53 protein-coding genes and 1 tRNA gene (1 of these 54 only partly in view) are annotated in these 57,288 nt (G+C 67.3%); 19 read left to right on the plus strand and 35 right to left on the minus strand.

The genetic code is table 11. The features are described from left to right. A partial coding sequence (locus tag RDCOP1_RS13945) for a phosphoglucose isomerase-related protein (protein WP_503826033.1) occupies positions 1 to 352 on the plus strand: 352 nt, incomplete at its 5' end. A gap of 33 nt (positions 353 to 385) precedes the next feature. Here the strand turns inward: RDCOP1_RS13945 and RDCOP1_RS13950 are convergent. From RDCOP1_RS13950 to RDCOP1_RS13960, 3 genes are all read right to left on the minus strand, one after another. Further along, entirely contained in the window at positions 386 to 1,168 is a 783-nt protein-coding gene (locus tag RDCOP1_RS13950) for an FAD:protein FMN transferase (RefSeq protein WP_072701545.1), read from the minus strand. A 71-nt stretch (positions 1,169 to 1,239) separates the two neighbouring features. Continuing rightward, entirely contained in the window at positions 1,240 to 2,862 is a 1,623-nt protein-coding gene (locus RDCOP1_RS13955) for an acyl-CoA dehydrogenase family protein (RefSeq protein ID WP_072701547.1), read from the minus strand. Beyond that, complete coding sequence (locus RDCOP1_RS13960) at positions 2,859 to 3,455, minus strand: TetR/AcrR family transcriptional regulator (RefSeq protein ID WP_072701549.1); 597 nt, start codon at positions 3,453 to 3,455, stop codon at positions 2,859 to 2,861. The genes RDCOP1_RS13955 and RDCOP1_RS13960 overlap by 4 nt, the downstream gene beginning before the upstream one ends. 73 nt (positions 3,456 to 3,528) lie before the next feature. Here RDCOP1_RS13960 and RDCOP1_RS13965 point away from each other — a divergent pair, with 73 nt between their 5' ends. Next, entirely contained in the window at positions 3,529 to 4,752 is a 1,224-nt protein-coding gene (locus RDCOP1_RS13965) for a hypothetical protein (RefSeq protein ID WP_072701551.1), read from the plus strand. Here RDCOP1_RS13965 and RDCOP1_RS13970 read toward each other — a convergent pair. Then, positions 4,703 to 5,263, minus strand: coding sequence for a helix-turn-helix transcriptional regulator (locus RDCOP1_RS13970; protein ID WP_307718198.1), 561 nt, complete (start codon positions 5,261 to 5,263; stop codon positions 4,703 to 4,705). The genes RDCOP1_RS13965 and RDCOP1_RS13970 overlap by 50 nt on opposite strands. A gap of 62 nt (positions 5,264 to 5,325) precedes the next feature. Here RDCOP1_RS13970 and RDCOP1_RS13975 point away from each other — a divergent pair, with 62 nt between their 5' ends. Then, complete coding sequence (locus RDCOP1_RS13975) at positions 5,326 to 6,861, plus strand: carboxylesterase/lipase family protein (RefSeq protein WP_072701555.1); 1,536 nt, start codon at positions 5,326 to 5,328, stop codon at positions 6,859 to 6,861. Here the strand turns inward: RDCOP1_RS13975 and RDCOP1_RS13980 are convergent. From RDCOP1_RS13980 to RDCOP1_RS13990, 3 genes are read right to left on the minus strand one after another with little or no spacing between them, the layout of a single operon-like run. Continuing rightward, positions 6,845 to 7,171, minus strand: a complete 327-nt coding sequence (locus tag RDCOP1_RS13980) for a cupin domain-containing protein (protein WP_072701557.1) — start codon at positions 7,169 to 7,171, stop codon at positions 6,845 to 6,847. The genes RDCOP1_RS13975 and RDCOP1_RS13980 overlap by 17 nt on opposite strands. A gap of 34 nt (positions 7,172 to 7,205) precedes the next feature. Beyond that, positions 7,206 to 7,694, minus strand: coding sequence for a dihydrofolate reductase (locus RDCOP1_RS13985; protein ID WP_072701559.1), 489 nt, complete (start codon positions 7,692 to 7,694; stop codon positions 7,206 to 7,208). Further along, positions 7,694 to 8,500, minus strand: coding sequence for a thymidylate synthase (locus tag RDCOP1_RS13990; RefSeq protein ID WP_072701561.1), 807 nt, complete (start codon positions 8,498 to 8,500; stop codon positions 7,694 to 7,696). Before RDCOP1_RS13990 ends, RDCOP1_RS13985 begins: the two co-directional genes overlap by 1 nt. An 82-nt stretch (positions 8,501 to 8,582) precedes the next feature. Between RDCOP1_RS13990 and RDCOP1_RS13995 the strand changes: the two genes are divergently transcribed. Continuing rightward, entirely contained in the window at positions 8,583 to 9,449 is an 867-nt protein-coding gene (locus RDCOP1_RS13995; protein ID WP_072701563.1) for an Fpg/Nei family DNA glycosylase, read from the plus strand. Here RDCOP1_RS13995 and RDCOP1_RS14000 read toward each other — a convergent pair. After that, positions 9,442 to 10,080, minus strand: a complete 639-nt coding sequence (locus RDCOP1_RS14000) for a TetR/AcrR family transcriptional regulator (protein ID WP_072701566.1) — start codon at positions 10,078 to 10,080, stop codon at positions 9,442 to 9,444. The genes RDCOP1_RS13995 and RDCOP1_RS14000 overlap by 8 nt on opposite strands. Before the next feature lie 83 nt (positions 10,081 to 10,163). On the opposite strand from RDCOP1_RS14000, the gene RDCOP1_RS14005 reads away from it, so the two are divergent. Genes RDCOP1_RS14005 through RDCOP1_RS14015 form a run of 3 tightly spaced genes read left to right on the plus strand, consistent with a single transcriptional unit; the run spans position 10,164 to position 12,947 of the window. Next, complete coding sequence (locus RDCOP1_RS14005; RefSeq protein ID WP_072701568.1) at positions 10,164 to 10,574, plus strand: RidA family protein; 411 nt, start codon at positions 10,164 to 10,166, stop codon at positions 10,572 to 10,574. Positions 10,575 to 10,629: 55 nt separating this feature from the next. Beyond that, positions 10,630 to 11,298 carry an alpha/beta hydrolase family protein gene (locus RDCOP1_RS14010; RefSeq protein WP_174555815.1) on the plus strand — a complete coding sequence of 223 codons (669 nt, stop codon included), beginning with the start codon at positions 10,630 to 10,632 and terminating at the stop codon, positions 11,296 to 11,298. Then, positions 11,295 to 12,947 (plus strand): sensor histidine kinase, encoded by a 1,653-nt coding sequence (locus RDCOP1_RS14015; protein WP_072701572.1) that lies wholly within the window; start codon positions 11,295 to 11,297, stop codon positions 12,945 to 12,947. The genes RDCOP1_RS14010 and RDCOP1_RS14015 overlap by 4 nt, the downstream gene beginning before the upstream one ends. 16 nt (positions 12,948 to 12,963) lie before the next feature. Here the strand turns inward: RDCOP1_RS14015 and RDCOP1_RS14020 are convergent, their stop codons facing one another. Then, on the minus strand, positions 12,964 to 13,611 hold the full coding sequence (locus RDCOP1_RS14020; RefSeq protein ID WP_072701574.1) for a response regulator transcription factor: 648 nt from the start codon (positions 13,609 to 13,611) through the stop codon (positions 12,964 to 12,966). Positions 13,612 to 13,808: 197 nt separating this feature from the next. Between RDCOP1_RS14020 and RDCOP1_RS14025 the strand changes: the two genes are divergently transcribed. Together RDCOP1_RS14025 and RDCOP1_RS14030 are read left to right on the plus strand one after the other, a co-directional pair. After that, a complete protein-coding gene (locus RDCOP1_RS14025) occupies positions 13,809 to 14,732 on the plus strand; it encodes a nitroreductase family protein (protein WP_072701576.1) in 924 nt (307 codons plus the stop codon). Positions 14,733 to 14,810: 78 nt separating this feature from the next. Then, positions 14,811 to 15,074 carry a hypothetical protein gene (locus RDCOP1_RS14030; RefSeq protein WP_072701578.1) on the plus strand — a complete coding sequence of 88 codons (264 nt, stop codon included), beginning with the start codon at positions 14,811 to 14,813 and terminating at the stop codon, positions 15,072 to 15,074. A gap of 39 nt (positions 15,075 to 15,113) precedes the next feature. On the opposite strand, the gene RDCOP1_RS14035 is transcribed toward RDCOP1_RS14030, so the two are convergent. From RDCOP1_RS14035 to RDCOP1_RS14045, 3 genes are all read right to left on the minus strand, one after another. Next, positions 15,114 to 16,016 (minus strand): universal stress protein, encoded by a 903-nt coding sequence (locus tag RDCOP1_RS14035; protein ID WP_072701580.1) that lies wholly within the window; start codon positions 16,014 to 16,016, stop codon positions 15,114 to 15,116. Between the two features lie 28 nt (positions 16,017 to 16,044). Further along, complete coding sequence (locus RDCOP1_RS14040) at positions 16,045 to 17,085, minus strand: LLM class F420-dependent oxidoreductase (protein WP_072701582.1); 1,041 nt, start codon at positions 17,083 to 17,085, stop codon at positions 16,045 to 16,047. Positions 17,086 to 17,155: 70 nt separating this feature from the next. Continuing rightward, positions 17,156 to 18,082: a universal stress protein gene (locus tag RDCOP1_RS14045; protein ID WP_072701584.1), complete on the minus strand. Its 927-nt coding sequence runs from the start codon at positions 18,080 to 18,082 to the stop codon at positions 17,156 to 17,158. A gap of 144 nt (positions 18,083 to 18,226) precedes the next feature. Between RDCOP1_RS14045 and RDCOP1_RS14050 the strand changes: the two genes are divergently transcribed. Continuing rightward, positions 18,227 to 18,721, plus strand: coding sequence for an RrF2 family transcriptional regulator (locus RDCOP1_RS14050; RefSeq protein WP_072701586.1), 495 nt, complete (start codon positions 18,227 to 18,229; stop codon positions 18,719 to 18,721). Beyond that, the gene (locus tag RDCOP1_RS14055) at positions 18,691 to 19,914 is read left to right on the plus strand and encodes a globin domain-containing protein (RefSeq protein ID WP_072701588.1); all 1,224 of its coding nucleotides are present in this window, start codon (positions 18,691 to 18,693) and stop codon (positions 19,912 to 19,914) included. The genes RDCOP1_RS14050 and RDCOP1_RS14055 overlap by 31 nt, the downstream gene beginning before the upstream one ends. 83 nt (positions 19,915 to 19,997) lie before the next feature. Here the strand turns inward: RDCOP1_RS14055 and erm are convergent, their stop codons facing one another. Next, entirely contained in the window at positions 19,998 to 20,807 is an 810-nt protein-coding gene (gene erm / locus RDCOP1_RS14060; RefSeq protein WP_072701590.1) for a 23S ribosomal RNA methyltransferase Erm, read from the minus strand. A gap of 221 nt (positions 20,808 to 21,028) precedes the next feature. Then, a complete protein-coding gene (gene mgtA / locus RDCOP1_RS14065) occupies positions 21,029 to 23,713 on the minus strand; it encodes a magnesium-translocating P-type ATPase (protein ID WP_084722622.1) in 2,685 nt (894 codons plus the stop codon). A gap of 256 nt (positions 23,714 to 23,969) precedes the next feature. Between mgtA and RDCOP1_RS14070 the strand changes: the two genes are divergently transcribed. From RDCOP1_RS14070 to RDCOP1_RS14085, 4 genes are all read left to right on the plus strand, one after another. Beyond that, positions 23,970 to 25,208, plus strand: coding sequence for an ArsB/NhaD family transporter (locus tag RDCOP1_RS14070; RefSeq protein ID WP_072701592.1), 1,239 nt, complete (start codon positions 23,970 to 23,972; stop codon positions 25,206 to 25,208). A gap of 84 nt (positions 25,209 to 25,292) precedes the next feature. After that, a complete protein-coding gene (locus RDCOP1_RS14075) occupies positions 25,293 to 26,627 on the plus strand; it encodes an alpha/beta hydrolase (protein WP_072701594.1) in 1,335 nt (444 codons plus the stop codon). Beyond that, positions 26,591 to 29,107 (plus strand): bifunctional lysylphosphatidylglycerol flippase/synthetase MprF, encoded by a 2,517-nt coding sequence (locus RDCOP1_RS14080; RefSeq protein ID WP_231922995.1) that lies wholly within the window; start codon positions 26,591 to 26,593, stop codon positions 29,105 to 29,107. Before RDCOP1_RS14075 ends, RDCOP1_RS14080 begins: the two co-directional genes overlap by 37 nt. A gap of 130 nt (positions 29,108 to 29,237) precedes the next feature. Then, entirely contained in the window at positions 29,238 to 31,523 is a 2,286-nt protein-coding gene (locus RDCOP1_RS14085; protein ID WP_072701596.1) for a M28 family peptidase, read from the plus strand. Between the two features lie 75 nt (positions 31,524 to 31,598). Here RDCOP1_RS14085 and RDCOP1_RS14090 read toward each other — a convergent pair whose 3' ends face one another. Continuing rightward, positions 31,599 to 33,107, minus strand: a complete 1,509-nt coding sequence (locus tag RDCOP1_RS14090) for a glutamate-cysteine ligase family protein (RefSeq protein ID WP_072701605.1) — start codon at positions 33,105 to 33,107, stop codon at positions 31,599 to 31,601. A 75-nt stretch (positions 33,108 to 33,182) separates the two neighbouring features. Then, on the minus strand, positions 33,183 to 33,998 hold the full coding sequence (locus RDCOP1_RS14095) for a M23 family metallopeptidase (RefSeq protein ID WP_072702001.1): 816 nt from the start codon (positions 33,996 to 33,998) through the stop codon (positions 33,183 to 33,185). A gap of 246 nt (positions 33,999 to 34,244) precedes the next feature. On the opposite strand from RDCOP1_RS14095, the gene RDCOP1_RS14100 reads away from it, so the two are divergent. Beyond that, positions 34,245 to 34,317, plus strand: a tRNA-Arg gene (locus tag RDCOP1_RS14100). A gap of 81 nt (positions 34,318 to 34,398) precedes the next feature. Here RDCOP1_RS14100 and RDCOP1_RS14105 read toward each other — a convergent pair. The 3 genes from RDCOP1_RS14105 to RDCOP1_RS14115 form a co-directional block, all read right to left on the minus strand. Beyond that, positions 34,399 to 35,238 carry a mycofactocin-coupled SDR family oxidoreductase gene (locus RDCOP1_RS14105; RefSeq protein ID WP_072701607.1) on the minus strand — a complete coding sequence of 280 codons (840 nt, stop codon included), beginning with the start codon at positions 35,236 to 35,238 and terminating at the stop codon, positions 34,399 to 34,401. A gap of 81 nt (positions 35,239 to 35,319) precedes the next feature. Beyond that, positions 35,320 to 36,600: a cytochrome P450 gene (locus RDCOP1_RS14110; RefSeq protein ID WP_072701609.1), complete on the minus strand. Its 1,281-nt coding sequence runs from the start codon at positions 36,598 to 36,600 to the stop codon at positions 35,320 to 35,322. Between the two features lie 3 nt (positions 36,601 to 36,603). Continuing rightward, complete coding sequence (locus RDCOP1_RS14115; protein ID WP_072701612.1) at positions 36,604 to 36,846, minus strand: ferredoxin; 243 nt, start codon at positions 36,844 to 36,846, stop codon at positions 36,604 to 36,606. Positions 36,847 to 36,986: 140 nt separating this feature from the next. On the opposite strand from RDCOP1_RS14115, the gene RDCOP1_RS14120 reads away from it, so the two are divergent. After that, positions 36,987 to 37,586, plus strand: coding sequence for a TetR/AcrR family transcriptional regulator (locus tag RDCOP1_RS14120; protein ID WP_072701614.1), 600 nt, complete (start codon positions 36,987 to 36,989; stop codon positions 37,584 to 37,586). A gap of 39 nt (positions 37,587 to 37,625) precedes the next feature. On the opposite strand, the gene RDCOP1_RS14125 is transcribed toward RDCOP1_RS14120, so the two are convergent. The 8 genes from RDCOP1_RS14125 to RDCOP1_RS14160 all read right to left on the minus strand — a co-directional run bounded on the left by RDCOP1_RS14125 (position 37,626) and on the right by RDCOP1_RS14160 (position 46,955). Beyond that, positions 37,626 to 39,395: a thiamine pyrophosphate-requiring protein gene (locus tag RDCOP1_RS14125; RefSeq protein WP_072701616.1), complete on the minus strand. Its 1,770-nt coding sequence runs from the start codon at positions 39,393 to 39,395 to the stop codon at positions 37,626 to 37,628. 108 nt (positions 39,396 to 39,503) lie between these two features. Further along, positions 39,504 to 39,833, minus strand: a complete 330-nt coding sequence (locus RDCOP1_RS14130) for a YnfA family protein (RefSeq protein WP_072701618.1) — start codon at positions 39,831 to 39,833, stop codon at positions 39,504 to 39,506. Positions 39,834 to 39,900: 67 nt separating this feature from the next. After that, a complete protein-coding gene (locus RDCOP1_RS14135; RefSeq protein ID WP_072701620.1) occupies positions 39,901 to 40,161 on the minus strand; it encodes a LuxR C-terminal-related transcriptional regulator in 261 nt (86 codons plus the stop codon). A 143-nt stretch (positions 40,162 to 40,304) separates the two neighbouring features. Further along, complete coding sequence (locus RDCOP1_RS14140; RefSeq protein ID WP_072702003.1) at positions 40,305 to 41,360, minus strand: DUF8320 family protein; 1,056 nt, start codon at positions 41,358 to 41,360, stop codon at positions 40,305 to 40,307. Then, positions 41,357 to 42,550 (minus strand): sensor histidine kinase, encoded by a 1,194-nt coding sequence (locus tag RDCOP1_RS14145; RefSeq protein WP_231922996.1) that lies wholly within the window; start codon positions 42,548 to 42,550, stop codon positions 41,357 to 41,359. Before RDCOP1_RS14145 ends, RDCOP1_RS14140 begins: the two co-directional genes overlap by 4 nt. Further along, positions 42,543 to 43,220 carry a response regulator transcription factor gene (locus tag RDCOP1_RS14150; protein WP_072701624.1) on the minus strand — a complete coding sequence of 226 codons (678 nt, stop codon included), beginning with the start codon at positions 43,218 to 43,220 and terminating at the stop codon, positions 42,543 to 42,545. The genes RDCOP1_RS14145 and RDCOP1_RS14150 overlap by 8 nt, the downstream gene beginning before the upstream one ends. A 55-nt stretch (positions 43,221 to 43,275) precedes the next feature. Next, complete coding sequence (locus RDCOP1_RS14155) at positions 43,276 to 45,549, minus strand: ATP-dependent DNA ligase (RefSeq protein ID WP_072701626.1); 2,274 nt, start codon at positions 45,547 to 45,549, stop codon at positions 43,276 to 43,278. A gap of 50 nt (positions 45,550 to 45,599) precedes the next feature. Then, positions 45,600 to 46,955: a cytochrome P450 gene (locus RDCOP1_RS14160; protein ID WP_072701628.1), complete on the minus strand. Its 1,356-nt coding sequence runs from the start codon at positions 46,953 to 46,955 to the stop codon at positions 45,600 to 45,602. Positions 46,956 to 47,048: 93 nt separating this feature from the next. Here RDCOP1_RS14160 and RDCOP1_RS14165 point away from each other — a divergent pair, with 93 nt between their 5' ends. Continuing rightward, complete coding sequence (locus RDCOP1_RS14165) at positions 47,049 to 47,669, plus strand: TetR/AcrR family transcriptional regulator (RefSeq protein WP_072701630.1); 621 nt, start codon at positions 47,049 to 47,051, stop codon at positions 47,667 to 47,669. 164 nt (positions 47,670 to 47,833) lie between these two features. Next, a complete protein-coding gene (locus RDCOP1_RS14170; protein WP_072701632.1) occupies positions 47,834 to 50,023 on the plus strand; it encodes a molybdopterin-dependent oxidoreductase in 2,190 nt (729 codons plus the stop codon). Positions 50,024 to 50,054: 31 nt separating this feature from the next. On the opposite strand, the gene RDCOP1_RS14175 is transcribed toward RDCOP1_RS14170, so the two are convergent. The 8 genes from RDCOP1_RS14175 to RDCOP1_RS14210 all read right to left on the minus strand — a co-directional run. Continuing rightward, on the minus strand, positions 50,055 to 50,912 hold the full coding sequence (locus RDCOP1_RS14175; protein ID WP_072701634.1) for an aldo/keto reductase: 858 nt from the start codon (positions 50,910 to 50,912) through the stop codon (positions 50,055 to 50,057). A 197-nt stretch (positions 50,913 to 51,109) separates the two neighbouring features. Further along, complete coding sequence (locus tag RDCOP1_RS14180; RefSeq protein WP_072701636.1) at positions 51,110 to 51,541, minus strand: type II toxin-antitoxin system Rv0910 family toxin; 432 nt, start codon at positions 51,539 to 51,541, stop codon at positions 51,110 to 51,112. 104 nt (positions 51,542 to 51,645) lie between these two features. After that, entirely contained in the window at positions 51,646 to 53,280 is a 1,635-nt protein-coding gene (locus tag RDCOP1_RS14185) for a monocarboxylic acid transporter (RefSeq protein ID WP_072701638.1), read from the minus strand. Next, the gene (locus RDCOP1_RS14190; protein ID WP_072701640.1) at positions 53,277 to 53,639 is read right to left on the minus strand and encodes a DUF485 domain-containing protein; all 363 of its coding nucleotides are present in this window, start codon (positions 53,637 to 53,639) and stop codon (positions 53,277 to 53,279) included. The genes RDCOP1_RS14185 and RDCOP1_RS14190 overlap by 4 nt, the downstream gene beginning before the upstream one ends. Positions 53,640 to 53,765: 126 nt before the next feature. Next, on the minus strand, positions 53,766 to 55,538 hold the full coding sequence (locus RDCOP1_RS14195) for a sodium/solute symporter (protein WP_072701642.1): 1,773 nt from the start codon (positions 55,536 to 55,538) through the stop codon (positions 53,766 to 53,768). A gap of 24 nt (positions 55,539 to 55,562) precedes the next feature. Then, entirely contained in the window at positions 55,563 to 55,952 is a 390-nt protein-coding gene (locus RDCOP1_RS14200; RefSeq protein WP_072702007.1) for a hypothetical protein, read from the minus strand. After that, positions 55,937 to 56,719 carry a LytR/AlgR family response regulator transcription factor gene (locus RDCOP1_RS14205; RefSeq protein ID WP_072702005.1) on the minus strand — a complete coding sequence of 261 codons (783 nt, stop codon included), beginning with the start codon at positions 56,717 to 56,719 and terminating at the stop codon, positions 55,937 to 55,939. The genes RDCOP1_RS14200 and RDCOP1_RS14205 overlap by 16 nt, the downstream gene beginning before the upstream one ends. 31 nt (positions 56,720 to 56,750) lie before the next feature. After that, on the minus strand, positions 56,751 to 57,288 hold the final stretch of the coding sequence (locus RDCOP1_RS14210; protein ID WP_084722623.1) for a sensor histidine kinase. 686 nt of this gene lie beyond the right edge of the window; 538 of the gene's 1,224 nt are visible here — the last part of the coding sequence; its start codon lies beyond the right edge, outside the window; its stop codon occupies positions 56,751 to 56,753.

The raw sequence follows: 57,288 nt of genomic DNA on the forward strand, positions 1-57,288 counted from the left end.
GGCGAAGGTGTTGGCGTTCGGGAAGTCGGCGGCGGAGATTCGGGCGGAGGGGGTGGCGGAGGAGTTGGTGGCGCACAAGGTGATGCCGGGGGGTCGTCCGTCGACGACGATTTTGGCGCCGGTGTTGTCACCGTCGTCGTTGGGGCAGTTGATTGCGTTGTACGAGCACCAGGTGTTTGTCGAGGGTGTGGTGTGGGGGATCGATTCGTTCGATCAGTGGGGTGTGGAGTTGGGGAAGGAGCAGGCGTCGGTGTTGGGGCCGGTGTTGGGGGGTGTGGGTGATCCGGGGTCGGGTGATGGGTCGACGGATAATCTGATCCGCACCTACCGCCGCATGCGCGACGCGCAGTAGAGCCGAATCACCCTGCGCACCAGGCGGAGAACGTCAAGCAGCGCAGGCGTCGGGCCATGCCGCGGTGGTGTGCACGCGGCCCTGCCGGTCGACGAGTCTGGCAGCGAGTCCGTACTGCTCGAGCCATGCGACAGCACCTATCTCGCAGTGCAGTGCGGTCAGTGCCGCAGCGTCGGCCCACACCGCGTCGGGCGCGACGACCGTGACCACACGCCAACTGTCCTCGCCCGGGTCGGCGGCACTGCGGGACGCGATCGCCGTGCCGGCCGGGAGTTCGACGTCGTCGCTCCCCGGCAAGGCGACCTGCCAGCCACCGGCCGGACGCGTGCCGGCGGTCGCCGCGGTGTCGCCGATCCGCAGCAAGACCCCGCATTCGAGGCTGTCTGCGGCGAGCGCAGCGCCGTAGTCGGTGGTGTCGGCGCGGGCCGTCTCGTCGATGTCGAGGCTAGCGCCCCACGGCGCGAGAACCGTGCCGTCCTCGATGCGGACGTCGAGGTAGCTGGGCGCGGGATGAACCGGCGGAATGGATTCGGTGTCGACACGATCGCCGACGGGCGTGACCGCGCCGTTCGTCATCCGGGCGGCGCGCATCGCGGATCTGAGCAGCGCGGCCAAGCGTGGAGTCACCCGGACGGGCACCCCTTGCCCGAGATTGACGGCGTGGAGTTCCGCGTCGCCGCGTCGCAGGTCGCACGCAGCCTCGGACATGCCGATCGCCGAGCGGACGATCTCCTCTGCCTGGCGGAGCGCGCGCGGTTCGGTGACCGCGAGCACGACGTCGCGCCCCCACTCCCGCCAGCGGCTGCTACCGATCATGACGATCTCCCTTCAGGTGCGGGATTCGCCGACGACCCCAGTATGCCTCGGGCGCGCAGAGGTGATCCGTCTCAGATCCGGGACAGAATCGCTTCCGTGTCCACTCCGGTCGGCAATGTGCCGAGGGCGATCCCCCAGTCGTCGTCGAGCCGGCTCGCACAGAACGCGTCGGCGACGGCGTGGGAGCCGTGCCGGACGAGTTGCGCTCCCTGCAGGACCAGTGCCATCGACTCGACGATCCGCCGCGCGCGGTATTCGATGTTCTCCAGGTCTGCCAGTTCTTTCCCGACGCGGGCAACGGCCTGGTCGAGACGCGAATCTGCGCCCTCGGCGAGGCGCACCTCGCTGAAGAACGCATCGACGGTGTCGGGTTGCTTGACCATAGCGCGTAACGCGTCGAGCGCGGCGACGTTGCCGGAGCCTTCCCAGATCGACATGAGCGGCGCCTCCCGGTAGAGCCGCGGCATGCCGGACTCCTCGGCGTAACCGTTCCCGCCGAGACATTCGAGAGCTTCGGCGGCGTGGGCGGGTGCCCGCTTGCAGACCCAGTACTTCGTGACCGCCAGCGCGATCCGCCGCAGCGCCGACTCCTGGGGGTCACCTGTCGCGCGGTCGGTGGCGCCGGCGAGCCGCATCATCATGGTGGTCGACGCCTCCGATTCGACGACGAGGTCGGCGAGAACGTTGCGCATGAGAGGTTGATCCACGAGGAGCGCACCGAAAGCCTTTCGGTGACGCGCGTGGTGCACCGCCCGCAGTGTCGCCATCCGCATTCCCGTTGCCGAACCGATCACGCAGTCGAGGCGGGTCATGTTGACCATGTCGATGATCGTGGAGACACCACGTCCTTCGGGCCCGACGATCCACCCGACGGCGCCCTCGTATTCGATCTCCGACGACGCGTTGGATTTGTTTCCCAGTTTGTCCTTGAGCCGCTGGATGCGGATGCGGTTACGGCTGCCGTCGGGAAGCACCCGTGGCAGCAGGAAACAGGTGGGCCCGGCATCGGTGTTCGCGAGGGTGAGGAACACGTCCGACATCGGCGCGGACGTGAACCACTTGTGCCCGACGATCGTGTAGGTGCCGTCCGTGTTCGGCGTCGCGGTGGTGGTGTTGGCGCGGACGTCCGACCCGCCTTGCTTCTCGGTCATCGACATTCCCGCGATGAGGCCACGTTTCGACGCCGGTGTGCGCAGACCGAAGTCGTAGTGCGGGGCGGCGAGGAGCGGTTCGTACTCCGCGGCCAGTGCCGGATTGTGGCGCAGCGCAGGGATCGCCGCATAGGTCATCGAAATCGGGCACATGTGTCCGGCGTCGGCCTGGCCCCACACGTAGAACTTGGCGGCGCGCGCGACGTGCGCTCCGGGGCGTGGATCGCGCCACGGTGCCCCGTGCAGGCCGTGCTCCACCGCGACCGTCATGAGGTCGTGCCAGTGCGGATGGAACTCGACCTCGTCGATGCGATTGCCGTACCTGTCGTGGGTGCGCAGGACGGGCGGGTACTCGTTGGCGAGGCGACCCCACTCCTGGGCTCGGGCGCCTCCGGCGAGCGCCCCGAGTTCGTGGACCTCGTCGTCCGCCCAGCCTGCGCCTTCGCGGTGCAGCCCTTCGATCAGGGCGCGGTCGTGTGCCGCGCTGTAGGGCACGAGGTCGGGGGCCTGGTTCGACACGGTGTGCGTCGCGGGGAAAGTCATGGGAACGCTCCTAACGCGCGTAGGGAGAGGGCTACGAGGGCAGGCACGGTCTCGGCCGAGGCTCCGCCGGACTGCAGTGGGCCGATGAGTACCTCGCCGACCGCACCGACGAGCGCAGCAGCGGCCAGATCGGGGTCCTGCTCCGGAAACTCGCCGGTGCCGATGCCGTGGCGGATCGCGCCCTCGAACGCCGCGGCGAACGCTCTGCGCATGACCAATCGCTCGACGTCCACAGCCGCGTCGACAGGTTCGGCGAGCAGGGCGTACGCGAGCACCGGGTTGCGCAGGGCACGGAAGGCAAAGGTCTCCACGACCGCAGTGATGCGTGCGACCGCCGATCCGGTCGCTGCGGCGGACGCGACGGCGTCGACTTCCCTGCCACACAGTCGCCGGAAGATCTGCACCATCAGGTCGGACTTGTCGGCAAAATGCCGGTAGACGCTGCCGGTCGCGACGCCGGCGCGACCGGCGACGGCCGCGATCGTCAGTCCCCGGTATCCGTGTTCGGCGACCAATGCGACCGCCGCGGCGGCGATGGCGTCGCGCTGGGCATCGAGGCGTTGCTGGACCGCCGGGGTCCGCCGGTAGGGCACACCAAGGATTGAACTCCGGTTCAACTCTTGAGTCAACAGGGTTTCGCACTGCGGTCGCGCTACGGTCATAGCCATGACTCGATTGAGCGTGGTGGACGAGATGTTCCTCCACCGACACCGCGGTTCCGGACTGCCGTCGGTGATGCAGGGGGTGTGGCGCACCGACGACACCGTCCACGCCCCCCTGCTCATCTCCCTCCACGACGCGTTGTCGCAAGGCCCGCTGGGCCGCCGGGTGGTTCGCGCCCGCATACCGGGTGCCCGACCGCGATTCGTACCGAGCACGCATTCGTATCCGTTGCGCTACCCCGCCGAGAAGGTCGCGGACGACGCGATCGTGGAATGGGCCGATGCCCAGGCGGAGGTCGACCTCGATCCGGAACGCGGACCCGGGTGGTCTCTCGTCGCAGCACATCTCGCAGGTGGTGGCACCCTCGTCTCCCTCGTCTGCTCCCACGTGCTGACCGACGCGCGGGGGTTGATCGACGCAGTCGCGGAGGCCCTGGCCGGCAATACCGAGCCGCACGACGAATCGCACACCTCCGACCTCCGCGATGCGCTGCACGTCGCCCGTACGGTCGCGCGCGGCCTGCGTGGCGTGCGCCGAACCCGCACCCGTGAGAAACCACCGATACCGTTGTCGGTGGGGTTGCGTCCCCGCACCGCCTTGATCGACGTGCCGAGCGAGGAGTGGGACACCGCCGCCGGTGTCGGAGACGGGACCGCGAATTCCCTGATGCTCGCGATCGCGACCGGTATCGCGCGTCGCGCGGGAATCCCCCTGCCCCTGAGAATTTCGATCCCTGTCGACGACCGCGACTCGAACACCGTCTCCAACGGGGTGTCGATGACCGGCATCACCGTGGATGCCGACGACACCGTCGCGACCCTCCGCGCGAAAGCCGCCCTCGCCTACCGGCAGCCCCGCGAAGGCGCCCCGCACGGTATCCCCGCGGAGATCGTGCAACTCGTTCCCGATCGTGTCGCGGCGCGCATGACGCAGGGCGCCGGTGAGCGAGACATGTTGTGCTCCAACATCGGACGCGTCCCCGCCGTTCTCGATGCGTTCGGGCCGCACCGCACCACGGGAGTGGCGATGCGCGCCATGCACCCCGGCCTCGGAACGAGGGACGCCACGACGTCCACGCGTCTGTCGACCTACCTGTGCAGCCGCGACGATCGGTACACGCTCGCGGTCGTCGCGCTCGACGAGGAGCGCTTCCCCGACACGCAAGCGCTGCGCGGTTTCATCGACGCGGAGTTCGCCGAGAGAGGGCTGCACGCCACCTACTGGTGACCGGGTGCGCCGGTGTCTCTTCCGAAGTCGGTGCCGAACGGGCACGCCGGCGCAGAGAGGGTGGCGGGACGTTTTCGAGTTTCGCCAGGACTGCATCCACCTCGGCTGCGTCTGCGAGACGCGGCGCGATCAGCCGCACTCCCGCGACAAGGACCGCGACCTCGTCGGTTGTGAACAGCAACGGCGGGACGGACCGACCCGGCCTCAACCGATACGCGCTCGCGGGACCGGGCCGGCTGTCCACCCGGTACCCCAGCCGACGAAGCCGGCCGACGTCGCGGCGAATCGTCCGTCGGCTGACCCCGAGGCGGGTCGCGAGGACAGCCGCCGGCCACTCCCTTCCCCGCTGGAGCACCGACAGCAGGTCGAGGCGTGTCCGACATGCAGATCGAGGCGATGACAGGCATGTCCACCGGTCTCCGCGACGGATTCGTACCTGAGCAGCCGCGGACCGTACGGACCACGACACCGACGACCTCGGGGGCGTGGGCCTATGACGTCTCGCGGCCACACTCCGGACCCCGGCGCGCGCAGCCCACCGATGACGACGAGTCGTCCCGTACAGTGCCAAGCATGACGTCCGAGACCCTGGTCACATATGCGGACGGCACCGTTCGCGGTACCCGAACCGGCGACCTCGTCGCGTGGCGCGGAATTCCGTATGCGGCACCGCCGGTCGGCGCGTTGCGCCTGCGTGCCCCACAGCCCGTCTCACCGTGGACGGATGTACGCGACGCCACCCGATTCGGTAACGCGGCGCCCCAGCACCCGCGGGGCGTGGTGACCGGACGCCGCGGCGTGCGGGTACGGCCCGACGAGGACTGCCTCACCCTCAACGTGCTCGCACCGGCCGGCCGGGTGCACAAGCCGCGTCCGGTGATGGTGTTCATTCACGGCGGTGCCTTCACACTCGGCACCACGGCCCTGTCGATGTACGGCGGAGAGTCGCTCGTGCGGCGCGGCGACGTCGTGTACGTATCGGTCAACTACCGCCTCGGCCCGCTGGGGTACCTCGACTTCAGCGGATTCTCCGACGGCACCACCCGGTTCGACTCGAACCTCGGTCTGCGCGACCAGGTCGCCGCCCTCGAATGGGTGCAGCGCAACATCGCCGCGTTCGGTGGCGACCCGGACAACGTGACGATCTTCGGCGAATCCGCCGGCGGCACGTCGGTGACGACGCTGCTCGCGACACCCGCAGCGCGCGGACTGTTCTCCGCGGCGATCGCCCAGAGCCCCGCTCCGAACCTGGTGAACACCGCCGACAACTCCGCGCAGTGGAGTCGGGTCTTCGTCGAACTGCTCGGGGCCGACGCCGAATCCGCCGTCGAGGCACTCACGGGCGGTTCCCCCGCCGACCTGGGACGCGCGGGTGCGCGACTGGGTGCCCACACACTTCGGGAAACCCCCGGTCTCCACCCGTTCGGTCCGGTGGTCGACGGCGATTTCGTGCCGCTGCCCCCGCTCGAAGCCTTCGAGACAGGCGCGGCGCATCCGGTGCCCCTCGTGATCGGCACCAACGATCGGGAAGGCGCGCTGTTCCCGAAGTTCCTCGATGGGCTGCCCACCAGTCCCGAACGCATCGACCGTCTGTTCGCAGCGACCGATCCGGACGCGAAGGACCGCGTCACCGCGGCCTATGCCGGTTACCCGGACGAGAAGGCCGCGATCGATCTCGGGGGCGACTTCACGTTCTGGTACCCCGCAGTGCAGATCGCGCAGGCGCACGCCCGCTTCGCCCCCACGTACATGTACCGGTTCGATTACGCGCCGCGCCTGCTGCGGTGGACCGGCCTCGACGCCACCCACGCGGTGGACCTGCTCGCGGTCTTCGATCAGGCCGACGAACCGCTCGGCCGGTTGCTCACCACCACCGGCGGACGACGGGGCCTGCGCACCGTCGCAGCCTCGATGCAGCGGCAGTGGACCCACTTCGCGCGGCACGGCGAGACGCTCCCGTCCTGGCCCCTCTACGACGAGAACACCCGCGCCACAATGATCTTCGATGTTCCGCAGCGGGTGGAACCGGATCCGCGACGGGACCGCCGCGTCGCGTGGGAAGGCTACGGCGGGTACAGGTCGGGTCCGCTCGCTACTTCACGACTGTGAGAAGGAAGGCGACATCCTCGATCGCTCGGACACTGTGCCGGATCAGCGGAATCACGAGGAGATCCCCTGCCGAACCCTTCCAGTGATCGTCGCCGGCGATCAGTTGCAACTGGCCATGAAGGACCTGCAACGTGGCTTCACCGGGGCTGTCGTGCTCGGCGAGTTCGTGCCCGGCGAGCAGCGCGACCATGGTCTGCCGGAGATGTTTGGTGTGCCCGCCGAGAACCGTCTGCGAGCTACGGCCGCTGCTCGACGTCGCCGCCAGTTTCAGCTGCTGCCGGGCCAGCGCGGTCAGGGAGAGCTTGTCCATGTAGCGCAGTATGGCGTACCTGCCGACGCGACACTCAGGTTCGCGAATACCTGATCCAGCGAAACCTGATGCCCTTCGCCGACGACTGCCACTCGCCGGTCTCGGTCGCCGACCACTCGGGTCCGATCTCGGGTGCCACCGCGTCCCCGTCGACGTCGAGGTCCACCTCGGTGACGAGCAGCCGGGTCGCGCGTGGCAGCGCTTGTGCATAGATCCGGCCACCGCCGATGACCACGACATCGCCGTCGCCTGCCAGTCGGAATGCCTCGTCGAGACCGGACGCCGCGTGGGCGCCCTCGGCGGACCACTCCGGGTCACGAGTGACGACGACATTGCGCCGGCCCGGCAGCGGCCGGAACTTCGGCGGCAGCGAATCCCAGGTGAGCCGGCCCATCACGACCGGCTTGCCCATGGTGGCGTCCTTGAAGAACGCCAGGTCTTCGGGAATGTGCCACGGGATCGAGTTGTCCTTGCCGATCACACCGTTGCGTGCTTGCGCCCAGATCAGGCTGATCTCACCCATCAGACGGCCACGGGCGCCTTGATCGCGGGATGATGCCGGTATCCGACGATCTTCACGTCGTCGAAGGTGTAGTCGAAGATCGAGTCGCGCTTGTTCAGGTGCAACGTCGGGTACGGGTAGGGCTCGCGGGCGAGTTGCTCGGTGACCTGCTCGATGTGGTTGGAATAGATGTGGCAGTCCCCGCCGGTCCAGATGAATTCGCCCGGTTCGAGGCCGGTCTGCTGCGCCACCATGTGGGTGAGCAGCGCGTAGCTGGCGATGTTGAACGGCACTCCGAGGAACAGGTCGGCGCTGCGCTGGTACAGCTGGCAGCTGAGCTTGCCGTCGGCGACGTAGAACTGGAAGAACGCGTGGCAGGGCATCAGCGCCATCTTGTCCAGGTCGGCGACGTTCCACGCCGAGACGATCATCCTGCGCGAGTCGGGGTTGCTGCGAAGAGTCTCGAGCACCTGCGAGATCTGGTCGATGTGCCGTCCGTCGGGCGTGGGCCACGAACGCCACTGCACCCCGTAGACGGGACCGAGGTCGCCGTCCGGCTGAGCCCACTCGTCCCAGATCGTCACGCCGTGGTCACGTAGCCACCCGACGTTGGAGTCGCCGCGCAGGAACCACAGCAGCTCGTAGACGATGGACTTGAGATGCACCTTCTTCGTGGTGATCAGCGGAAAACCCTCGGCGAGGTCGAAGCGCATCTGGTGACCGAACAGGCTCCGCGTGCCCGTCCCGGTACGGTCGTTCTTCTCGGCGCCGGTCTCGAGGACGAGTCGCAAGAGGTCTTCGTAGGGAGTCGACGTCGGCACAGTCACGTGGGCAGTCTACGGCGTCGCCCGTTTTCCGTTTCGCTCGCCGGAGCCTCGGCGAGCGCGCTCGACCCGTAATCTGAGTGCCATGCCGGAGCTGCCCGAAGTGGAAGCACTTGCCGTGTTCCTGCGTGAGCACGCCGTCGGATCCGTAGTGGGCAGGATCGATGTGGCCGCCCTGAGCGTGTTGCAGACGGCCGACCCGCCGATCACCGCGTTGCAGGGCCGCGACATCACCGGCGCCGCGCGGTACGGCAAGTTCCTGGCGATCGAATGCTCGGACCTGCAAATGGTCACTCACCTCTCCCGCGCCGGGTGGCTGCGGTGGCTCGACGAACCGTCGCAGTCGCCGCCGAAACTGGGAAAGGGGCCGCTGGCCCTGCGAGTTCACCTGTTCGCACCCGATGCGACCACCCCGGCCTTCGATCTCACGGAAGCCGGCACCAAGAAAAGGCTCGCGGTCTGGGTGGTAGACGACCCCCGGAAGGTTCCCGGTCTCGCCCGCCTCGGACCGGACGCCCTCGAGCTCACCGCCGACGAGTTCACCGCACTGGTCGCCGGGAGTACCGCGCGGCTCAAGACGTTCCTCACCGACCAGTCGGTGCTCGCGGGCATCGGCAATGCGTACTCCGACGAAATCCTCCACGTTGCCCGGCTGTCACCGTTCGCGACGGCGGGCCGTCTCGACGACGCGGCGGTCGCGGGGCTGTACCACGCGATGCGGTCGGTGCTCGAGGACGCCGTCGCCCGCTCGGTCGGTCAGGACGCGGCCCGGCTCAAGGGCGAGAAGCGCTCCGGTATGCGGGTGCACGGCCGCACCGGTCAGCCGTGCCCGGTGTGCGGAGACACCGTCCGGGAGGTCTCGTACGCGGAGCGCTCCTTCCAGTACTGCCCGACCTGCCAGACCGGAGGCAAGGTCCTGGCCGACCGCCGGTTGTCGAGGTTGCTCAAGTAGTCGAGGATGCTCGTAAAGCCACCGTGGGTCGAGTCCAGCCGCGTGCGACCGACGCGCGGCACCGGTCGGGCTCGTCACCCGCTCCGACGAACAGCGCCGTGAGCATCGGGACACAGTGTTCGAGGGTGTTCTCGGGCAACGGCCCGTTCGCGACGAGCGAGACCAGTCCGTGGGCGATCGCCCAACTCTGGATCGCCAGATCCAGCGGCACGGTGCCGGCGGTGAACCGGCCGCCGTCCTCGCCCCGGCGGACCGTCTCCACCAGGTGTTCGAGGGTGGCGTCGGCAGCTGGAAGGTCTTCGAGGTCGACGCTCGCGTCGAACATGACCCGGTACAGGTCCGGTTGGTCGAGGGCGTTGCGCAGGTACGCGACCACGAGCGCGGTCAGGTCCCGCACCGGATCGTCGGTGATCTCCACGGTCGAAAAGCTGGTCTCCAGCCTGGTGAAGCCCTCCTGGCGCAGGGCACTCCACAAGCCGTCCATGCTGCCGAAATAGGTGTACACGGCCATCGTCGAGACCCCGGTCCCCGCCACGAGTGCACGCAGGGTGATCGGTTCGCGAATGCGGAGCATGTGCGCTGCCCGCTCGAGAAGCAGCGCGCGCACCGCGGGATCTCTGGGCCTGACCATGCCCGAAACGATACATAACATTGCACTGCTATATTAACCCTCTCGGCGGCCGCAGACCCGGACGCCCCGGACAGAGGAGCACCATGCCCGTCACCCTGCTCAACCCCGAAGGCCTGCCCGAGGTCGATCTCTACCGGCAGGTGTCGGTCGCAACCGGCTCGAAGCTCGTGTTCACGGCGGGCCAGGTATCCGTGGACGCACAGGGCACTCTCGTCGGCGCCGGCGACCTCGCCGCCCAGACCGAGCAGTGCTATCTCAACGTCGCCACCGCTCTGGCCGAGGCCGGCGCGACCTTCGACGACGTCGCGAAGCTGACCGTCTACATCGTCGACTGGTCGCCCGAGAAGATGGAGCCCTTCCTCGAGGGCGTGGCGCGCGCAGCCGCGCGCCTCGGGATCGACGCGCCACTCCCGCCGTTCACCGGCATCGGCGTGGCCGCTCTCGCGGGCGAGGGACTGCTGCTGGAGGTCGAAGCCACCGCGGTCGTCGGCTGACCGGCCGGGCCGCATCTCCGAGGGCGGACTCGCAGGATGCGGCTACCGTATCCGTGTGACGCCCGCACCCGAAGACGCCGAGACCGAGCACGTGGACACCGAGCACGTGTTCGGTCACCTGCACTTTCCTGCCGGGTCACCGCGCGGACTCGTCGCCCTGACGCACGGCGCCGGAGGAAACTGCGAGACGAAGATCCTCCGGCTCATGTGCAGCCGGTTCGCCGCGGCCGGTTTCCTCGCGTTGCGGTACGACCTGCCGTTCCGGCGACGACGACCCAAAGGTCCGCCACAGCCTTCACGCGCCGAAGAAGACCGCGCAGGCATCGCCGCCGCAGCCGCTGCGCTGCGGGAACGCGGCGACGGACCACTCGTTCTCGGCGGGGTGTCGTACGGGGGACGCCAGGTGACGATGCTCGCCGCCGCGCAACCCGAGATCGCGGACGAACTGCTGCTGATGTCCTATCCCCTGCACCCGCCGGGCAAGCCCGACAAGCCGCGGACCGAGCATCTTCCCTCGTTGACCGTGCCGTCGGTGTTCGTGCACGGAGAACGGGATCCGTTCGGCACGCTCGACGAACTGCGAGACGCCCTCACGCTCGTCCCGGCGCCGACCCGCCTCCTCGCCGTCGAGGGCGCCGCGCACGACCTGAGCCGCGCAAAAACGGATCCGTCCGACGAGGCCGTCCGCGCGGTCGTAGCCCTTGCGGACGGCGAGGCCCGATGAGCGAACTCACCGACGCCGTGATCGACACCCTGCTGTCCGAGATGCGTGAGCGACTGGACGAGACGGTCACCCCCGCAACGCTGAGAGGGCTGCTCGAGGCCGTACTCGTCGTCGGTTCGGGCCTCGAGCTGGATTCGATGCTCCAGCGCATCGTGTCCGCCGCGACCTCTTTGCTCGGCGCCCGGTACGGCGCCCTCGGGGTGCGCGCCGCGGACGGCGGACTCTCGGAATTCGTCTACGTCGGTATCGATCCCGCGCAGCGTGAAACCATGGGCCATCTTCCCGAGGGTCGCGGCCTGCTGGGTCTGCTCATCAACGACCCCCGGCCGGTGCGCCTCGCGGATCTGTCCAAGCATCCCGGGTCGATCGGCTTCCCTGAGAACCATCCTCCGATGGGTAGCTTCCTGGGAACACCGATCATGGTGCGCGGCAAGGTCTTCGGAAGCATCTATCTCACCGAGAAGCTCGGCGCCCCCGAGTTCACCGAAGAAGACGAGATCCTTCTGAAAGTCCTCGCCACCTCGGCCGGTATGGCCGTCGACAATGCGTGGCTGTTCGAGGGATCCCTGACCCGTGAGCGGTGGCTCACCGCAATGGCGTCGATCAACGCCCGGTTGCTGGTGGGTGGTTCGGTCGACGACACGCTCTCCCTCCTCGTCGGCCAAGTCCGCGAACTCGCGTTGTGCTCCGGGGTCTACGTCGTCCTGGCCGACGGAGTACAGGGTTCGGTGCGGGCGTCGGCCACAGCCGAGCCCGGCGGTTCGCCGAAACGCGTCGATCTCACCGGATCATCGATCATGCGGGCACTGAGAACCCGCAAGCCGGTACACACCCCCACCGCATCGCTTCTCGCCTCGAATCCGGACGAGCCGGGTCACGCGGTGGTTCTCCCGCTCTCCGCCACCTCCGCCATCACCGGCGCGCTCGTGGCGACCCGGCCGCAGGGCAGCGAACCGTGGGGCGACGAAGACGTCCTCCGCCTCGAATCGATGGCCAACCTCGCGGCCGTGGCACTCGAATTCGCGGAGCAGCAACGCAAACAACGACTGCTCGACGTACTCGCCGACCGCGACCGTATCGCACAGGACCTGCACGACAACGTGATTCAGCGCCTGTTCGCGACCGGCATGAGTCTGCAGAGCACCATGGCGGCGGGCGTGGATGGCGACCGGATGGCGGAAGTGGTGCAGTACGCGGTCGAACAACTCGACCGGACGGTGCGCGAGATCCGCACGACCATCTTCGATCTCCACACCACCGGCGCCGCAGCGTCGACGAGCTTGCGGCGGCGACTGCTCGACGTGGTCGGAGATCTGAGCGTGCACTCCCCCGTGTCGCCGAACATCCAGTTCAGCGGTCCGATAGACACGCTCGTGCCCGCCCGCATCCACCCCCAGGCCGAGGCGGTGCTGCGAGAAGGGCTGAGCAATGCGCTGCGGCACTCGCAGTCCGAGAACATCTCCGTCTCGGTGTCGGCGCTCGAGGACTTCCGGATCGAGATCGTCGACGACGGGACCGGGCTCCCTGCCACCGTGCGGCGCAGCGGCCTCGTCAACCTGGAACGACGAGCCGAGCAGTGCGGCGGCGCGTTCCGCATCGAGTCCAACGAGAGCAGAGGCACCCGGCTCGTGTGGAGCGCCCCGCTCTGAACCCGGTCGTGACCGGTCAGGTGTTGTCGTGCCCGCGTTCCTTGCGGAGTTCGGTAGCGAGCACCGCTGCCTGGGTGCGGCGCTGCATGCCCAGCTTCGACAGCAGGCGTGAGACGTAGTTCTTCACGGTCTTCTCCGCGAGGAACAGGCGTTCGGCGATCTCGCGGTTGGTCATGCCCTCACCGATCAGTTCGAACACCGCGCGCTCCTGCTCCGACAGTTCCGAGAGCGGGTCGGCGCTGCGCGAGGCCCTGATCCGCTCCATCAGTGCGGTGGTCGCGCGACTGTCGAGGAGGGACCCGCCCTCGCCCACCGTGCGGATCGCGGAAACCAGGTCGGTGCCGAGGATCTGCTTGAGCACGAAACCGGACGCACCCGCCATGATCGCGTCGAACAGCGCTTCGTCGTCCGCGTAGGAGGTGAGCATCAGGGCGCGAAGGCCGGGCATCCGGTTGCGCAGTTCGCGGCACAACTCCACTCCGTTGCCGTCGGGGAGTCGCACGTCGAGCACCACGACGTCGGCGCCGCTACCGGGCACCCGGGCCAGTGCCTCCCCGACGGATGCCGCCTCTCCGACGACCGTGAAGTCGGCGACGCTACTCAGCAGATCGACCAGACCGCGCCTGACGATCTCGTGGTCGTCGACGAGAAATACGCGGGGCATGTCACGCACCTTTCCTTGGGCATTCGCCCCCATTGTCCCAGGCATGGCGTCCGCAACCTGTCTCCGGGCCGTTCGACGAGCAGGTCCGGGACCTTCGCCCCACGCGCGACGGGTGTCTCGTGAGCGACGCTACGTATGCGGACGTGCGTGTCGGCACCGCGTCCGAATGCGGGTGACCGTGAAACGAGGAGGCGACGGTGTCTGTCGATTTCGAAACCTGGACCGCCGGCGGCACGGACATCATCGCACGCGCGGTCGTCTCTGCCCCGAGCGTGCACGACACCCAGCCGTGGAACCTGTACCTTCCCGGGCAGTCCGCCGAACTCGAAGAGCGCAGCGAATTCGCCGAGACCGGTACGGATCCCCTCCGGCCCGATCGGACGATCTCGTGCGGCACCGCCGTGGCGAACCTCGAACTCGCCGTACGCGTACTCGGGTACCGGACCCGCACGGTCCTGTTTCCCGACGCCGACCGTCCCGCGCTCGTCGCGAGAGTCGACGCGATCGATGCGGCCACGCCGTCGAATTGGGATCTTCGGCTCTACGCCGGGATATCGCACCGGCGCAGCCACCGCGAATCGTTCGCCGACATCCCGGTACCGGCCGAGACCGTCGCCGACGTGATCTCCGCGGCGGCCGAAGTACCCGGAATCCACGTCCAGCTTCTCGCCTCGGACGAAGCGAGCGCGCTGGCCGGCACGCTGACCTACGCGGCCGAAGCCAAGCGGCGCAACCAGCGGTTACAGCGGGAAATGTTCTCGTGGACCTCGCATTGGCAGCCCGACGGGAACTCCGAAGAGGTCGCGACGTGGAACACCGGCCTCGACGAGCGAGGCGCCGCGGGTGCGGCTCTGATCACCACGGGTGTACCCGACGTTTCCACCCTCGCCGAACGCATCGCCCGGGAGACGGTCCTGCTGTTCACGCCGGTCTCGCCGGACCCCGCAGGCCTCGTGCGCGTCGGAATCGCGGCGCAACGCGCCTGGCTCGCCGCGGTCGATGCGCGTCTGTCCGCTTCGGTGCTGACGCACCCGTTGCGCGTCGACGACGCGGCCTCCCGGCTCGCCGATCTACTCGAACTCCCCGCCCCACCCCAGCTGATCATGCGGCTCGGCTTTTGACATGCCCGCCAGGCGATTACAGTCCGAATCATCGAAAACCCATCCGGCACGACGACTCGACACAGACAGGAGGAGGCGGTGAGCGCACCCACGGGCGATCCCGTTCAGGCCCCCACAACGGAGCTTTTCCACGCGGCGCTGGACATGGCGCAGGCAGCGAAGGCCGGTAACGTCTCCGGCTGGCTCGCGTCCCGCTACAGCTGCGGCCGGTTCGACGACGTCGCGTTTCTCATGTCCCAGATGCTCGGCGTCCTCATCGAGAACGGCGCGATCGCCCGCGGTGTCCATCCCGCGGATGCCTGGAACGAACTACGCGAGCAGGGTGTCGACGAATTCGGCTGACACCCTGCTCGCGTTGTCGCTGGATTGTGGCCGGAGCCGTCAGTCCTCTACCCCGGACCGCACGACCATGACCGGGCAGTCCGCGGTCTGGATCAGTGCGTTGCTCGTCGAACCGAGCAGCAGCCCCTTGAAGCCACCCCGGCCACGAGTACCGACGACGAGCAACTGAGCGCGTTCGGCGTACTCGCTGAGCACGCGCACCGGACGGTCACGGGCTACCACCCGTTCGACCACCACGTCCGGGTAACGATCCCGGTATCCCGCGAGGCGTTCGGCCAGGACGATCTCCTCACCGGTCTGGATGCGGCTCCAGTGCGGATCTTCGGGCACCGCGCCGAGCGACGGCTGCACACTCACGTCGCTCCACACGTTGACGGCCACCAGGGTCGCACCGCGGGCGGACGCTTCGGCGAATGCCGCCTCCACAGCGGCCTTGCACGACTCGGACCCGTCGATACCGACGACCACCGGTCCCTCGGCCGGCGGCGCTCCGTCGAGGGTGCGTCCGCGCACCACGACCACCGGGGACACCGCGTGCGATGCCACTGCAGTCGACACCGAACCCGCGAGCAGGCCCTTGACCTCGCCGAGGCCGCGCGAACCGACGACGAGACGATCGGCCTTCGCGGAGACCCCGACCAGGGTGGATGCCACCTTGCCCTCGAGCTGCTCGGTGGTGACCTCGACGCGTCCGGAGTCGTCGACGATCTGCCGGGCCATCATGGCTGCGCTTTCGAGCCGATCGTGTGCCGTCGCCTTCATCTCCTCGTGGAAACTCTGCGCGAGGTACGGCTCCGAATAATAGAAGGCGGGGATGTGGACGACGGTGACGATGTGCAGCGGCATCGCACGAGCTGCCGCGGATCGTGCCGCCCAGATCACCGCGGTGGTGGACACCTCGGATCCGTCGACGGCGACGACGATCGGGTTGGGTTCGCTCATCGGTGGCGGGGACCTTTCTCGGGTTGGTTCAGCCGCAGATGTGCCGCAGCTGTTCGATCAATCGCACACGCCCGGCGGTGTCGGGTGCGAGCGGGGTGACATTGAGGGTCGTGACGCCGGATTCGGCGAACGCGGCCACCCGCTCGCGCACGAATCCCTCCGGCCCGATCAGCGACACCGCGCGGATCAGTTCGACGGGAACCGCGGCTGCGGCTTCTTCCTTCTTGCCTGCCAGGTACAGATCCTGGATTTCGGCGGCTTCCTTCTCGTACCCGTAGCGGATCGCGAGGTCGTTGTAGAAGTTCTTGCCCTTGGCGCCCATGCCACCGACGTAGAGCGCGACCATCGGCCGGACCCAGTCGAGCATGTACTCCACGTCGTCACCGATGGCGAGCGGAGCCTGGGCGTAGATCTGGAGCTCGCCGAGGGCGGGATCGCGCTTGGCCTTGCCCTTGGCGATGGAGTCTCCCCACACGCCTGCGGCCTTCTCGGGGAAGTAGAAAATCGGCTGCCAGCCCTCCGCGATCTCCGCGGTCATCTCGACGTTCTTGGGCCCGAGAGAGGCGATGACGACCGGGATCCTTTCGCGCACAGGCTCATTGATGAGCTTCAGCGGCTTGCCGAGACCGGTGCCCTTCTCCGGGGGGAGCGGGATCTGGTAGTACTTGCCCTGGTGTTCGACCTTCTCGCGGCGCCACACCTGACGGCAGATGTCGACGATCTCGCGAGTGCGGCCGAGGGGCGCATTGTAGGGGACGCCGTGGAATCCTTCCATCACCTGCGGGCCGGATGCACCGATGCCGAGTACGAAGCGGCCACCGGAGACGTAGTCGAGCCCCGCGGCCGTCATCGCCGTGAGCGTGGGTGTGCGGGTGAACAGCTGCAGGATGCCGGATGCGAGCTCCACTCGGGTGGTCTTCGCAGCGAGGTAACCGAGCTGGCTCACCGCGTCGAAAGAATAGGCCTCGGGGACGAACACGATGTCGAGTCCGGCCCGCTCGAGGTCCGCGACCTCCGCGGCGGTCTCAGCGAATCCTCCGCTGTAGTTCAGTCCCATTCCGATGCGCATGCGCCACCCTTACTCCTGCCGCGCAGCCGCGCGGACGTGCTCGTCGCTAGTGCATCGCACACTACCGCCGTCACGATGCCTCGGGTCGCACGACCATCACGGGGCAGGCTGCCTCCCGCAGCAGCGTATTACTCGTCGAACCCATGAGAAGCCCGGCGAAACCGCCGCGCCCACGGCTGCCGACCACCACGAGCTGTGCCTTCTCGCTCCATGCCTTCAGATGCGCCCGCGGGCCGTCCACGTAGGTCTTACGGTGCACCGTGACGTCCGGGAATCGGTCGCCGAATCCGGCGAGACATTCGGACACGAGCGCCTGCTCGCTCTCCTCGAACGCCACCGGATCGAACCAGTGCGGCGACGCTTCGACGTCACCCGGCCGCATGTCGGTCCACACGTGCACCGCGACGAGGTCGACCCCGCGCCACGACGCCTCTTCGAACGCCGCCTCCACGGCCATTTCGCTCAGCGCGCTGCCGTCGACCCCGACCACGACGGGCCGATCGTCCGGTACCGGGGGCGCCGCGCCGCGCACGACGACGACCGGGCAGGCCGAGTGGCCGACCACTGCGACGGGTGTCGATCCCACGAGCAATTCGCCGAGCCGGGTGCTGCCGGTGGCGCCGAGCACGACCATCGCAGACCGGTGCGACAGCTCTACCAGCCACTTCGCGCTCCCTGTGAGGGCAATATCCGTCGTGATGTGCACGTCGGGAGCCGCGGCACGCGCGGTCTCCGCAGCGGCCGTCAACAACGCGTTGGCGTCTTCCTCGGCCCATTCGAACGCCTCCGAGGGCCGGAAGAAGGGGAGTTCCGACGACGGCGTCGGCGTGAGCAGCGAGGCCGGGGAGAAATCGACGGCGTGAACGAGGTGGAGGGTGAGGCCGCGCCCCGCAGCGGTCGTGGCTGCCCAGCGCACAGCGCCTTCCGACGGCGGGGAGCCGTCGACCCCCACCGTCACCCGATTGCGATCGTGCGTTGCTGCGCTCGGAGTCGTCACACGTCGAGCGTAGACGCATTCATATGCAGCCGACGGGGACTTTGGTCCCTCCGGTTCGAGAAATTGGTCAGCACAACGGATTCCAACGGCGACTCGCATCACAATTTAATTGTCATTTCGGATACCAATTTATATCGTCCGAGTATGCAACTCACCCGGTTCACCGATCTCGGACTCCGAGTTGTCACCTATCTGGCCTCGGCCCAGACGACGGACCTGCCGAACACCGCTCTCGTTGCCGAAGAACTCGAGATGTCCTACGCACACACCGCCAAGGTGGTCACCCGGCTCGGGGAACTCGGTGTGGTCAGCGCACGACGCGGACGCGGCGGCGGTCTCGCCATCACCGAACTCGGCCGGACAGCCACCATCGGATGGCTCACGCGTCAGCTCGAAGGGGAAGGCGACGTCGTGAACTGCGAGGGGCCGTCGCCGTGTCCGCTCCGGGGCAACTGTGCTCTCCGCTTTGCACTGCGCGCCGCCCAGGACGCGTTCTACTCTGCGCTCGACACGCTCACCGTCGCAGACCTGACCACCCGCAGGAACGTTGCCGCACTCCCACTTCCCGGGCTGCGAACCTCGCCGCCCGACTACCACGAGGAGAAAACATGCCGCTCTCGCCCGTTTCCAGAGAAGTGATCGCCGCGACGCTGCCGGCCGTCGGCGCCGCCATCGGCGATATCACGCCGCTGTTCTACCGGAAGATGTTCGACGCCCATCCCGACCTCGAACGCGATCTGTTCAACCGCGGCAACCAGAAGCAGGGTGAGCAGCAGAAGGCACTGGCCGGTTCCATCGCCGCGTTCGCAACGCTGCAACTCGATCCGGACCCGGCACGCGTCGAGTCGATTCTCTCCCGTATCGCGCACAAGCACGCATCGCTCGGGATCAAGCCCGACGAGTACTGGATCGTCCACAAGCACCTGTTCGAAGCCATCGTCGAAGTTCTCGGCGAGGCCGTCACACCCGAGGTCGCTTCTGCGTGGGACGAGTTGTACTGGCTCATGGCGAACACCCTCATCGCCCTCGAAGCCGACCTCTATGCCGCTGCGGGCGTCGAGACCGGTGACGTCTGGCGGACTGTGCAGGTGATCGGCAGAAGCCATCAGTCGGCTGACACCGTCTCCTTCACGCTGGCATCACAGGACGGCTCTCCTCTGCCGATATTCCGTCCGGGACAATATCTTTCGGTCGGCGTTTACCTTCCCGACGGGGCTCGCCAGATCCGTCAGTACAGCCTGTCCAACGCGCCGTCACAGGACCACTGGCGCATCACCGTCAAGCGTGTCGCCGCGACGACGGATGTCGACGGAACAGCGCTCCCCGCCGGTGAGGTCTCGAACTTCCTGTTCGACAATGTCTTCGAGGGCGACGCCCTCGAGGTGACCACGCCGTTCGGCGATCTGGTGCTTCCGGAGGACGACAATCCGATCTTCCTCGCCTCTGCGGGCATCGGATGCACACCGATGATCGGAATGCTCGATCACCTCGCCGAATCGGGTGACGGACGCCCGATCTCGGTCCTGCACGCGGACCGGTCTCCCGCCAGCCACGCCCACCGCCGGGAACTCGAAACCCTCGTCGAGCGGATCCCGTCCGCCTCGGTGTACCGCTGGTACGAGGATCTCGGTGCGCGGCAGCCGTTGGAGACCATCCGGGTCGGCCGCGCCGATATCTCGGACCTCCCACTCGATCCGACTACGCAGGCATACCTGTGCGGTCCGTTGCCGTTCATGCTTTCGCTCCGTGAGGCGCTCATCGCGCGGAACGTGCCGGCCGAGAACATCCGCTACGAGGTGTTCGGTCCGGACAGCTGGAGCCCTGCGTCCTGACAGCTCGCCTCACCTGCCGGGAGAACCCGGCGGGTGAGGCGCGTTCGTGTCGCAGAGGACGACGGGGTCGTCGGAGTATTGCGTCATCGGCGTGCTACCCGGTTTCGATCGGAAGGCGGGGAGCATCGATCGGCAATCGCGAAGAGTTCGGACCACTGATCGGCCGTGAGATCACGCGGCAACGGCGTGCCTCGGAGTGTTTGGGCGGCGAGCCACTTCTCAGCCGACGACCTCACCGGCGCCCCGACCGTCCTCGCCAGGATCTGGCGCAGGCCGTGCCCCTTGCTTACGAAGACGGCGTGCACGAAGGCGCTGTATCGGGGTCGTAGCACGGGGTCGACGAGCGGGACGGGTCTCCGGGTGACGGTCATCAGACCTGCATCGACTCCGGGTTGCGGTGTGAATGCCGATGCGGGGATTCGGCTCACCAGGCCGAAGTCGCACCACGGCCACCATTGCGCGGTCATCATCGTGGCCCCGCCGACCGCCGCGCGGCGGCGTGCAACTTCCCACTGCACCAACAGGACCGACGTCGTCCAGTTCCCAGAGTTCAGGATGCATCGCAACATCGCGGTGGTGTGGTGGAACGGCAGGTTTCCCACGACGGTGTGCGGCGTTCGGGGAAGCCGGTAGCGCAGGAAGTCACCGTGCACGATCGTCGTGCTCGGGCCGACGCGGTCGCGGAGCTTCTGCGCAAGTCGCGGGTCGATCTCGACTGCGGTGATCGGCCGACGCAGCTTCTGCAAAGGCAGCGTCAACGCCCCTGCGCCGGCGCCGATTTCGATTATCGGTCCATCCGTTCGAGAAACGAGACCGACGATCGTGTCGACGACATTACGGTCGGTGAGGAAGTTCTGGCCGAGCTCGTGGCGGCCGGCACGGTAGGTAGGCATGGGTATCTCACTCCGGGCATCGGTACGGGCCGCAGCAGCGCAAAGACGCCGCACGGCAATAGACATGCTGAACCGGCTGAGCGTTGTCGAAATTCGCTCTCCGTCAGGAGAGACGGAACCTGATCCTCGCGATGCTCGTATTTCCCACGGGCGCACCGTACGACACGGCCTCACCACGCGTCCAACCGTTTAACGCACGACCAGCCGGTCTTCCGCGTCCGTCACGTACCCGCCGAGGACCCTCTCCGGAGAACGAGCGGCGGGAGGTGGGCCGCGGTGCTGAAGTGGGCTGCGCGGCGGTGCAGGCGATGCCTCCGTCCACGTCGCGGGGAAGGCGGAAGACGGTGCAACGGTTCTGCGTAGAACAACCGTTTGGCGAACTCGATCAGAACCAGATACGCGACGATCAGCACAACGAGCATGAGAAAGAACCCGAGCGGCAGTCTCGTGAACCCTAGGTCGTCGGCGAACGGGGAGAAGGTCACGCCAATACCCACGGCGAGGACCACGGCCACGGTCACAATCAGGGTACGGCTCGGCCGGCTGCGGATGAACGGCGTGCGGCGAGTGCGGATCGCGAAGACGATCAGAATCTGGGTGGCAAGCGATTCGACGAACCATCCGGTGCGGAACAATTCCGGTCCGGCATGGAACACCCCGAGCATGAGGCCGAAGGTCACGAAGTCGAACAGTGAACTCAACGGGCCGAAGAAGAGCATGAACCGGCGGATGAACGCGATGTCCCAGTGCGACGGCGCGCGCAGTTCCTCCGGGTCGACCCGGTCGCCCGGGAGCGCGAGCTGACTCGAGTCGTAGAGCAGGTTGTTGAGCAGGATCTGGCTCGGCAGCATCGGCAGGAAGGTGAGCACGGCCGACGCGGCGGCGGCGCTGAACATGTTGCCGAAGTTGCTCGACGTGCTCATCAAGACGTACTTGATCGTGTTGGCGAAGGTCCGCCTGCCTTCGGTGACGCCGTCGGCCAGCACGCCGAGATCCTTTTCCAGAAGAACCACATCCGCGGCGTCCTTCGCCACATCCGTGCCCGAATCGACGGAGATTCCGACATCTGCGACATGGAGCGCCAGAGCGTCGTTGACGCCGTCGCCGAGGAACCCGATCGACCGTCCCTCTCCTCGCAGCGCCCGCACCAGGCGGGCCTTCTGTTCCGGGGAGACCCGAGCGAATACCGTTGCACGCCGTGCAACTTCGGTGAATTGTTCGTCGTCCAGCCGTGCGAGTTCGGTGCCGGTGACGCTACCGCCGGAGGTGAGGCCCAGTTCGGTGCAGACCCTCTCCGCGACCTGAGAGTTGTCGCCGGTCGCGACCTTGACGGTGATGCCGAGTTCCGCAAGCCGGCCCAGCGATTGTCGTGCCGACTCCTTCGGCTCGTCCGAGAAGACGAGGAAACCCGTCAAGTGGAGGTCGCGCTCGTCGTCGGCTCCGGCCCGGGTCCGGGCAGCATCCAGATCCTTTGCGGCCACCGCGACGACCCGGCGCCCCCGGTCGAACAGCTGTGCCAGCGTCTCACGTGCTGCTGCACTCGCCTCCACGCAACGCCCCAGCACGGATTCGGGTGCGCCCTTGACCACCAGAAACTTCGCGTCGTCGCCGGGGGTGGCGACCAGCGCCGACGTCATGCGCCGACTGTGGTCGAACGGTACGCCGTCGACCCGCCGGTACCGCTCGACCTGCCGCCCGGTCTCTCCCGCCGATTCCCACAGTGCCGTATCCATCGCATTGGTCGCGATCCGCTTTCCGGAACCGCCCACTTCCGTCTCGGTCGCGAGCAGGCCGTGCAGCACGGTGTGTTCGGCGCTTTCACCGTCGAGAGGCACCGCTTCGACGAATGCGATCCGCCCGGTGGTGAGGGTGCCGGTCTTGTCCGTGATGAGGATGTCGACATCGCCGAGGTCTTCGATGCACACGAGTCGTTTGACCAGCACCTTTCGCGCCGCCAGGCGACGGGATCCCGACGCCAGCGCAGTGCTGACCACGGCCGGAAGCAACTGGGGCGTGATGCCCACGGCAATCGCGAGCGCGAACAGCAGCGACTCGATGAGCGGACGATCGAGCAGCAGATTGATCACGACGATCATCGAGGTCAGCACCAGCGCTACCTGTAGCAACAGCACCGAGAAGCTTCGCAGGCCGCGCTGGAAGTCCGTTTCCGGTTCTCTGTCACCGAGTCCACGAGCGATCCGCCCGAATTCGGCGTTCGCTCCCGTCGAGACCACCACACCCGTGCCGGTCCCCGCGTGGACGATCGTGCCCATGAATGCGCAACCCGTCAGGTCCGCGGTGGCCGTCCCCTCCGGGACCACATCGGTGTTCTTTTCCGCCGGTTCCGATTCACCGGTGAGCACGCTCTCGTCGCACTCGAGATCGACCACCTCGGACAACCGGAGGTCCGCCGGCACGACGTCCCCGAGAACCAGGCGCACCACGTCACCGGGTACGAGTTCGGTGACGTCGACCCGCGTTGCCTCCCCTTCCCGCAGAACGACGGTGTTGTGCCGCACCTGCGAATGCAGCGCGGCGGTCGCACGCTCGGCTCGATATTCGTTGAAGAACCCGAGGCCTACGCTGGCGACGAGAATGATGCCGATGACGACGGCGTCGCTCCGGTTGCCGAGAAAGAACGATGCGACCGCGGTGACGGCGAGCAGGAGCAGCAGTGCACTCCGCAACTGTCGTGCGAGGACCGCCCACGCGCGCACCCGGTAGCTCCGTACGGCGTTCGGTCCGACAGTCTCGAGCCGCTCGGCGGCGGCTGCGGCGCTCAACCCTGACGACGAGGATCCGAGGCGGGCCAGCACCTCGTCGACCGGAAGCGCAGCGGCGTCGCAGATCGCCAGGCCTGACGATCCGGCCGTGTGCTGTTCCTGCTGTGCGCCTTTGCCGATCATGTCACCGGACGAACAATTCCCGGGTCTGCCGCCGCCTCGCCCTCGCGGGCACCTCCGGTCGCGATCGCTGTCGTCGTACTGGGTGAGGTCGGCATGATCTCGCTCGTCTCGAAACCGTAACGTCGAACGCCTTTTCGCCCGTGCCGGCCGTGCGGTCTCGTGGCGGACAGGCGTACCCGTGATCATTGCAGCGTCGGCGCAGGAATGCGGCCGAATGTTCGTTCTCCGGCCCCGGCGGTCAGGGGATGATGACGCGGTGATCGTCGTCGTGGTTGCGCTGATCGTGCTGGTGCTCGTCGCCGCCGTCGTGCGACCGCACGGATTGCCGGAGGTCGCGGTGGCCGGGCCGGCCGCACTTCTGTTGACGGTGATCGGGGCGCTGACGCCGGCGCAGGCACTGGATCAGTTGCGCGCCCTCGCTCCGACCGTCGTTTTCCTCGCCGCGATCCTGGTCCTGGCACATGCGACCGACGCTCACGGAGTGTTCAGGTGGGTGGCCTCGATGCTCCGGCGCAGCGCGCGGGGAAGCCCCGTCCGGTTGCTTGCGTGGGTCTTCGTCGCGTGTGCCGCCACGACCGCGGTGCTGAGCCTCGATGCGACCGTCGTGCTGCTCACTCCCGCCGTGCTCGCCGCAGCCTCGGCCATGGGCGTCTCACGACGTCCTGCGAGTTATGCCAGCGCGCACCTGTCCAACTCCGCTTCGACCCTCATGCCGGTCTCCAACCTCACCAACCTCCTCGTCTTTTCCGCCACCGGGATCGGGTTCGCCCACTTCACCGTCTTGATGGCGTTGCCGTGGGTCGCTGCGATCGGGGTCGAGTTCGCGATCGCGCGGGCGTTCTTCGCAAGCGACCTGCGGCCACCGGCGCAACCGTCCGCCGAGCCGGCCGCGGTGCGCGCGGTGCCTGCGCCCCGCGCGGCGCTGGCGGTACTCGCGCTCACGCTGGCCGGATTCGCCCTGTCCGAGTTCGTCGGTGTCGGCCCGGTCTGGGTGGCGGTGGCCGGCGCAGTCGCACTGGCGGTTCCGGCACTGCGCGCCGGACGCACCCGTCCCCGGTCTCTGCTGGCCGCCTCGGCCCCCTTCTTCCTGCTGTTCGTGCTCGCCCTCGGGGTGGTCGTGGCACCGCTCGCGACGGGTATCGTCGGCGACAGGCTGGCCGACGTCCTGCCGACGGGCGAGTCCTTGCCTGCGCTCCTGACGATGGCCGCGATCGCGGCGGTCGCGGCGAACCTCGTGAACAATCTGCCCGCGACCTTGCTGCTGCTTGCCGCACTGGGCCCGTCCCCGTCCACAGGGCTGTTGCTGGCGATGCTGATCGGGGTCAACCTGGGACCGAACCTGACCTACACAGGATCGCTGGCGACGATGCTCTGGCGGCGGGTCGTCACCCGTGTCGGCGAACCCCCGCACCTGGGCACCTTCACCCGGCTGGGCCTGATGACGGTACCGACGACGCTGGCCTGCGCGGTGTTCGCCCTGTGGCTGGTGCTGTGACCGCGCGACGCGGACCCGCGCTCCCCACAGGTCGACCCGCCGATCACCGCGTCCAGGCCACCGGGTTATTCCATACTGGGCGTCATGCCGTGGAGCGGGTTCGCCGGGAGAGTGCTCGACCTGCACATCACCACGACGGCAGCAGTCGTGCTGTTCGCCGCCGCCGCGGTGGCGGGCCTGTTCGTTCTCGCCGCGCGCCGGAATCGTCGCTGGTTGCTCCTCGGTCCGGCCACGGCATCGGTGGTCACCGTGGCGGTGGTGGTACTCGCCGCAGTCGTGGTGGAGGTGGTGTGGCGGCCGTTCCCGGACCCACTGCCCAAAATCGTCTACGCCTGGTCGGGCGCGGCCGTCCTGGCACTCGCACTGCTGATCGGGCGCTTCGTCGTCCGGCGCCGCGACCGGTGGCGTCCACTGGTCGTCACCGGCCTTGTACTGGCTGCCGTCCTCGTGTGCATCTGCGCGGCGGGCGGAATCAACGCACAGTTCGACGCCTATCCGACGGTGCGCGCTGCGCTGGGTATCAGCGACTACCGGACCGTCCCGTTCGATGCGGCGCTGGCACCGCAACCGGAACCCGACGGGGGTGCACCGAATCCCGGAAGCTGGTCTCCACCCGCCGATCTGCCGACCACCGGGGCCGTCACCGAAGCGGATGTTCCCGGTGCCGTCTCGGGGTTCTCCGCCCGCGCTGCGCGGATCTATCTTCCGCCCGCATATTTCGCCACCCCGCGGCCCGACCTGCCGGTACTCGTGCTCCTCGCCGGGCAGCCGGGGAGCACCGAAGACTGGCTCGTCGGCGGGAAACTGACCCGGACCATGGACGCCTACGCATCCGGCAACCGAGGCTTGGCGCCGGTCGTCGTGCTCGCCGACGGCACCGGCGGCCAATTCGCGAACCCGCTCTGCGTGGACTCCCACCTGGGCAACGCCGCAACGTATCTCGCCGTCGATGTGCCCGATTGGGTTCGCTCCCATCTGCAGGTGAACCCGGATCCGCGAGCTTGGGCAGTGGGCGGCCTGTCCTACGGGGGCACGTGCGCGCTCCAACTCGCCGTCACCCGACCCGACGTGTATCCGACCTTCCTCGACCTGTCGGGACAGGCCGAGCCGACCCTCGGCGACAGGGAAACCACCATCCGCGACGTATTCGGTGGTGACGCCGAGGCGTTCGCGCGGAACAATCCCGCGGACCTGCTCGCGAAGAATCGGTATCCCGACTCCGCAGGTGCATTCGTGGTGGGCCGCGACGACACCGACTACCGCAGCGGTCTCGAGCAGCTGGCGGCGGCGGCGACGGCGGCCGGGATGGACGTCCACATCACCGAAGTGCCGGGCGCCCACGATTTCTCGGTGTGGTCGGCCGGTCTCGAGAAGGAGGTGCCGTGGCTCTGCCATCGACTCGGCCTCGACCCCTCCTGAAGAGTGTGGGCTCGGCTCTGAGCCAGGCGCCGGTGTCTCTCGCTCTGCTGGGTGTGATCTGGTCTCTCGCGGTGATCACCGGCTCTGTGACGAAAGGACCTTCACCCGAACTGGCTTCGCGGATCTCCGCCGGTGTACCCAGCCTCGGCGACGGTCGCGTGTGGACACTGTGGACCTCGGGACTGTTCGCGTCGGGGCTCACCGAATACCTGCTGGCCGGCCTCTCCGTCCTCGTGATCGCGGCCCCCGTCGAATATCGAATCGGCAGCCGCCGTTTCGCGATCGCTGCATTCGTCTCACAGGGAGCGGGTACCGCACTGGCCGTAGCGGTGGCGTTGCTCGTGTCGCAGGTCTCCGGTTCGTGGGGTTCGGAACTGCACACTCATCTCACCCAGGACCCACTTCCCTGGATCCTCGGTGCACTGCTCGCCGCGACCGCGGCGATGAACACTCTGTGGCGACGTCGGATCCGCACCCTGGTGCTGGTGATTCTGGTGACGACCGTCCTGTTCGCCGGGCATCTGCAGGACCTCACCCGGTTGTCCGCCGCGGTAGCCGGTCTGTTGATCGGCCCCGTTCTCTTCGGGCGCGCCGTACGCAGCCCCGTGCTCGGCGGCACCATCCGAGAACGCCGCACACTCGTCGCGCTCGTCGTCGCTGCCGGCGTTCTCGGCCCGATCCTTGCCGCGTTCTCCCCACATGCCATCGGTCCACTGTCCGCACTACGCGAGTTGTTCGACCAGGTGCCCTACAGCCCCAGGGAACTGCTCGACGTGTGTGCCGATCCGGCACTGTACGACGAATGCAGGAAGGGACAGCAAGCTCTGCGCCTGTCCGGGATCGGACCGGTGGTGATGAACCTGATGCCCTCGCTCCTGCTGCTCGTCGCGGCCGAAGGTCTGCGTCGCGGCCGGCGCGCCGCGTGGCTGTTGTCGATCTACGGGCATCTCGCGCTCGTTGCCGTCACGGCCGCGAGCGTGCTCGTACGGATCACCGAGCAGGACGAGGCACGGTCGATCCTGTACGGCATCCATCGCCACGGTTCGATCTACGGCGAATGGATTCCACTGCTTCCGTTGCTCGCCGTGCTCGCGCTGCTACTGGTCACGCGGCGATTGTTCGACGTACGCGCCCGACGCGGGACATACAGACGTGTATGGGCGGGGACGATCGCGGCGACGGTCGCCGCTCTGGTGATCTACCTGGTCGTGGGGACGGTTCTCTCGGACGGTTTCGACCGCGACCCCGGGATCGGGACGTTGTTGCGCGACGCCCCGAGGCGGTTGTTGCCCCCGGTCTATCTCCAACTCTTCGAACCACCCGTGATGCCACTGACCGCCGGGGCCACGCTGTTGTACGAGTGGATCGGCGTGGTCGTCTGGGCAACGTTCTGCCTGCTCGTACTCCGTAGTTTCCTCGCTCCCCCGGCAGGGCAGGATCTCGGCGGCGCGCACAAGGTCCGGGAGTTGCTGCACTCTCCCGGCGGGGACTCGATGTCGTGGATGAGCACCTGGCCCGGAAACAGCTACTGGTTCACCGCCGACGGACGCCACGCCGTGGCCTATCGCGTGCACTCCGGCGTCGCTCTGACCACGGGAGGCCCGATCGGTGACCACGCCTCCCTCGGCACGGCTGTCGACGAGTTCGCAGCCTATTGCCTCGGCAACGGGTGGACTCCGTGTTTCTACTCCGTCGGCAAGGACATCGCCTCGATCGCGCACGAGCACGGCTGGGGCCACTTGCAGGTGGCGGAGGAAACCGTCGTCGATCTTCCCGACCTCGCCTTCAAAGGAAAGAAGTTCCAGGATGTGCGCACCGCGCTCAATCGTGCGCAAAAACAGGGAATCGAGGCGCAGTGGACGACGTTCACCGAGGCGCCGCTGTCGGTGAAAGAGCAGATCGTCGACATCTCCGAGGAGTGGGTCGCCGACAAGGGACTGCCGGAAATGGGGTTCACGCTCGGCGGACTGGCAGAACTCTCCGATCCGGAGGTCCGCCTGCTGCCGGCGATCGGGCCGGACGGACACGTCCACGCGGTGACGTCGTGGATGCCGGTCTACCGCGACGGCGCACTCGTCGGCCTGACGCTGGACTTCATGCGTCGTCGCTCCGACGGGTTTCCGGTGGCGATCGAATTCCTCATCGCCTCGGCGGCGCTGCTCGCCCAGCAGGAAGGTATCGGTTTTCTCAGTCTGTCGGGAGCGCCGCTCGCGAACGCCGACGGCGGCGAATCCGGCGTCGACCGTGGGGCTCTCGACGCGCTGCTCGATCTGCTGGGGCGCACCCTCGAGCCCGTGTACGGCTTCCGCTCGCTGCTGGCCTTCAAGGCCAAGTTCCAGCCGCGGTACCGGCCCCTCTACATGGTGTTCCCCGATGCCACCGCCCTGCCGTCCATCGGAATCGCCATCGGCCACGCGTATCTGCCGAACCTCTCGTTCGAGCAGAGCGGACGTTTGCTGTCCCGGCTACTGCGCCGCTGACCTCGCGTCACCGGCACTTGCCCCTGAATCGGTTGCGCCGCAGGCCCGGACCCCCTCCAGGCAAGCGGTTTGCGCGCGGGTCGGTGTCATGTCGCACACACGGTGCCGTGTCCCGGGCTAGGCTCGCGCCATGGATACAGGCGTCGACCGATCGCCGAGCCTGCCCCGAGGCGCAAGTCTGATCGCACTGCTGGGCATCCTGCTCATCGGCTTCGCCGCCGCAGTAATCCCGTCTCCTCCCGCACCACTCGATTCCGACGCTCCCGCCGACGTATTCAGCGCCGGACGCGCCGCCGCCCACATCGACACGATCGCTGCGACGCCACGTGTTCCGGGCACCCCGGAGCACACCGCCGCCCGCGACTACCTCGTCTCGACCCTCCAGGAACTCGGTTGGCGCACATCGGTGCAGTCCGGCGTCGGATGGACCACGAGCGACGATCCGCCCGGACAGCGCGGAGCCCGGGTCGGAAACATCGTCGCGATGATCCCCGGTTCCGATCCGACGGGAACCGTTGTGCTGGCGGCGCATTACGACACGGTGGTCGGGTCGCCCGGGGCAGGTGACGACGGGATCGGTGTGAGCACCGCGCTGGAAACGGCCAGAGCTCTCGGCGCCGGACCCACGCCGCGCAACGACATCATGGTGCTGATCACCGACGGTGAGGAGAACGGGCTGCTCGGTTCTCAGGTGTTCACCCGGTCGCGTTCGCCGGCACTCGGCCCGACGGTCGTACTCAACCACGAGGCCCGAGGCAACACGGGGACCCCCACGACGTTCCGGATGACCTCCCCGAACGGCGAGTTGCTCGACGTACTCACCCGGTCTCCTTGGGCGGAGGCCGATTCACTCACCCAACTGGCATTCGAGGCGCTTCCGAACGACACCGACTTCCGCAACTTCACCGCCGCGGACTTCTCCGGGTTCGACACCGCGATCGCGGCGGGTTCCGCGTACTACCACAGCCCGCTCGACACCCCGGACCGACTGAGCCGGCAGTCGCTCCAGCAGATGGGCGAGACTTCCCTGTCCACCGCCCGGATTCTCGCGGACACGGACCTGGTGACGCTCGACGACGCAGGCAACGAAGTCGTCTCGCTGGTGCCCTGGGGCTTGATCCACTATCCACGCTGGGTGGAGATCGCCGGTGCGATCCTCCTCGCGCTCGGGGTCGCCGTTCTGGTGGTCGCACGGGTCCGTCGCCGCGAAGCGACGCCCGGCCGGATTCTCGCGACAGGCGCGCTCGCATTCGTAGCAGCAATAGCTGCGGCCGGTGTCGCCTGGCTCCCGTGGTGGCTGGCGCAGCAGGTGTCGCCGGGGATGGCGTCAGCTGTTGCCGAGGAGCCCTACCGCCCCATACCGTTCCAGGTCGCGGCTGTCCTTGCGGCACTGGGAGTTCTCGTCGTGCTCTATGTCGCGCTGCGCCGACGCGTGCCCGGGCCCGCGCTCATCTGCGGGTTCTTCGTCACCGTCGCCGTGCTCGCGCTGCTGGGAACACCTTTTCCCGGGGTAGCGTCGACGCTGGTGATGCCCGTCCTTCCCACCGTGGTGGCCGTGCTCGTCACGCTTGCCCTGCCCGCCGGGGCTGCCGGCCGGCGTCTCGCCGTGCTCACGGTCGGCGCGCTTCCCGGAGCAGTGCTCAGCATTCGTGGGGCACTCCTGTCGTTCGATGCGGGACTTGTTGCAGGAGCGCCGGCTGCCGGCATATTCGTGGCGATCACGTTCGTTGCTACGTCGCCGCTCTGGGAGCCCGTACTGCGTTCGACGACTGTCCGATTGTCTGCGGCCACGGCCGTGGTTCTCGTCGCGGTGTGCACGACGGCGGCCGGTTTCGTCAATCGGGACGGAGCGACGGACCCCCGTCAGGAATACCTCTGGTACGCCCTCGACACCGACGGCGGCAGCGCGACCTGGGCGTCGCCGGACGCACCTCGCTCCACGTGGAGCAAGGCCCTGCTTTCCGCGCCCGCGTCGCCGCTCCCGGAACTGTTCCCGTGGCGCGGGGACCAGCGGTTGTCGCAAGGTCCGGCGCCCGTGGCCGATCTGGTCCCGCCCGACATCGAGGTTCTCGAAGACAGGAGCGCGGGCGGGGCACGACAACTGCGCCTTCGCTTGTCGTCACCCCGAGGGGCTCCCGCCGTGGGCTTGTGGATCGACGACACGACGGCAACCGTGCACGGCGCGACCGTCGACGGTCAGCGAGCCGAACCGTCCTCCGACTTCGGGTTCATGTTCTGGGCGCCGGGACCGAACGGCATCGAGGTCACGCTCACCCTGGGTGTCCTCGCCGACCGGCTCGGTGTCCGCGTCGCCGATCGTTCCGGCGACCTGTCGGTGGTTCCCGGCTACCAGCCGCCGACGGATCGGGTGGTGGTGCAACCTGTCGTCGTTGTCACGCGCTCCCTCGAGATCTGAGCGCGGCGCCGGTCGGTTACACGGCCGCGATCGATCCCACGCTGATCAATCCCACGCTGGTCAATCCCACGCTGGTCAGTCCCACTGATGAACGGGATTGCCCTGCAACATGTTCGCCAGGTAGTCGCTCATCATTCCCCGGAGCGCGGTACGCCGGTCTTCTCCCGCGGCTTCGCGCCCGGCCACCTGTTCGCGCTGCCACGCCGCGCCGGTGCGCCGATTGATGCAACGTCCCTCGATGATCCCGAGATACCGGTCGCGGGCTTTCGACGACAGGCCGAACGTCTCGAGGCCCTTGTCCGCCAGCGGAAGCAGGCATCGCAGGACGAGTTCGTCGGAACCCACCCAGCCGATCTTCGGCCAGTACAGCCTGGCGTCGAGCCCGAACTTCGCGCCGAGGACCAGGTTCTTCTCTGCCGCGTCGAAACTCATCTCGCGCCACAGCGGCTCGTCGGCGTCGACGAGCGCGCGCAGGGCGCCGTAGTAGAACGCGGCGTTCGCCATCGTGTCGAGCACCGTGGGTCCGGCAGGCAGCACGCGGTTCTCGATGCGCAAGTGCGCCTGCCCGTCGCTGATGTCGTACACCGGACGGTTCCAGCGATAGATCGTGCCGTTGTGCATCTGCAGTTCCCGCAGTTCGGGAATCAGGCCGGCGTCGAGTTCGGTCATCGGATCCGAATCGCTCACCTCGGGCAGCAGGGCTGTGAAGTAGCGGGAGTTCTCCTCGAAGAGGTCGAGGGGAGATTCGATCCAGCGCTCACCGAACCACACTCGCGGCCGCACGCCCTGGTTCTTCAACTCGAACGGGCGAGTGTCGGTGGCCTGCGCGAACAACGGGATCCGGCTCTCGTGCCACAGAGACTTGCCCGCGAAGAACGGCGAGTTGGCTCCGAGCGCAACCTGGACGCCAGCGAGACACTGCGCCGCATTCCAGTGCGGTGCGAAGTCCTCGGGCGCGACCCGCAGATGCAACTGCAACGAGGTGCATGCCGCCTCCGGGACGACCGAATTCATGTCCTCGCGAAGAGATTCCACTTCGTCGGTCCCCGGAAGCGGTACGCCGTCCAGGTCCAGTTCGAGGTCTTCTCCGCGTGCCGCGAAGATCTGCTCGTTGAGAGCCTCGTAGCGCGGATTGGCGGTGATGCGGTCTCGTCCGAGGTGGTCGAGTTCGAGAGTGGGGAGCATCCCGATCATCACGAGCTGGGCATTGTGCCGGTGCATCCGGTCGGCGGCCCGCCGCAACGAAGACCGGAGAGACTCTTCGAGTTCGAGGGTGGCGTCACCGTTCAGCGGTCCCGGCTCGACATTCATCTCGACGTTGAACTGGCCGAGTTCGGTCTGGAAGACGGCGTGATCGTCGATCGCCTGCAGCACCTCGATATTCGACATCGCGGGAGCCATGTCGTCCTGAACGAGGTTGAACTCGATCTCCATGCCGAGTTGTGGTTCCGGCGACGAGTGCACGTCCACGAATATGTCGTCGCGCAGCATCCGCTCGAGCGCGCCGATGCAGTCGCGTACCTTGCGGCGGAACGCTCGCCGGTCCGCGCCGGTGAACGAACGTGCCGAAATCTCGGTACCCATGGAACCCCCGGTCGCGCCGACGTCTGTCTCGGGACAAGCCTAACGCTCGGACGGCAGCCCGCAGGAATCGAGCGATCAGACCGCGCGGAAGTTGTCCCAGTCGGCGACGACACCGCGGTTGCTGAGCCACGCGTTGGGGTCGACCTTCGCGCCGTCCTGATCCCAGACCTCGAAGTGGAGGTGCGGACCGGTGGACCAGCCGAGGTTGCCGACGGTCGCGATCTGCTGTCCGGCGGCGACACGCTCACCGGGAGAAACCTGGTAGGTGTCGACGTGACCGTAGACGGCGGTGGTGCCGTCGTCGTTGAGCACGCGCACCCACTGTCCGTATCCGGAGGCCGCACCGGCGTCGAGCACGGTGCCGTCGGATGCGGAGGAGATCGGGGTGCCGATCGGCGCGGCGACGTCGATGCCGCCGTGGTGGGCGCCCCAGCGAGCGCCGAAATCGGAGGTGAGCGTGCCGGAGACGGGCTGCACGGTGCTCGGCTTGATCGGGTTCAGACTGTCCAGCCAGTTGCTTCCGCTGGCGAACTGGTCGACAAGCTGGGTGATCTCGGCCGGAAGCGGCGGCGCGTCCTGCGTGGTCACACCGGGAATCTCGACACCTGCGGGCAGCAGACCTTCGGGCAGCTCGAACGGCAGGGTGCCGGTGGTCGGCGCCTCGGTGTGGGCCGGAGCCTCGTGACCGGGATGCGCGGCGGCGGTGCCCGCGGTGAACTGGGCGCCGACGGCGAAGAATGCGCCGGTGGCTGCGGCCACGGTCGCGGCCTTCACCGGAGCGGACGTACCGGTGGGCTCGACGCGGTGACGACCCTTACCGGAGCCGGACGGGGCAAAGGAGAAGTCGATTTCGAAAGCAGATTCTTCACGTGCGAGCTGGTGCCGTCCCACAGTCATTTTCCCGTTCGTCGTCCCGATTTCGAGCTGGACCAAAGTGGTCCGGCCGCTCCTGGCGACCCAAGGTAACAAAACGATATAGAGATGCGCCAGCGTGACCTTCGCTTTATCTCAGGGTGCGGGACGACAACCCGATCCGGTCGCGCAGAACCGGGCGGCAACCCGTTCGCTTCGCCGCCGGGACCTGCCGCCCGCTACACTCACAGCGCGCCATGATCCGGTCCGCCGCCTCTCGCGCGCGCCCTCGTAGCTCAGGGGATAGAGCACCGCTCTCCTAAAGCGGGTGTCGCAGGTTCGAATCCTGCCGGGGGCACAGAAAAGCGATCCGTCGCCGGCCCGCCCCCCTTCGCGAGAGGGTCCGGACCGGCGACGGATCGCTTCGTACGGTGAGCCGCTACTTGAGCGTGCTACCGGCGTCGACAGTCAGCGTCAGGCCGGTGACGTACCGGGACTCGTCCGACGCGAGGAACAGGACCGCGTTGCTGATGTCCTCGGGCTCCACCCAGCCGATCGGCAGCACATGCATGAACTGTGCGGCCACCTTCAGGTCGTCGGGTCCCGGATTCTCCAGATCGGGGCGGAACATCTTCATGGCCCCTTCGTTCATGAACATCGGAGTGTTCACGTTCGTCGGGTGGACGGTGTTGACGCGGATGAAGTGTTCACCCAGTTCCACGGCGAACGAGCGCATCAGTCCGACGACGCCGTGTTTGGCGGCGATATACGGGCCGGTGTTCGGATAGGCCTTGAGGCCACCCACCGAACTGGTCAGGATGATCGATCCACCTTTTCCGCCCTCGATGATGTGGGGTACGGCCGCCTTCACCGTCTTCCAGACGCCGGACAGGTTGATGTCCTGCATCTCCTGCCAGTCGAACTCGTCGGTCTCGTGCAGCGGGGTACCTCCCGTTCCGATGCCCGCGTTGGCGACGATGATGTCGAGCCGTCCCAACTGCGCGACGCCGTCGTCCACCGCCGCTTTCACGGCATCGAAATCGCGGACGTCTGCCTGCACCGTCACGATGCGGCGGTTCAGCCCCTTGACCGCTTCGACGGTCTCGGCCATGTCCTCGGGGGTGGACGGTTCGATCAGCGCGTTGTCCCTGATCGGTCCGCAGATGTCGAGGGCGATGATGTCCGCGCCCTCCTGTGCCAGCCGCACCGCGTGGGAACGTCCCTGACCGCGTGCGGCACCGGTGACGAATGCGACCTTGCCTTCAACTCTTCCTGCCATGAACTACCTCTCTCTTTGCGCACCGAGCGAAAGCACGATGCGGTATCCATGGGACCGATCAGACCGGATTACGTTCGGGTATCAGGGATTTCTCGTGTACTCGATGTGCAGCTCGGAAAGCCCTCGAAGCAGGAACGTCGGCTCGTAGGCGAATTTGCGGTCGCCTTCCGGGCCGTGCGCGCTGTCGCTGAGCCGGATATCGCTCATTCTGTCGAGCAATTTGTTGAGCGTGACGTGGCCTTCGATCCGCGCGAGCGGGGCGCCCGCGCACGTGTGCAAGCCCCGGCCGAATGCGATGTGATCGTGCGCGTTCTTGCGGTCGAGCCGAAACTCGTGCGGGTCGCCGAACTTTTGTGGATCGCGGTTGGCCGCCGCCAGGCTCAGCATGACCACGGTTCCCGCGGGGACCTCGACGTCACCGATAGTGGTGGTCTTCTTCGCGAGACGGAAATCGACCTTGGTCGGACTGTCGAAGCGCAGCGACTCTTCCATGAAAGGCTTTACGAGGCTGCGGTCTTCGCGCAGCATCTTCTGGTACTCCGGTCGTTCGCAGAGAACCCGCAGCGCCGAACTGAGCAGCTTCGTCACCGTCTCCTGACCGGCGGCGAAGAGGAAGGTCGCCGGCCGGACCACCTCGAGCAGTTCGGGCGTGGTTCCGTCCGGATATGTGGCTGCTGCCAGGCCGCTCAGGATGTCACCCCGGGGCTCGCGGCGCCGATCTGCGAGGTAACCGGCGAAGCGGTCGTCGAGGTATTCGAGTGGGTTCACCGCTACCGTGCGGTGGTCGAGCGCGCCCACCGGGATGCCGGACCGTTCGGCAGCGCCGAGCGCGTAGCGGAACTCCTCGCGGTCCTCCTCCGGAACTCCGAGCAGATCGATGATGGCCAGCGTCGCAAACGGTTTGGCGTACTGGCCGAGGAACTCACACTGCTCGTCGTCGAAGAACTCGTCGAGCACCCGGTCCGACAGGGACCACAGATACTCCTCGTTCTCCTTCAGCCGCTTGGGCGTGAGGAGCCTACCGAGAAGAGAACGAGCCCGGGTGTGATCAGGGGGATCCATGACGACCATGTGTTCGGCGATCGGGAACAGATGCCGATGGGCTTCGATCTGCTCCGTGATGTCGTCACCCTCGGGTTCGAAGGGCAACGGCGGGAACGGGCCTCCGATTGCATTGACCGAAGAGAGGGCTTCGGAGTTCTTGAAGGCTTCGACGACCTCGTTGTAACCGGTGACCATCAGGACGCCGTAGTTCGGCTCCCGGAATACCGGGTTCCGACTCCGGAGACGGTCGAAATAGTCGAAGGGGCTTTGCGCCAGATCACCGTCGGAGAAATAGTCGGCTGAGGCGAGATCGGTCATCGGTCACTGACCTTTCGGGGAACTGACAGGGGCGGCGGAAGAGTCTTCGTGGATGACGACGGCGGCGCGCGGGCACGCACTCGCTGCTGCTAGCGCCTTGGGCCACAACGCTTCCGGTGGACTTTCGTCGCACGTCGCGATGTCGTCGTCGGCGAGGTCGAAGATCTCGGGCGCGATCTCGATACACAATGCGTGGGCCTCGCACATATCGCGATCGATGTGCAGGCCCTTCGATGGTCCCGTCATCGGGCACTCCAAAGGGAGAGGGCGGACCCGGACGGCGAGGACACCCACTCGGCCTCGTCGCCGTCCGCTATACGGTAGTAACGGTGTTACCGGCGTCACGGTAACCCTGTTATTCGACTACGGCAAGGAAATTCACGAAAATGAAGAACACCGTATCGGGCACCGGTGAGGACAAGCTCCTCGACACCGTTGTGGAGTTGCTCGACGAGGACGGTTTCGACGCGGTCCAGCTACGCGAGGTCGCCCGTCGCGCGCGCATCTCTCTGTCCACCATCTACAAGCGATACGCCACGCGCGACGAGCTGATCCTTGCCGCGATCGAGCGCTGGATGGAGGTCAATCACTCGGCGCTCGGTCCGCTGGTACGCGAGCCCGGCGAAGCTCTGCACCCGGCGATGATGCGGGTGATGCGGGCGATTTTCGACCCGTGGGAGAGGCACCCCCAGATGCTGCTCGCCTACTTCCGGGTGCGGGCTGCTCCCGGCGGTGACGCACTGCACAAGCGGGGTTTCGATCCCGTGGTGCCCGTCGGGATGGCCGTGCTGTCCGGGGTCGACCCCGACTTCGTCGCAGAACTGAAATCGATCCTGTCGAGCATGGTCTACGGATTGGTCGGCCGTTGCCGCGACGGCGACATCACGATCGCCGACATCATGCCCACGCTCGATCGCACGATCTACTGGCTCACCATCGGGTACGAAGCGACCCTCGAAGCCGGAGGCGCTGCGGCTCGGCCGTGACGGAGAATCGGGCACACGCCGTCGGCTGGGACGCGAGCGTCAGCTGTCGGGATTCTCGTGTTTCCGCTGCCGCTGCAGTTGCCGCGCGGCGTCGTCGGCGCCCTCGTGCTCGAGCGCACCGAACATCCTGTCCACCTTCGTATCCGGCGCCCGCGGCGGCAACAGCGGTGTGGACGGGTCGGTCACGGCCTGGATCACCACGGGGCGGTCGGCGGCGAGCGCTCTGCGCCAGGCGTCCTCGATGTCCTCCGGGCGCTCGATGCGGATGCCTTCGAGTCCGAGCAATCGGGCGTAGTCGGCGTACGGGAAGGCGGGGACGTCCTGCGAGGCCGGGATCCGGGCATCACCTTCCATTTCCCTTTGCTCCCAGGACACCTCGGAAAGGTCGCCGTTGTCCAGCACCAGTACGACGAAACGCGGGTCAGCCCAATTGCGCCAGTGATGGGCCACCGTCACGAGTTCGGAGTTACCGCCCATCTGCATCGCGCCGTCGCCGGCGAGCGCGATCACGGGCCGATCCGGACGGGCCATTTTGGCGGCGAGCCCGTAGGGAAGGGCCGAACCCATCGACGCGAGCGTGCTGGACAGATGCGCCGGAACATCCCGGGGAAGGCGGAGCATCCGGGCATACCAATACACGACCGACCCCACGTCGACGGCCACCTGCGCGTCCGGGGGCAGATGATCCGAGAGTGCAGCGACGACAGCCTGGGGGTTGAGCCGGTCGGAATTTTCGGAGCAGCGCGCCGCCGCAATCTGCCGCCACTCCTGCACCATGGTCGCGACCTCCCCGCGCCACGGCAATTCGGTCTGCTGTAGCCGCGGGAGCAAGGCCCGCAACGTCTCGGCCGCATCCCCCGGAAGTGCCACTTCCACAGGGTATTTCGATCCGATGTTGCGCGACTCGATGTCGATCTGGACGGCTCGCGCCTGGCCGGGTGCGGGGTAGAACTCGGTCCACGGGTCGTTGCTTCCGATGATGAGCAGAGTGTCGCAACCGGCCATCAGGTCGGCGGATGCGGTGGTCCCGAGGTGACCCATCACCCCGCACGCCCACGGCTGGGTCTCGTCCACCACCGGCTTACCGAGCAGCGACGTCGCGACGCCGGCGCCGAGTCGCTCCGCCACCTCGGCGATTTCCGCCATGGCATCGTAACCACCCTGACCGACGAGCAGAGCCACCTTCTCCCCCGCCGCGAGCACCTCCGCGGCCCGGTCGAGATCCGCCTCCGCGGGAATCACCCGCGGCGTCGCATACAGAGCCGTACTGGGAACGAACCCGTGTTCGTGCTCTTGCTCGGGCGCGTCCGCCTGCTGGATGTCGTGCGGCACGATCACACATGTGGGGCTCGAGGTGGCTCGCGCGGTGCGGAACGCATTGTCGAGTGCGGGACCGAGTTGCTCGGCGCTGTCGATGCTCTGCACGTACTGCGCGCAGACATCCTTGAACAACGTGGCGAGTTCGACCTCCTGCTGGTAGCCACTCCCCTGCGCGGATGTGACCACCTGGCCGACGACGGCAACGACCGGTTTGCTGTCGAGCTTCGCGTCGTAGAGACCCGTGAGGAGATGAATCGCACCGGGCCCCTGCGTGGCGAGACAGACGCCGACCTCGCCGGTGTACTTGGCGTGCCCGGTGGCCATGAACGCCGCCATCTCCTCGTGGCGGGCCGTCACGAGTTCGATGTGCTCGGATGCGCGGTCCAGTGCCGCCAGGACCGGATCGATACCGTCCCCGGCGTAGCCGAACACCCGGCGCACACCCCAGGCTCTGAGCCGGTCCACGATTCCGTCGGCCACGTTGGGCATACGAATCTCCAGTCCTGCAGTCGGGTGAGCGGATCGGGATTCGGGTTCCCGGTGGGGAGGGACCGAAACCTCACCGCCCTGCAGAGACCGACCGGAGACGCCACTGTCCTAGCGAGGGCTGTACATGATCATCGCGACGCCCACCAGACACACGAGCGCACCGGAGACGTCCCAGCGATCGGGGCGGAACCCGTCGACCACCATGCCCCAGGCGAGGGACCCGGCGACGAACACACCGCCGTAGGCGGCGAGAATGCGCCCGAAGTTCGCGTCCGGTTGCAGGGTCGCCACGAAACCGTATGCGCCGAGCGCGATCACGCCCGCCCCGACCCATATCCATCCCCGGTGTTCGCGGACCCCCTGCCACACGAGCCAGGCGCCACCGATCTCGAACAACGCGGCGACGGCGAACAACAACAGAGACTTCAGGATCGTCACGGCCGGACTCTAACGCTCACCCGGCCACGGGCTACGCCGACGTACCGGACTCACGCCCGGACGCCGGTCACAGTTCGTCGATAAACACCACGCCGTCCTGCAGCGCGCGTGCCAGCAGGGACGTCTTCGTGGGCGCGGGCCGGCCGACGCGAGCGTACTTCTCACGGATCCGCACGATATGAGTGCTCACGGTGGCTGCGGTGACATACAGGCGCGAGGCCGCTTCGGACTTGGATTCACACACAAGCCACTCACGAAGGATCTCGATTTCACGGGCCGTGAGCACCGGCTTCCGGTATGTCGGGGTCTTGTCGAGCATGCTGGTCATAGCGAATCCCTCTGTAGGCAACGATCGACCGAGCACGATCCCCCGACGAATGCGTCCCGGTCGCGACGACGCTACCGTGGCGCACCCACAACCCCCAGCCCCATATTCCCCTGCCCATGAAACAAGGGGCATCGTCAGCTCAGCTAAGTAGATGACGGGACGGCAGCGGGCAGCGGCCTGTCCAGCACGGACCCGCTGTGGTCGAGTTCGATGCGGCGCACTTCGGCGTGATCGCGCAAAAGCATCGTCACCAGCGAATGACGGCCCGGCGGAAGAACACGCACGGTCACCGCTCCACTCCACATCTCGTCCAGACAATCCACGACCGCTCGGTGGACGCGCCGGTGCACCTCCGGAGGCGCATCGTCCATTCCCTTGTCGTCGAGCATGACCACCTCCACGCCGCGAAGTCGCGCCGCCTGCGCGGCTTCCACGACCGCAGGATCTTGCAGCGCCGGAGCCCGCAACATGTCGCGGAGGCCGGCCTCGAGGAGGGCACACCTCATGCGATCCTCGTCCCGCAGAGGCTCCCCGGAGGCTATGAGGGCAAGCATCGGTCGCGCCAGCGCGTCGAGCCGAGCGAGTTGGGCATCGCGTTCGTCGAGCAGGGCTGCGGCAGCGGATTCCCGGGCGATCCGTTGGGTCGACCGCGCCCGCAGGCGGTAGATCGACCCGGCCAACGGCCGGATCGTGTACGCGAACACGGTGCCCATGAGGACCGGACCGGCATTGATCAACGACACACTCAGGCCGTAACCGGCACCGGCACCGGTCACCTGCGCCCACCCGACCGAGGTCGCGACCATGAGGATGAACCCGATCCACGCCAGCAGGGTGCGGCCACGGATGCACATGAAGACGAGGACGGTTGCGGACATCCCGAAAGTCCACAGCTGGACCGGCCGGTCGGTGGGTCCGGTCGGAACCACACTGAACAGGGCGCCGCACGAGACGGCCCCTGTGCACATCAGCGCGAGCGCCGGACCGAGCGGCAGCGGATCTCGTTCGACTGCGACGAGCACGAACGCAGCCACGATGCAGACAACGACGGACACGACCATCGGCCAGACGTTCTCGACCCGGTCGACGTTGTAGGCAGCGAGCAGCACACAGGTCGCCGCATACAGGCCCGCGAAGGCGCGAGCCGGTTTGCTGTGCATCCGCAAGAGGTCGGAGATCGTCGCGTTCCCAGAATTCATGACCGCTGCTCCCGCCACGAGAGGTGCACGGCCGTTCCGGCACCGGGCACCGAGCGCACTTCCGCCGTTCCACCGGCCAGCTGCTTCATCCGCGCGCAGATACTGACGCTGACACCCAAGCGGTCCTCGGCCACGTCGCGCGGCTCGAATCCGCACCCGTCGTCGACGACGTGCACATCGAGCCTGCCCTGCCGCACCTCGGCCGTGACCGACCTCGCCGCATCGGGTCCGGCGTGCCGAACGCTGTTGCGCACGGCCTCCGCCAGAGCGGCGGCGGCAACCCGGACCGGCTCCGCGGGAAATCCTGCCGTCTCCGCCTCGCGCGAGACACTCGGGCAGAAGGCGATCTCCTCGTCCGCTTCGGTGGCGGCGGCACGCAATCGGGACACCACCATGCCGGCGTCCATCAACGGCTCGTCGTCCTCACGCCGTCGGAGGTCGTCGAGTTCGGCCAGCGCACGGGCGGCCTGAGGAACGACGGAGTCGTCGGGCGCACGACGCGCAACGGCAAGGAACGTCGACATCACCCGGTCGTGGACGAGAGCATCGAAACGTTCACGCTCGACATTGCGGGCTTCGAGAGCGGCAGACGTTGCCGCTGCTTCGTGAGTCGCGGCAACGGTCTCGTCGAGCATGCGACCCGTACCCAGGCCCACCACTGCCGCGGCGAGAAACAGCGTGCAGAAGACGATTCCGAACGCGACGTCCGGCACGAAACTCTGCGTGAAGGGCGCATCCCTGACCGTGTGGTCGGCGACCTGCGCAAGCAGGACCGCACACACCATGTGGAGGAACGCCCACGGTGGCCGCCACGCCACCGCGGCGGCGAACGAGGCCACACCGGGAAAAAAGCTGAACCACAACGACTCGTCCTGCGGTGCGACCGAACCGTTCCACGCCGGGAACCACAGGGCGACGGCCCCGAGGTAGAGCAGCGCGTTCACCGCCGCGACTCGTTTCATCTCCTGCTTGTCGCAGAACGACGCCGAGAGGCCGAGGGCGATGCACGACCCGAAGATCATCACCGCTGCGGTCGGGGTCCACCACGATGCGGTCAGCCCGGCCTGCCCGACGATCGCCGGAGCCACCAGGAGGAGGTAACACATGTATCCGATGGCGATGAACCACGCGAACATTCGCAGCAGGCGATCTGCCGCCGCGGTCCCGCCGCCGGAACTCCGGTCAGGCACGTCGACGGGCATCCTCGCGCTCCGGAATCGGCAACCACCCGTCCTCGATCGCACGCTTGTACAGGTCGGTCTTGGTCGGGGCGGGCCGGCCCGCTTCGGCGTACTTGGCCCGGATCCGCTGCAGGTAGTCGTTGACGGTCTGGGGAGCGAGACCGGTCAATCGCGCCACACGATCGAGTTTCTCCCCCGACGCGTACAGTTCGAGCACCTCGAGCTGCCGGGGACTCAGGCCCACATCCCCGAGTTCGGGATCTCCGTCGATCGCCGCAGCCCACTCGGTACTCGCGACCTGCCCGCCCGAGGCGGCGATCCGGATGGCGTCGACCACCACCGCGGCCGGTTCCGACTTACGGACCACGCCCAGGACTCCAGCCCGCGCGGCGGAGCGCACGAAAAAGGCGTTCTCCGCTCCGGTGAACACGAGGGTTTCGAGTCCCGCGGCCCGCAACTGCTCGACGTTGCACTTCGGCGACGACCCGTCGGACAGCCGCAGATCCAGGATCGCGAGGTCGAGATCGTCGTGCTGCGCGAGCAGCGCATCCACCGTCGGAGCAGCACAGACGAGTTCCAGGTCCGCTTGGTCGGCGAGCATCGCCGCGAGTCCCAGAGCCACCGACTCGTGATCTTCGACGAGTCCGATCCGGCGGACGGGAGTAGAACGTTCGGCCATCACAGCCCTCCCGATTGCCCGATGTCGTATGCCGAACGAACGGTATCAGCCCGCATCAGTACGGGCTTTCTCTGCGAACCGACGCCGGATCGAGGTCGTCGCGTAGACCCTGCCAGCTGGTGTGCCTCAACCGGCCGCCGTCGGTCCACCCCTGGAACCGCACTTCGCCGACCAGCTCCGGGTGCAACCACACCGCATCTCGTCGCTCCGGACGGGGCACCTCGTCGAAGAACGGGCTCGTCGAGGTCTCCATGCCCTCCATCGAATTCGCCAGTTCGGTGAGGGTGCGCTCGTCGAAGCCGGTACCGACCTTCCCGGCATAGACCAGGCCGTCGTCGTCGAACACCCCGAGCAGCAGCGACCCGAAAGTCGCAGATCGGCTTCCCTGTCCCTTCCGGTAACCACCGATGACGACCGATTGGGTCTGCCAGTTCTTCTCCTTGATCCAGGCGCTGCCCCGTTTTCCCGGCAGGTACACCGAGTCTCGCCGCTTGGCGATCACGCCTTCCCATCGCGCGTCCCTGCTGCGACGGAGCGCTTCCGCGCCGTCGCCGGGCAACTGGCCGGGAACGAGCAAACCGCCGGTCGCCGCCGCGAGGGCATCGAGAACCCGGCGGCGATCGTCGTATGTCTTGCGCAGCAACGACACCCCGTCGAGATACAGGATGTCGAACACCCGGTACTCGGCCTTCACCCCCTGCTGCAGACGCGAGAAACTGGTCACTCCGTCGGGATCGACCGCCACGATCTCTCCGTCGAGCACCACGTCGTGCCCTTCGAGAACATCCGCGAGTGCAGCGAGCGGGGGGTATTCCCGCGTGATGTCGCGACCCGATCTGCTGTGCAGACGCAACTCGCCGCCGCACACCTCCGCGACCGCGCGATAGCCGTCCCACTTGCCTTCGAACGCCCAGCGCTCGGCGTCCAGCCCGGCCACCTCGCCCGGGGTGGCGAGCATCGGTGCGATGTCGCGCGGGAACGTCGATGCGTGGGAGGTCGACGACTGCTCCTTCATCCGGTGCGCCAGCCATTGGTCCTTCTCCGTGCGGATCAACGCGTAGCGTCCGTCGATCCGTTTTCCGTGCAGGCGCACGATGACCTCGTCTTCGCGCCACTTCTCCGTCTCGTACGTGCCGGTGTCCCAGATCGTCATGGTCCCGCCGCCGTATTCACCTTTCGGGATCGTGCCGTGGAAGGTGAGGTACTCGATCGGGTGGTCCTCGGTGTGGACGGCCAGGTGGTTGTGGCCGGGACTGTCGGGCAGGTTCTTCGGGACCGCCCACGAGGCGAGGACGCCGTCACGCTCGAGCCGGAGGTCGAAATGCAGCCGCCGGGCGTGGTGTTCCTGGATGACGAACCTGTCGCCGGAACCGTCGCGCGCGACACTTCGCGGAACGGGTTCGGGAGTGCGCGACGCGTCGCGCTTGCTTCGATACGAGGCGAGGGCGTCGGACGCAGGGCGGGTATCGAGTGGCGGGTCGAGACCTTCGAGCAGGTCGCCGGATTCGCCGAGGCGGTCGAGCACCTCCTCGAATCGGAGGTGCCGCAGGTTCGGGTCGTCCAGCTCGTCCCATGCGCGGGGCGCCGCCACCCACGGCTCCTCGCGACCGCGCAGCGAATACGGCGCGACGGTGGTCTTCGCTCCGTTGTTCTGGCTCCAGTCGACGAACACCTTGCCGGGCCGCACCGATTTGGACATCGTCGCGGTGACGAGATCGGGGTACGCGGCCGCCAGGTTGGTCGCGACCTGCTTGGCGACGGTCGACGCCCCGGACGTGCTCAGGATCCGGTCGAGCGGCACATACAGGTGGATTCCTTTGCTGCCGCTCGTGACCGGATAGGCCGTCCAGCCCAGTTCGGCGACGGTGTCGCGGACGTAACGGGCCACGACAGCGCATTCGGGCAGGCCCGCGCCGGGCCCCGGGTCGAGGTCGAACACGATCCGGGTGGCGGGGCCGGCGTGGTCGCGGTCGAAACGCCACTGCGGCACATGGAGTTCGAGAGCGGCCTGTTGTCCGAGCCAGACGAGGCTCGCGGCCGAATCGAAAAGTGGATAGGTGACGCTGCGTTGTTTGTGGTGCAGCGTTCGCCGGTCGATCCACGACGGGGCATGTTCGGCGAGGTTCTTCTCGAAGAACGCGGGTTCGTCGACGCCGTTGGGCCAGCGTTTCCGCGTACCGGCCCGGCCGGCGACATGCGGGAGCATCGCGTCGGCGACCGCCTCGTAGTAGGCGATGACGTCACCCTTCGTCGTCCCGGTCTTCGGATACAGCACCTTGTCCGTATTGGTGAGAGTGATCCGATGCCCGTCGACTGTGCGTGTCGGCATCACCTCATGATGCCGTGCCCGGCCGTGGACCGGCCGGAATGCGGGCGACTTCAGTCCCGGAGGCGCAGATCGACGGGCTGGCCGTCGGAGGGGAACGGCAGGGACGTGAAGTTCAGAGGTGCGACGTAGCCGGGGTCGACGTGCCAGTCGAAACGCAGCAGGAGGTGATGCATGATCGCTTTGATCTCGGCGCCGGCGAAGTGCATCCCGAGGCACTTGTGCACGCCGCCGCCGAACGGCTCCCAGGCATAGCGATGCACCTTGTCTTCGCGCCGGTGCTCTGCGAAGCGCTCGGGATCGAAACGCTCGGGATCGGGCCAGTACTGCGACATGTGGTGGGTGAAGTGGGGTGCGACCGCAGCGTAGGTTCCCGCGGGAACGAAGTGCCCCTGCACCTCGGTGTCGCACACCGCGCGGCGCGCCATGACCGGTACCGGCGCGACGATGCGGAGACATTCCTTCATGACCAGATCCAGGCTCACCAAGCCGTCGAGGTCTGCGTAGCCGGGTGTCGACGTGCCGAGCGCGAGCGACTCCGCCCGGCACTTCTCCCGCCACTCCGGGTACTGCCCCAGGTACTGCATCATGGTGGAGAGCGTGATGGTCGAGGTGTCGTGCGCGGCCATGAGCAGGAAGATCATGTGATCGACGACCTCGTCGTCACTGAAGCGTTGTCCTGCTTCGGATTCGATGTGGCACAGCACGGAGAACAGGTCGTCGGTCTCGTGTGCTCGACGAGCCGGGAGGTACCGGCGGAAGAACTCCTCCAGCAGTCGCCGGCCGTCGAGTCCCCGCTTCCACCGCGTACCGGGAACCGGATACCGGATCACGGAAGTAGCCGCCTGGACGCAGTCGACGAAAGCCGTTTTCACGGCTTCGATCTCGCGTTCGGTGCTGTGTTCGGCACCGCCCATGAAGATGTCCGTGGCAAGGTCGAGGGTGAGCGATTTCAGCTCGGTGTACGCCCGGAATCCATCGGCGGGCGTCCAGGAGTCGAGCGCGGCATCGATGGCCGGATGGAGCGCGTCGACCGTCTTCTCCAGGCGGGAGCGGGTGAACGCCTGTTGCATGATCCGCCGGTGCCGCAGGTGCTCGTCCGAGTCGAGAAGCATCAGGCCACCGTGGAAGAAGGGGCCGATCAGCGCCGACCAGCCGTCGCTGTTCACGAATGCCCGGTCCTTGTTCTGCAGCACTTCCTGGCATGCGTCGGGGCCGAGAACAGCCACCCAGCGACGGCCGATCATCGTGAACCACGAGAGCTCGCCGTAGGTGTCCCACCGCTTCTGCATCATCGTCAGCGGATCGCGGATGTATTCGAGGGCGTGCCCGACGAGGGGTGGCCCCGCGTGGCCCGGGATCGGGCGCAACTGCGAGTCGGCGGGTGGAGCGGCCAGGATCTTCGTCACGATGAACCCTCATTCCCGAAGTTGATCTGACAGGACCCTCTGTCAGATGCCTGTAGTGTGAGTCACACCGATCCCGTCTGTCAAGATCGGCGTATGACTTCCCCGACGCCGCGTCGATATGCGGGCATGACCGGCGACCAGCGAGCAGCAGTACGGCGCGAGGCCTTGCTCGAGGCGGCACTCGACCTGTTCGCGGCGAAAGGCAGGAGCGGCGCGACCATGACGGCGATCTGCGCAAAGGCCAAGTTGACGGAACGATACTTCTACGAAAGCTTCACCAGCAGAGACGAATTGCTGCAAAAGGTGCTGGACCGCATCGCCGACGAGATCCGTGACGCGGGACTGGACGCACTGCGGACGAGCACCGGCCCCCTCGAGGACCGGGTGCGCAACGCGATCACGGCGTTCGTCACCATCCTCACGGACGATCCTCGCAAGGGGCGGGTCGCGATGATCCAGTCGGCCGCCTTCGAACCCCTCCGCACGCATCGTCGTGCGGCGCTGCGGGGGTTCGCCCAGATGGTCGCGGACGAAGCGACGCTCATGTACGGGGACCGCGCTTGGCCACCGCACCAGGGCGAAATCAACGGACTGCTGTTCGTCGGCGGCCTCGCCGAACTGGTCACCGCCTGGCTGAACGACGAAATCGCGATCACTCCCGAGGAGATCGTCGACGCGGCAACTCACCAGTTCACGTCCACCGCACATCGCTGAAAGGCCGCTTCTGCACCGACCGCAGGGTCGGGTGCTGCGTGGGGCCGAGCGGTGCCCTCCCCGACCGCGGCGTAAGGCCCCGATTCCGGACAAGCGAGCGCCGGGGCGGTTGTCGTCCGCCGCGATCGTTCACACGCGACTCGCGGCAGTGCTACGTTTCGCACATGACCGCGGAGAAAACCGCCGTGTCCACCCATACCGTCGCTCGCCAATGCACCCTGTGTGAGGCGCACTGCGGAATCCTCGTCACCGTCGACCACGACAGGGTCACCCGCATCGAGGGCGATCCCGACGACGTGCTCTCGCACGGCTACATCTGCCCGAAAGCCACCGCGCTCGCGGATCTGCACCACGACCCGGACCGGCTGCGCCGCCCGATGCGGCGTGTCGGCGACAGCTTCGAGGAGATCGACTGGGACGAGGCGTTCGCCCTCGCCGGGAGCCGGCTGCGCGCCGTCCAGCGACGGCACGGTCGTGACGCGGTCGCGATGTACCTGGGCAACCCGGCCGCACACAGCTCGTCGGTCCTCTACGGGATCGCCCTTCGCGTCGCGCTCCTCACCCGGAAGTTCTACTCGGCGTCCTCGATCGATCAGTTCCCGCAGGAGTTCGCAGCGTGGAAGATGTTCGGCTCGAACGTGCTGATGCCGATAGCGGACGTCGATCGCACCGACCGCCTGCTGATTCTCGGGGCCAATCCCGCAGTGTCCAACGGTTCGGTCACCACGATGCCCGACGCCCGCGGACGCATCGCCGCGATCCGTCGCCGCGGCGGCTCGGTGGTCGTCGTCGACCCGCGGCGCACCGAGACCGCGCGGCTGGCGGATGAACACGTCGCGGTACGTCCGGGCGGTGATCCGTACCTTCTGCTCGGCATGCTGCACACGATCTTCGCCGACGGTATCCACCAGAAACCCGCCACCGTGCCACTGACCGGCATGGACCATCTCGCCGAGTTGGTCGCAGCCTGCACACCCGAGGAGATGGCGCCGCGCGCCGGGGTCGACGCGGACACGATCCGGCGCCTGGCCCGCGACCACAACTCGGCACGGTCGGCGGTCGCGTACGCCCGCATCGGTGTCTGCCATCAGGTCACCGGCACCCTCACCCACTGGCTGGTCAATACCCTCAACGCCGTGACCGGGAATCTCGACCGGCCGGGCGGCCAGATGTTCTCCTCGCCGCCGATCGACGTGGCACGTCTCATGCGACGACTCGGTTCCGGATACGGCATGTGGAGCAGTCGCACCGGCGAGTACAAGTCGTTCCGCACGGAACTGCCGGTGGTGGGTATGGCAGACGAAATGCTCGGTGACGCACAGGGTTCCGTCGGTCCGGTGCGCGCGCTGGTCACCTATGCCGGAAACCCGGTGCTGTCCACCCCGCAGGGCGGCCGTCTCGACGAGGCCCTCGACAGCCTCGACTTCTTCGTCGCGGTCGACATGTACCTCACCGAGACGTCCCGGCACGCAGACCTGATCCTTCCGCCGGTATCCCACCTCGAACGGGAGGAGTTCGACTTCCTGTTCCCGGTCTTCTCCGTCCGGAACAACGCACGGTTCAGTGCCCGCGTGTTCGAGCCTGCTGCCGACGCGCTCGAGGACTGGCAGATCATGTCGCGCCTGACCCTCGAGGTGCTGCCGCTTCCGTTCCGAACGTGGTCGGCTCGTCCCGTCCGTGCCCTGCTCGATCGACTGAGCCCACTGCGGCTGGGTGCGCTCGGCGTCCTGACCGGACCGCACGGAGTCCTGCGCCGCGGACGTCGAGGTCTGACACTCGGGCGGATCCGGCGCGCCCGCGGGGGAATCGATCTCGGACCGCTGCAACCACGGCTCCGGTCCCTGGTGTCGACGCGCGATCGCCGCGTGCACGTGGCACCGCCGGAGTTCGTCGACGAGACACGTCGCCTGGCCGCCGACGCCGAGATCGATTACCGGGACGAGGAATTCGATCTCCGGTTGATCGGACGACGCCATCTGCGATCGAACAATTCGTGGCTGCACAACATCCCGACGATGGTCAAGGGCCGAGACCGGTGCACGGTCCTGATGCATCCCGACGACGCGGCGTCCCGCTCCCTCGTTCACGGTCAGCCGGTGACCGTACGCTCCCGAATCGGGAGCATCGTGGTGCCCGTCGAGGTCAGTGACGAGATCCGGGCCGGCACCGTCGCCGTCCCGCACGGCTGGGGTCACGACGAGAAGGGTGTCGGCTGGTTCACCGCCGCCGCGCATCCCGGTGCCAACGTCAACCTGCTGCACGATCCGGCGGTCACCGACACCTTCACCGGCAACGCCGCGGTGAACGCGACGATGGTGAACGTCGCCGCGAAGGCCTCCGCTGCGATCTCCTGAACCTTGTGAGAAGTCGTTGGCGGCGTCTTTCCTATTTTCCGCCGTATACCGGGAAGACGCTCGACGCGCCGTAGTCCAGGGCACGAAGTTCGCGAAGCGCAGTCATGTCCGGCTCTGCGATGACGAAGTCGACGTCGGCGTTGGAGCGCATGTGGTCGGGGTTCTGCGTCTTCGGCAGCGACACTGTGCCCAGCTGCAGCGTGTACCGGATGCACAGCTGCGGAACAGAAACGCCGTACTTGTCGGCCATCGCCTGTACATCCGGGTTGTGCAGGATCTCGCCGTGCGCGATCGGCGAGTACGCCTCGACGAGGATGTTCCTGTCCTCGCAATAGGCGATCAGCTCGCTCGGCGTGTTCCCGGCATGTACCAGCACCTGGTTCGCGTGCGGGACCGAAGCACTACCCGCCAGGAGGTTCTCCAGATCTTCCTGCAGAAAGTTCGAGACGCCGATCGCCCGGAGCTTGCCTGCCCTGTGGGCGCCCTCCAGCGCGCGCCACGCTTGGCGGTTGCCGTCGGTGTAGTCGCCGCCGCGGAAGTCTTTCCAGGGTTGCGGGCTGTGGATCAGCATCAGGTCGATGTATTCGAGGCCGAGCGCCTTCAGCGAGCCGTCGATCGCAGCCGAGGCAGCGTCGTAGTCCTTGATCTCGGCCGCCAGTTTGGTCGACACGAACAGTTCCTCGCGGGCAATTCCCGAGGTGCGGACACCCTCGCCGACGCCGCGCTCGTTCCCGTAGGCCTGCGCCGTGTCGATGTTGCGGTAGCCGATCTCGATCGCGGCTCGCACGGCGTCTGCGGCCTTGTCTTTGTCGATGAACCAGGTGCCCAGTCCCAGCTTGGGGATGGTTACGTCATTGGAAAGCGTGTAGGTCTCGTTCAGGATGCTCATGTGTTCTCGCTCCTTTCCTTGCACTGTCAAGCTTCCCCGCACGGAGCGCGTGGCGTGCATGATCGGCGAAGAACAACGGGGCAGCAGACGAAGCGATCGTGACCGGCGACGAGGAAGCGCGCCGGCTGGAGCGGCGGAAGTAAGTACGTGTGGCCGCGCACCGAGGGCGTCGCAAAAAAAGGACGGAGCGTGCCCGGTCAGCCGTAGAGTTGCGCGAACTTGTCGAGCGATGTCTGCAGGTCACCGTGCAGCGCGCGTGCCACCCCGGCTCCGATCGGGCCGAACAGCGGCGCTCCCCCGAGGTCGATCTTCATCGTCAGACGGGATCGGTCACCTGCGGTCGTGACGGCGAGTCGCATCGAGAACTTCGTCCCCGCCTTGCCTGTTCCGCGGAGCACCACGTGATGCGGGGCGTCGAGTTCCACGACGGTCCAGCTGACCCGGTTGCGCATGCCCTTGACCGACACCACCGAGTGAAGGGTCGTGCCCGCAGTGAGCGTGTCCGGCAATTCGCTGCGCCAGCCGTCGTGAATGGTCAGCCACTCGTCGAAGGTCTGAAGTCGGGATGCCTTCTCCCAGGCGCGGTGCGGGTCCATGGGGAGTTCTGTCGACACCTCGAGTTTCGCCATGATCGGCAGCCTAGACGACGGGAGTCACCAGGCGCCCCGCACAGCCCGGAGGCCCACCCCGCGTGGGGTGGGCCTCCGGATCTCGGTGACGGTGTAACGCAGAGTCAGTGGGAGACAACCTTCTCCACGCCGACGCCGGTGAGGGAACGAACTTCCATCTCGGCCTGCTTGTACGGGTCCTCCGGCTTTCCGCGGCCCAGGTACGTGCCGACGATGCCGAGCAGGAAGGCGAGCGGGATGGACACGATGCCGGGGTTCGACAGCGGGAACCAGGAGAAGTCGGCGTCGGGGAACATCGACGACGGGCTGCCGGACACGGCGGGCGAGAACATGATCAGCACGAGGCAGCTGATCAGACCGCCGTAGATGCTGAACAGCGCACCCGTGGTGTTGAACTTCTTCCAGAACAGGGAGTACAGCAGCGTCGGCAGGTTCGCCGAGGCGGCGACCGCGAAGGCGAGTGCCACCAGGAATGCGATGTTCTGTCCCATCGCGAGGATGCCGAGAACGATCGACACCAGGCCGATCACCACGACGGTGATCCGGGAGACGCGCACCTGCTCGTCCTCGGTGGCGTTGCCGCGCTTGATGACGCTCGCGTAGATGTCGTGGGCGAAGGATGCCGACGCGGTGATGGCCAACCCCGCGACCACCGCGAGAATCGTGGCGAACGCGACCGCCGAGATCACGGCCAGGAACACCGTGCCGCCGAGTTCGAAGGCGAGCAGCGGGGCTGCGGCGTTCTCCTTGCCCGGGGCGTTGAGAATGACGTCCGGTCCGACCAGTGCGGCAGCGCCGTAACCGAGAACCAGCGTGAACAGGTAGAAGCCACCGATGAGCGCGATCGCCCACGTCACGGAGCGACGAGCTTCCTTCGCGGTGGGCACCGTGTAGAAGCGCATCAGCACGTGCGGCAGGCCGGCGGTGCCGAGGACCAGTGCGAGACCCAGCGAGATGAAGTCGATCCGCGACATGTCGCTGATGCCGTACTTGGCGCCCGGGGCGAGCACGTCGCGCTGGGCGACCGCCTCGCTCGCCGAACCCGACACCATGGCCTGGGCATCGGCGAGAAGCTGAGAGAAGTTGCCGCGCACCGCGACCAGGACGAGCACGAACATCACGCCGGCACCGGCGATGAGGAGCACCGCCTTGACCATCTGCACGTAGGTCGTGCCCTTCATGCCACCGATCAGCACGTACACGATCATGAGCACACCGACGACGGCGACCACGACGGCCTGACCCGTCTTGCCTTCGATGTCGAGGAGAAGCGCGACGAGACCACCCGCACCGGCCATCTGGGCGAGCAGGTAGAACAGCGACACCGCGAGTGTGGACAACGCGGCGGCCATACGCACGGGCCGCTGCTTGAGCCGGAAGCTCAGCACGTCGGCCATCGTGAAACGTCCCGTGTTGCGCAGGAGTTCGGCGACGAGCAGCAGTGCCACGAGCCACGCGACCAGGAAGCCGATCGAGTAGAGGAAGCCGTCGTAGCCGTAGACCGCGATGGCGCCCGCGATACCCAGGAACGACGCTGCCGACAGGTAGTCGCCGGCGATGGCGAAACCGTTCTGCGGGCCGGAGAACTGCCCGCCGCCGGTGTAGAAGTCGGACGCCTTCTTCGTGGTCCGGCTGGCGCGGATCACCAGGCCCATCGTGACGACGACGAACGCGAGGAAGATCGCGATGTTGAGAAGCGGGTTACCGATGTCGGTGGTGCCCTGTGCGAGAACGCTCACTGCTGCGGTCCTTCCAGCTCGGTACGGATCGCGGCGGCACGGTCGTCGAGCTCACGACCGGCGAACTTCACGTACACCCCGGTGATGATGAATGTCGTCAGGAACTGCGCCAGACCCAGCAGGAGCCCGATGTTGACGTTGCCGAGGACCTTGGTGGCCATGAAGTCGGTGGCGTAGGTGGCGAGCAGAACGTACAGGGCGTACCAGGCCAGGAAGAAGGCCGTCACGGGAAACACGAACCGGCGCAGCCGACTGCGCAGTTCCTGGAACTCGGGGCTTTCCTGCATGTCGACGAAGTCCTGCGGCGTCGGAACACGCCGCTGGGGTACGTCACTCTCGCTGGGAGGTGCTGTGGTCACTGCCGACTCCTTGGTCGTACGTGTGATGTGTGGTGGTCACACACATTAATGAGACGGCGGTCACACAGAGAAGGGGCATGCGTCGGTGGCACGCTCAACTGCGGAGCGATGCGCCGAACGGTCGCCTCACCGCGACGAGCGGCGGTCGCCGAATGCACCCAGCTCTCGATCCCGGCCCATGCCCAGTCGCTCGGGGACGTGCATTCGGGAGAACGTCCGGCCTACGTCGGCCGGGATCCGTGCTCGCGTAGCGAGACTCACGGCGATCATCGTCACGAACGCGAGCGGCACACTTGCTGCGGCCGGGTATTCCGACAGCACTGCCGGCCAGCCGTGCGCGGTCTCCGGATCGAATCGCACCAGGATCGACGTCATGGCCGCACCCCCGGCGACCCCACCGCCCACGATCATGCCCGCGGCGGCACCGATCGCCGTCAGACCGCGCCACCAGATTCCGAGGACGAGCAAGGGACACAGCGTGGAGGCGGCGATCGCGAACACCTGACCGACCGACCTCGACAGGTCCAGGGACGTCACCGACAACGCGAGCACCAACGGCACGACCCCCGCGAGGACCGCCGCGATCCGGAAGTCGCGAACCCGCCCCCGCAGCACATCGGTGGACAGCACACCCGCGACACTGACGAGCAGACCCGACGACGTCGACAGGAACGCCGCGATCGCCCCCGACGCGACGAATGCGGCGACGAGTTGACCTCCCCACCCGGACAGCACCGAACCGGGCAACAGCAGTACCGCCGCATCGGATCGGCCCGTGATGAGCAGTTGCGGAACGTACAACCGGGCGAAGACGCCGAGAACGGTCGGGAACAGGTAGAACACCCCCAGCAACCCGATCACCGCGAGCGAGGTCATGCGCGCCGCACGTCCGTCGGGGTTGGTGTAGAAGCGGACGAGTACATGCGGCAACCCCATGGTGCCGAGGAACGTCGCGAGCATCAGCGAGTACACCTGGAACAGCGGGTGGGCACCCCCCGCTCCGATTCCCGCGCCGGGAGCCGCCCAGGTGTCGTTGTCCGACGGCGCGCCCGCCACCACCGGGACCGGCGACCCCGCCTCGAGCACCAGCTGGGTTCCGGCCCCGAATTCGTGTTCGCCCGGTGCAAGCTCGATCACGCCGAAGACGGGCACACCGTCCACGTCGCCTCGGACCGTCACGTCGAGCGGGTCGGCGACCTGCACGATGACATCCACGGTGATGTCGACGGTGGTGGTTTCGGTGACGGTCGGGGGAACAGGCGCATCCACCGCGCGATGATCACCGACGAAATGCAGGATCAGGACGAGGGCGGGGATCGCGACCGCGGTGAGCTTGAGCCAGTACTGGAACGCCTGCACGAAGGTGATCGACCGCATCCCGCCACCGACCACGTTCGCGACGACGATGATGCCGACGACTGCGACCCCCACCCAGTCCGGGACGCCGAGAAGGATATTCAGCGTGAGTCCCGCGCCCTGGAACTGCGGCACGAGGTAGAGCACGCAAATGATGGCGACCACCATCATCGACAGGGTGCGCAGCCACCGCTCACCGAGCCGGAACTCCGCGAAGTCCGGCACCGTGTACGCGCCGGAGCGTCTCAGCGGTGCCGCGACGAAGAGCAACAACCCGAGATACCCGGCGGTGAACCCCACCGGGTACCAGAGCGCGTCGGCCCCGAACTTCGCGACCAGCCCTGCGACACCGAGGAAGGATGCCGCGGACAGGTACTCCCCCGAGATGGCGGCGGCGTTCCACCGCGGCCCCACGCTGCGGGACGCGACGAGGAAATCGGATGTCGTGCGCGCCATCCGGACTCCGTACACCCCGATCGCGACGGTCGCGACGGCTGCTGCGACGAGGCCGACCAGGGTCGCCACGGGAATCGGCTCGGTCATGCGGTACCCGATTCGCTCATGGCGTCAGTCGTCGGTCAGATCGGTGAAGTCCTGCTCGTTGCGTTCGGCGAGCCGCACGTAGACCCACGCGATGCCGAGCAGTACGGGATAGCCGACGACGCCGAGCAGGATCCACGGCAGCCGCACCCCCAGCAACGTCACCTCCGACAGTCGCGGCACAAGGTGGAACAACACCGGGATCGCGCCCAGCAGCAGAACCGTCGCGAGGCCGACCCGGACGGCCAGGCCGAGTTGAGCACGGACGAGACCACGCACCATCGCGTCGCCGACTTCCGTCTGCTGCTGCACCTCCGTGCGGGTACGGACGATGCGTGCGCCACGTCGTTGCGCGAGCACCACGCGCTGCCGCGGTGGCGGCGGCCCACCCGCGGCGGTGCTCACCGCGACGTCCAGGACTGCATCGGGCCACGGATCAGCCGATCCTTGAGCTCGCGGGTGTGACGACGACTGACCGGCAACTCCACCGGCGGGGCATCGCCGTTGCCCTTCAGGCAGACCACCAGCCCGGAACCGACGCTGCGGATACCGGTGACCAACGGCAACGCGACGAGGAACGACCGGTGCACCCGCAGGAACCCGGCGTCCGCCCAGCGGTTCTCGAGTGTCGAGATGGGGATGCGCACGAGGTGCGAACCTGTCGCGGTATGCAGTCGCGCATAGTCGCCGTCTGCCTCCACCCACTGCACCGACGATCGTGGCACCAGGGTGGTGACCCCACCCAGCTCGACAGGAATCACCTCGTCTCCCGGCGGCGTCTCCGTCGTGCGGGCCGCACCTGACCTGCGACGGTCGACGATGCGCTGCACGGCCTGCGCGAGCCGCTCCTCCCGCAGCGGCTTGAGCACGTAGTCGACGGCTCCGAGGTCGAACGCCGACACCGCTCGGTCGTCGTGCGCGGTCACGAACACCACCGCCGGTGGGGTCGCGAAGTTGCGGAGGATGCCGGCGATCTCCAGCCCGTCCAGGCCGGGCATGTTGATGTCGAGGAAAACCGCGTCGATCCCGCCGTCGCGCAGCAACCGCAGCGCGGTCGTCGCGTCGCTCGCGGTGTGCACCTGGGCGATCTGGTCCTGGGCGCGCAACAGGTACGCCAGCTCGTCGAGGGCGGGCGGTTCGTCGTCGACGGCCAGTACGGTGAGGGTCTCTGCTTTGTCGTTCACGGCGGACCTATCGTGCCACGTCGGGAGGCCGTCACGGCCGGATACCCGCACGGAACTTGGGCACCCGCATGCTCACCTTCGTGCCCGCGCCCGGGGCGGTCTCCACGACCAGCCCGTAGTCGTTGCCGAACGCGGCCCGCAGCCGGTCGTCCACGTTGGCGAGCCCGACATGCGCAGATTCCTTCACGCCGCTGCCGTGCCGGCTCTCGGCAATCGAGTCGAGGGTGCCCGAGCGCAGCAACTCCGGGTCCATGCCCACGCCGTCGTCCTCGACACTGATGACGCAGTCGGTTCCCTCGTCCGCCGCGGTGATCGTGATGGTGCCGGTCCGGGTGGCCGTCCCGGCGATTCCGTGACGCACCGCGTTCTCGACGAGAGGCTGCAACGCGAGAAACGGCAGCGTCACGTTGAGCACCTCGGGCGCGACCTGCAACCGCACCTCGAGCGCATTGCCGAACCGCGCCCGTTCCAGCGTGAGGTAACGGTCGATGTTCCGCAGTTCGTCGGCGAGCAGTGTGTACTCCCCCGTCGCGCGGAACGAGTATCGGGTGAAGTCTGCGAAGTCGAGC

Source organism: Rhodococcus coprophilus NBRC 100603, assembly GCF_001895045.1.
Lineage (GTDB): Bacteria > Actinomycetota > Actinomycetes > Mycobacteriales > Mycobacteriaceae > Rhodococcus > Rhodococcus coprophilus.

Coding starts and splice junctions, on each gene's coding strand:
- erm (WP_072701590.1), bottom strand. CDS start 20,807: ATGCCTACCTACCGTGCCGGCCGCCACGAGCTCGGCCAGAACTTCCTC.
- RDCOP1_RS14195 (WP_072701642.1), bottom strand. CDS start 55,538: ATGACCGAGCCGATTCCCGTGGCGACCCTGGTCGGCCTCGTCGCAGCA.
- RDCOP1_RS14090 (WP_072701605.1), bottom strand. CDS start 33,107: ATGGGTACCGAGATTTCGGCACGTTCGTTCACCGGCGCGGACCGGCGA.
- RDCOP1_RS14050 (WP_072701586.1), top strand. CDS start 18,227: ATGCAACTCACCCGGTTCACCGATCTCGGACTCCGAGTTGTCACCTAT.
- RDCOP1_RS14155 (WP_072701626.1), bottom strand. CDS start 45,549: ATGCCGACACGCACAGTCGACGGGCATCGGATCACTCTCACCAATACG.
- RDCOP1_RS14125 (WP_072701616.1), bottom strand. CDS start 39,395: ATGCCCAACGTGGCCGACGGAATCGTGGACCGGCTCAGAGCCTGGGGT.
- RDCOP1_RS13995 (WP_072701563.1), top strand. CDS start 8,583: ATGCCGGAGCTGCCCGAAGTGGAAGCACTTGCCGTGTTCCTGCGTGAG.
- RDCOP1_RS14175 (WP_072701634.1), bottom strand. CDS start 50,912: ATGAGCATCCTGAACGAGACCTACACGCTTTCCAATGACGTAACCATC.
- RDCOP1_RS14170 (WP_072701632.1), top strand. CDS start 47,834: ATGACCGCGGAGAAAACCGCCGTGTCCACCCATACCGTCGCTCGCCAA.
- RDCOP1_RS14005 (WP_072701568.1), top strand. CDS start 10,164: ATGCCCGTCACCCTGCTCAACCCCGAAGGCCTGCCCGAGGTCGATCTC.
- RDCOP1_RS14140 (WP_072702003.1), bottom strand. CDS start 41,360: ATGAATTCTGGGAACGCGACGATCTCCGACCTCTTGCGGATGCACAGC.
- RDCOP1_RS14115 (WP_072701612.1), bottom strand. CDS start 36,846: ATGACGGGACCATCGAAGGGCCTGCACATCGATCGCGATATGTGCGAG.
- RDCOP1_RS14120 (WP_072701614.1), top strand. CDS start 36,987: ATGAAGAACACCGTATCGGGCACCGGTGAGGACAAGCTCCTCGACACC.
- RDCOP1_RS14000 (WP_072701566.1), bottom strand. CDS start 10,080: ATGGTCAGGCCCAGAGATCCCGCGGTGCGCGCGCTGCTTCTCGAGCGG.
- RDCOP1_RS14110 (WP_072701609.1), bottom strand. CDS start 36,600: ATGACCGATCTCGCCTCAGCCGACTATTTCTCCGACGGTGATCTGGCG.
- RDCOP1_RS14150 (WP_072701624.1), bottom strand. CDS start 43,220: ATGGCCGAACGTTCTACTCCCGTCCGCCGGATCGGACTCGTCGAAGAT.
- RDCOP1_RS13985 (WP_072701559.1), bottom strand. CDS start 7,694: ATGGGTGAGATCAGCCTGATCTGGGCGCAAGCACGCAACGGTGTGATC.
- RDCOP1_RS14035 (WP_072701580.1), bottom strand. CDS start 16,016: ATGAGCGAACCCAACCCGATCGTCGTCGCCGTCGACGGATCCGAGGTG.
- RDCOP1_RS14105 (WP_072701607.1), bottom strand. CDS start 35,238: ATGGCAGGAAGAGTTGAAGGCAAGGTCGCATTCGTCACCGGTGCCGCA.
- RDCOP1_RS14020 (WP_072701574.1), bottom strand. CDS start 13,611: ATGCCCCGCGTATTTCTCGTCGACGACCACGAGATCGTCAGGCGCGGT.
- RDCOP1_RS14015 (WP_072701572.1), top strand. CDS start 11,295: ATGAGCGAACTCACCGACGCCGTGATCGACACCCTGCTGTCCGAGATG.
- RDCOP1_RS13980 (WP_072701557.1), bottom strand. CDS start 7,171: ATGGACAAGCTCTCCCTGACCGCGCTGGCCCGGCAGCAGCTGAAACTG.
- RDCOP1_RS14075 (WP_072701594.1), top strand. CDS start 25,293: ATGCCGTGGAGCGGGTTCGCCGGGAGAGTGCTCGACCTGCACATCACC.
- RDCOP1_RS13955 (WP_072701547.1), bottom strand. CDS start 2,862: ATGACTTTCCCCGCGACGCACACCGTGTCGAACCAGGCCCCCGACCTC.
- RDCOP1_RS14165 (WP_072701630.1), top strand. CDS start 47,049: ATGACTTCCCCGACGCCGCGTCGATATGCGGGCATGACCGGCGACCAG.
- RDCOP1_RS14135 (WP_072701620.1), bottom strand. CDS start 40,161: ATGACCAGCATGCTCGACAAGACCCCGACATACCGGAAGCCGGTGCTC.
- RDCOP1_RS13950 (WP_072701545.1), bottom strand. CDS start 1,168: ATGATCGGTAGCAGCCGCTGGCGGGAGTGGGGGCGCGACGTCGTGCTC.
- RDCOP1_RS14040 (WP_072701582.1), bottom strand. CDS start 17,085: ATGCGCATCGGAATGGGACTGAACTACAGCGGAGGATTCGCTGAGACC.
- RDCOP1_RS14180 (WP_072701636.1), bottom strand. CDS start 51,541: ATGGCGAAACTCGAGGTGTCGACAGAACTCCCCATGGACCCGCACCGC.
- RDCOP1_RS14085 (WP_072701596.1), top strand. CDS start 29,238: ATGGATACAGGCGTCGACCGATCGCCGAGCCTGCCCCGAGGCGCAAGT.
- RDCOP1_RS13965 (WP_072701551.1), top strand. CDS start 3,529: ATGACTCGATTGAGCGTGGTGGACGAGATGTTCCTCCACCGACACCGC.
- RDCOP1_RS14055 (WP_072701588.1), top strand. CDS start 18,691: ATGCCGCTCTCGCCCGTTTCCAGAGAAGTGATCGCCGCGACGCTGCCG.
- RDCOP1_RS13975 (WP_072701555.1), top strand. CDS start 5,326: ATGACGTCCGAGACCCTGGTCACATATGCGGACGGCACCGTTCGCGGT.
- mgtA (WP_084722622.1), bottom strand. CDS start 23,713: ATGATCGGCAAAGGCGCACAGCAGGAACAGCACACGGCCGGATCGTCA.